The sequence below is a fragment of the Jatrophihabitans sp. YIM 134969 genome, assembly GCF_054456675.1.
This window is the reverse complement of the sequence record NZ_JBTJEQ010000031.1, coordinates 1-56,452: the sequence shown is the minus strand read 5'-3', so window position 1 is coordinate 56,452 and position 56,452 is coordinate 1. Positions and strand designations below refer to the sequence as shown.

Sequence of the window (56,452 nt, the reverse complement as noted above, 5' to 3'; positions counted from 1 at the left end):
CCCGCCCTCGGGAAGCAGATCAGCCGGGCCGACCACGTCGGCAGCCTGCTGCGGCCCGCGGCGCTGCTCGACGCCCGCGCGGCGCACGCCCGCGGCGCGCTCGACGACGACGGGTTGCGCGCCGCGGAGGACGCGGCCGTCGCCGACGTCGTGGCGATGCAACGCGACATCGGCCTGCGCACCGCCACCGACGGCGAGTTCCGGCGCACGTCGTGGCACATGGACTTCATCTACGCCCTGGACGGCATCAGCCGCACCGACGAGCAGATCGATGTTGCATTCCGCAACAGTTCCGGCGACATGAGTTTCACGTCGGCCGCGTTGAAGGTCGACGGCAAGGTCGGTATCGAGAAGCCCGTGTTCGCCGAGGCTTTCTCGTACCTGCAGGGTGTCGTCTCGAGCGACCAGGTCGCCAAGCTGACCATCCCGTCACCGAGCATGGTCCACTACCGCGGCGGACCGGCCGCGCTCGATCCGGCCGTCTACCCCGACGAGGACGAGTTCTGGTCGGACCTCTCGCAGGCGTACGCCGACCAGGTCCGCGGGATCGCGGCGCAGGGGTGCACCTACCTGCAGCTCGACGACACCAGCCTCGCCTACCTCAACGACCCGGCCCAACGGGCGCAGGTCGCGGCGCAGGGCCGCGACGCCGACCACCAGCACGAGCGGTACATCCGGCAGATCAACGCGGCGCTCGCCGACCGGCCCGAGGGGCTGACCGTCACCACCCACATGTGCCGGGGCAACTACCGCTCCTCGTGGGCCGCGGAGGGCGGCTACGACTTCGTCGCCGAGGCCCTGTTCGGTGGGCTCGACGTCGACGGCTTCTTCCTCGAGTTCGACGACGCCCGGTCCGGGGGCTTCGAGCCGCTGCGCTTCGTGCCGGAGGGCAAGGTCGTCGTCCTGGGGTTGGTCACGACCAAGCGGCCCGAGCTCGAGGACGCCGACACCCTGGTCCGGCGCATCGAGGAGGCGTCGCGGTACGTGCCGCTGGAGCAGCTCGCGCTCTCACCGCAGTGCGGGTTCTCCTCCACCGTCGAGGGCAACGCGCTGACCCGCGACGAACAGATCGCGAAACTGGCGCTGGTGGTCGAGGTCGCCGAGCGCGTCTGGGGGTGACGGCCGGGTCACACCGCCGCGCGCCACGGGTCGGACGGGCGCCGCGGCGGCGATACGATGCAGCATGACTTCCCCGGCCGCGGAGCTGCCCGATCCCTTCGTCCGTCTGGGCCTCACCTTCGACGACGTCCTGCTGCTGCCGGACGAGACCGACGTCATCCCGTCGGAGGTCGACACCACCACCCGCCTGACCCGGGAGGTGACCCTCGCGCTGCCGCTCGTCTCGGCCGCGATGGACACCGTCACCGAGGCGCGGATGGCGATCGCGATGGCCCGGCAGGGCGGCCTCGGCGTCCTGCATCGCAACCTGTCGATCGCGGACCAGGCGGGTCAGGTCGACCTGGTCAAGCGCAGCGAGTCGGGGATGGTGAGCAACCCGATCACGGTGGCGCCCGAGGCCACGCTGGCCGAGGTCGACGAACTGTGCGGCCGCTACCGCATCTCCGGTGTGCCGGTGGTCGACGCCCGCGGGGTGCTGGTCGGCATCATCACCAACCGCGACCTGCGGTTCGTCCCGCCGTCGGAGTTCGAGCGGCGCACCGTCCGCGAGGTGATGACCCGCATGCCGCTGGTCACCGCGCCGGTCGGGATCGGCCGTGACGACGCCGCCGCGCTGCTGGCCAAGCACAAGGTCGAGAAGCTGCCGATCGTGGACGCCGAGGACCACCTGCGCGGCCTCATCACGGTGAAGGACTTCACCAAGGCCGAGCAGTTCCCGCTCGCCACCAAGGACGCCGACGGCCGGTTGCGGGTCGCCGCCGCGGTCGGGTTCTGGGGCGACGCCTGGGAGCGTGCCACCGCCCTCATCGACGCCGGGGTCGACGTGCTCGTGCCCGACACCGCGAACGGCCAGGCCCGGCTGATGCTGGAGATGGTCCGCCGCCTCAAGGGCGACCCGGCGCTGCGGCACGTGCAGGTCCTCGCGGGCAACGTCGCCACCCGCGCCGGGGCGCAGGCGCTGGTCGACGCCGGCGCCGACGGCGTGAAGGTCGGCGTCGGGCCGGGCTCCATCTGCACCACGCGCGTCGTCGCGGGGGTCGGCGTCCCGCAGGTCACCGCGATCCACGAGGCGGCCCAGGCGTGCAAGCCCGCAGGCGTCCCGCTCGTGGGCGACGGCGGCCTGCAGTACTCCGGTGACATCGCCAAGGCCATCGTCGCGGGCGCCGACACCGTCATGCTCGGCTCGCTGCTCGCCGGCTGCGACGAGTCGCCCGGCGACCTGGTGTTCGTCAACGGCAAGCAGTTCAAGAGCTACCGCGGCATGGGCTCGCTCGGCGCGATGGCCTCGCGCGGGCGGGTCTCGTACTCCAAGGACCGCTACTTCCAGGCCGACGTCGCCTCCGACGAGGAGATCGTCCCCGAGGGCATCGAGGGTCAGGTGCCCTACCGCGGCCCGGTCGCCGCCGTCGCCCGCCAGCTCGCGGGCGGCCTGCACCAGTCGATGTTCTACGTCGGCGCGCACACGATCCCGGAGCTGCAGAGCCGCGGGAAGTTCATCCGCATCACCGCCGCCGGGCTCACCGAGTCCCACCCCCACGACATCCAGATGACGGTCGAGGCGCCCAACTACTCCGGCCGCTAGACCCACCGCCAAGACCGGCGAGTGGTCACCTCTCCCTCCGAGTGGTCGGGAACTTCTGACCACTGACCGCCCTTCCTGCCCACTCGCCGGGGCCGCTGCGGCAGGATGAGGTCCGTGCCTGACACCGTGGAGATCGGCCTGGGTCGCAGCGTCCGTCGGGGCTACCGCCTCGACGAGGTCGCGCTGGTGCCGACCCGGCGCACGCGCGGGACCTCGAAGGTCTCGATGGAGTGGCAGATCGACGCCCACCAGTTCCGGCTGCCGTTCGTCGCCGCGCCGTCCGACGCCGTCGTGAGCCCCGCGACCGCGGTCGAGATCGAGCGCTGCGGCGGCCTCGCGGTCCTCGACGGCGAGGGTCTCTGGACCCGGTACGACGACCCGACCACCGCGCTCGCGACCATCGCCGACCCCACGACCGAGACCAGCGAGGTGCAGCGGATCTACGCCGCGCCGGTGTCGGCCGACCTGCTGCGGCGGCGGGTGAAGGAACTGCGCGACGCCGACCTTCGGGTCGCGGTGCGGGTGTCCCCGCAGCACGCGGTCGAGCTCGGACCGGTCGCGGTCGAGGCGGGCGTCGACGTGCTCGTCGTGCAGGGCACCGTCATCAGTGCCGAGCACGTCGTCAACGAACGGCACGGCGAGACGCCCCCCGAGGCGCTGAACCTCAAGGAGTTCGTCGCCGACCTCGACATCCCCGTGCTGGTCGGGGGTTGCTCCAACTACCAGACCGCGTTGCACCTCATGCGCAGCGGCGCCGCGGGCGTCATCATCGGCTTCGGCGCCCACTCCGGCGCCCTGACGCCGACCGCGCTCGGCATCGACGTCCCGATGGCCACCGCGATCGTCGACGCCGCCGCCGCCCGCCGTGACTACCTCGACGAGACCGGCGGCCGGTACGTCCACCTCATCGCCTACGGCGACCTCGCCACCGGCGGCGACGTCGCCAAGGCCATTGCGTGCGGCGCCGACGCCGTCATGCTCGGTGAGGCCCTGGCCCACGCGGAGGAGGCGCCCGGGGGCGGGGCCTACTGGGACAGCACCGTCGGTCACCCGCGAGTCCCGCGATCCGCGGTCGTGCCGGCGCGCGCCGGTGTGCGGCCGTCGTTGGAGCAGGTGCTGCGCGGGCCCGCCGAGGACGCCGACGCGACGTCCAACCTGTTCGGTTCGGCGCGGCGGGCGATGGCCAAGTGCGGCTACTCGTCGGTGAAGGAGTTCCAGCGGGCCGAACTCACACTGGTCTCGCCCCGGTCCTGAGCGGGCGGGGTCCGGGACTACCGTCTCCGGGGTGACCGATCGTGCGACCGACACCGCCGAGCTCGACCCCGACGTCGCGCAGTGGCTGCTGCGGATCAGTCCGCGCTCGGCGCCGGTCACGGTCGAGGAAGCCCGGGTGCAGACCCGCGAGAGCAACGCCGCGGCCCTGGCCGCGCTGAACCCTGACCTGACCCCCGCGTCGGAGACCGACGACGTCCTGCCCGGCCCGGCCGGTGACATCCCGGTGCGGGTGCTGCGGCCCGCCCACGACGGCCCGGTTCCGACCGTCGTCTACCTGCACGGCGGCGGCTGGGTCGTCGGCGACCTCGACACCCACCTCGGCCACGCCCGGCGCATCTGCGTGCAGGCGAACGCGGTCGTGGTGTCGGTCGCCTACCGGCTCGCCCCCGAGCACCGCTTCCCGGCCGCGTACGACGACGCCTTCGCTGCCACCGTCGCGGTCTCCGAGCGGCTCGAGCAGTTCGGCGGCAACGACGTGCTGGTGGTGGCCGGTGACAGCGCGGGCGGCCAGCTCGCGGCGTCGGTCGCCATCGGCTTCCGCGACGCCGGCCGGGCCCTGTCGGCGCAGCTGCTGCTCTACCCGGTCACCGACGTCGCGGGCCGCTACGAGGACGTCGACATCAACGCGACGTACATGTCGCGCAACACCGCCCACCAGCGGTTCGGGCTGACGCTGGAGGGCATGCAGGCGTTCGCCCGCCACTACGTCGAGCTCGCCGACTCCGCCGACTGGCGGGTCTCGCCCTACCGGCGGCCCGACCTGCAGGGTGTCGCCCCGGCCGTCATCCACACGTCGTCGTTGGACGTCCTGCGCGGTGAGGGCAACTTCTACGGCGACCGGCTGCGGGCCGCGGGGGTCGAGGTCGTCGCGCGGGAGTTCCCGTCGCTCAACCACTCCTACTTCGGGCTCGGCGGCGTCTCGGCCGTGGCCGACGCCGCAGCGGGTCAGGCGGCCGAGGACCTCCACGAACTGCTGGCACGGACGGGCGCGGAGACCATCGCGGTGTCGGCCCCGGCGAGTTGAGAGGCCGCTAGAGCCAGTCCTTCCGCTTGAACAGCAGGTAGAGCAGGCCCATGGCGACCACGATGATCCCGGTCGAGATCAGGAACCCCGTGGTGGTGCCGAAGTCGGGGTACTTGACGTTCTGGCCGTAGAAGCCGGTGATCGCCGTGGGCACGGCGATGATCGCCGCCCACGAGGTCAACTTCTTCATGACGACGTTGAGGCGGGCGTCCTGCAGCGACATGTTCGAGCTGAACACGTTGTTGAGCAGGTCGCGGGCCTGGTCGGTCCACTCGACCACCCGCGCCACGTGGTCGTCGAGGTCGGCCCAGTAGGACTCCATCGTCGGGTGGCGTGCTCCCCGGACCCGGTGCAGCGAGCTCACCATCTGTGCCTGCGGTGAGACCACCCGGCGCAACGCCACGATGCTGCGGCGCAGGTCGAACTGCAGCTTGCGTTCCGGCAGGGTCTCGGGCTTGCCGTCGAACAGTTGGCTCTCGAGGGTGTCGATGCGGTCCTCGATGTCCTGCACGGTGTCGAACTGGCCGTCCACCACGTGGTCGAGCAGGCCGTAGAGCAGCACGTCGACGCCGTTGTCGGCGATGAGCGCACCCAGGTCGTCCCACCGTTTGACGACGTCCTCGAAGCCGCGCCAGTCGCCGTCGTGCACGGTGATCAGCGCCTTCTCGAGCACGAAGGCCGAGATGCGGCAGGTCTCGACCTCGTCGCCGGCCAACGACGTCGCGTAGACGGTGACGAACGAGTAGCGGCCGTACCCGGTGACCTTCGGGCGTTCGTCGGCCGCGACGGCGTCCTCGACCGAGTTGGGGTCGAGCGAGATCTCCTCGGCGAGCTTGGCCAGCATGGCGTGGTCGGGCGAGGTGAGGTCGACCCACACCAACTTGCCCGGCATCTCCAGGTGGTCCGAGACCCGCTCGATCGAGAAGTGGTGGTCGACGACCTGCCCGTCCTTCCACACCCGGGTGCGCACGCCCGGGTCGCGGTTCTCCTCGTGGGCCACCGGGTCGACGGTGTCGGTCGTCACCGGCTCAGTGTGCGCTCCGTAGACTTCCGACGTGGCACCCGACACCGGCTCGCAGCGGCACGACCTCGTCCTGGTGGTCGACTACGGGGCGCAGTACGCGCAACTGATCGCCCGCCGCGTGCGGGAGGCCAACGTCTACTCCGAGATCGTCCCCCACGACACCGACCCGGCCGAGATCCTCGCCCGCAAGCCCGCGGCGATCATCCTCTCGGGTGGCCCGTCGTCGGTGTACGCCGAGAGCGCGCCGCAGACCCCGGCCCGGTTGTTCGACGGCGAGGTGCCGGTGTTCGGCATCTGCTACGGCTTCCAGGCCATGACCGCGGCACTCGGGGGCACCGTCGCCCACACCGGTGACCGGGAGTACGGCCGCACGTCGCTGACCGTCGCCGAGCCCGGCGTGCTGTTCCGCGACACCCCGGTCTCCCAGCAGGTGTGGATGAGCCACGGCGACACCGTGACCCAGGCGCCCGAGGGTTTCCTGGTCACGGCCTCGACCGCGACCACGCCGGTCGCGGCGTTCGAGTCCGTCGACCGCGGGTTCGCCGGCGTCCAGTTCCACCCGGAAGTGTTGCACACTGCACACGGCCAGAAGATGCTCGAGCACTTCCTCTACGACATCGCGGGCATCGAGCCGCGGTGGACCGACGCCGACATCATCGAGGAGCAGGTCGCGGCCGTCCGCGCTCAGGTCGGCGACAAGCGCGTGCTGTGCGGGCTGTCGGGCGGGGTCGACTCCTCGGTCGCCGCAGCCCTGGTCCAGCGCGCGGTCGGCGACCAGTTGACCTGTGTCTTCGTCGACCACGGCCTGCTGCGTGAGGGTGAGGCCGAGCAGGTCGAACGCGATTTCGTCGACAGCACCGGCGTGAACCTCGTCGTGGTCGACGCCGCGGCGACGTTCCTCGAAGCCCTCGCCGGGGTGACCGACCCCGAGGAGAAGCGCAAGATCATCGGCCGCGAGTTCATCCGCGCGTTCGAACGCGCCGCCCGTGAGATCTCGGCCGAGGGCGACCCGATCGAGTTCCTGGTGCAGGGCACGCTCTACCCCGACGTCGTGGAGTCCGGCGGTGGTTCGGGTGCGGCCAACATCAAGAGCCACCACAACGTCGGTGGTCTGCCCGACGACCTGCAGTTCGGGCTGGTCGAACCGCTGCGCGCGCTGTTCAAGGACGAGGTGCGCCGGGTCGGTGAGCAGCTCGGCGTGCCCGAGGCGATCGTCTGGCGCCAGCCGTTCCCCGGCCCCGGCCTCGGCATCCGGATCATCGGCGAGGTCACCGCCCCGCGCCTGGAGATCCTCCGCCGCGCCGACGCCATCGCCCGCGCCGAGTTGTCCCGCGCCGGCCTGGACCGCGAGATCTGGCAGTGCCCGGTGGTGCTGCTGGCCGACGTCCGCTCCGTCGGCGTCCAGGGCGACGGCCGCACCTACGGCCACCCGGTCGTGCTGCGACCGGTGTCGTCGGAGGACGCCATGACCGCCGACTGGACCCGCGTCCCCTACGACGTCCTGGAGACGATCTCGACCCGCATCACCAACGAGGTCGCCGAGGTCAACCGGGTCGTTCTCGACGTCACCAGCAAGCCGCCGGGCACGATCGAGTGGGAGTGAGCGGGCTCAGCCGCTGACGGGGCGCAGGTAGGCGCGTTCGTCGGCGAAGGCCTGGAAACCCAGCCGCCGCAGGATGGGCGCGGATGTCGTGACCTTGCCCTTCACCAGACCCGTCGTGGCGCCGCGCTCCCGGGCGACGCGCAGCCGCTCGGCCAGCACCGCCCGGTAGGCACCCCGGCCGCGGTGCCCGGGCAACGTGACGCCCGCCCAGAGCCGCGCGACGTCGCCGGCCAGGGTCATGCCGCCGGTCGCGACCGGGGTGCCGTCCGCGCGGGCGACGAACCGCAGCCCGGTGCCGTCGGCGGTCTCCGCCAGCCACCGGTCGAGGTCGTCCTCGGGGGCGACGGGCGTGCCCCACCCCTCGGCGTTGACCCGGGCGAAGTCCCGGAGGCTGTCGCGGTCGGTCGCGAGCGCGGCGGTGGTGCCGTCGGGGACGTCGAAGGCCGGCACCGGTCCGGTGAGGTCGAGCGCGAGGACCGTGACGGTCTCGGTCAGCTCGGCGCCGGCGTCCTGCAGGTGGGACTCGAGCTCGGCGGGGGTCGTCCCCTCGTCGATCCACCACGCGACGTCGGGGCGTCCCCAGGCGCGGACGACCGCGTCCACGTCCGCGATCAGCTCGGACGGCGCCCGCTGCGACCGGATCCGTGTGGCCCACGTCGGCGGGTCCCACGACTCGGGGTACCCGACGACCGCGACCTCGGGCGTCACGTGGGAGGGCGCGCCGTCGGGGAGGTACAACCAGTCGGCAGCAGCGGCGACGACGCGGGCGTTCCAGTCGGACACCCGAGGCAAGCTAGCGCACGCGCAGCCAGGTCGACGAGGGGAAGTGGCCGTCGGGACCCGCGTAGAGGCCACGGTCCATCGGGCGCGGCCGGTACTCGGGGAACACCGACCCGATGACGTCGGGGCGGTCGTGGTGCAGTGCCGACTGCGAGGCGAGGACCTCGAAGCGGTCGGAGTGGGCCAGCAGGGCCGCGAGCAGTGTCGTCTCCTGCCAGTCGAACATCGAGGCGTAGACGTCGGGGGCGTAGAGGTACGGCAGCGTGATGTCGTGGATGTGGACGACCACGCCCGACGGCAGGCGCGGCAGCAGCTCGAGGTAGAGGTGGGGCAGCTCCGAGCCGGTGCGCACCACGTGGGTGGAGTCGATGAACACCAGGTCGCCGGGGCCCAGGCGGTCGACGTGGTGACCGACCGCCGTGCCCCCGGTGGCCTCGGCCGAGACGAACGGCAGGTGCGCCACCCGCCCGGCCGTGTACGGGTCGCACGCCACGATCTTGGTCTCCGGACGCCCCTCGGTGACCGACCGCGCGACGGCGTCGGACATCACCGCGGTGGAGCTGCCGCTGCCGATCTCCACGATCTGCGACGGCGTGTGGCGGCGGATCCAGGCGTGGAGGAACTGGGCCTCGATCTCGCCGTACCGCATCCCGCCCACACCCTCGGCGAGTCGGGCCAGCCGGGCCAGCGGCAGTTCGCCGCCGTGCTCGGCGGCGGTGTCGACGAACCACGCCGCCTGGGCGTCGAGATCCCACGGGAACGGCATCGGCTCCAGCGGATGACGCCACGAGTCCTCGTCCCGGCGCAGGGCCGCGCGGTGGGGGACCGAGGAGTAGTAGTGCGCGGGGAGCACGTGCACGCCCAGACGGTCGCCGGCACGGAACACCGCGCCGGCGACGCGCTTCTGCGCCTCGCGTCGAAGGGACATGCGCCCATTGGTGGGGACGCGTCCCCACCACGCAACTCGGGCCCCGACCTCTCCTGACGTGGAGGTCCTGCCCCCTCACCTCTCGGCGGCTGCGAGACCGCCGCGGCTCACCGCACGACGATGTCGTGCAGACCCTCGTACTCGACCAGCGCGGGCTCGGTCAGCGAGCGGACGTCGTCCGGTGTGACACCGGGCGCGGTCTCCATCAGCACCAGGCCGTCGGGGGTGACGTCGATGACCGCGAGGTCGGTGATGATCCGTTCCACGCACGACTTGCCGGTCAGTGGCAGGGTGCAACGGTCCAGGATCTTCGGGCTGCCGTCCTTCGCCGTGTGCTCCATGACCACGATGACCTTGCCGGCGCCGTGCACCAGGTCCATCGCACCGCCCATGCCCTTGATCATCTTGCCGGGCACGGTCCAGTTCGCGAGGTCGCCCTCGACCGAGACCTGCATCCCGCCGAGCACCGCGATGTCGACGTGGCCACCGCGGATCATCCCGAAACTCGCGGCGGAATCGAAGAACGAGGCGCCGGGCAGGACCGTGATGGTCTCCTTGCCGGCGTTGATGAGATCGGCGTCGATCTCGTCGTCGGTCGGGTACGGACCGACGCCGAGAACGCCGTTCTCGGAGTGGAGCACGACCTCGACGCCGGGTCGGATGTAGTTGGGCACGAGGGTCGGCAACCCGATACCGAGGTTGACGTAGGACCCGTCGAGCAGTTCGTCGGCCACCCGGGCCGCCATCTGCTGCCGGGTGAGTCGGGGGAGCGCTGTCGAAGTCGTCACTGCCGCACCGTCCGTCGCTCGATCTTCTTGCCCTCGGTGCCGACCTCGACCACGCGGTCGACGAAGATGCCCGGGGTGTGGACCAGGTCGGGGTCGATCGCGCCGGGTTCGACCAGTTCCTCGACCTCGGCGATGGTGATGCGGCCGGCGCCGGCGACCAGCGGGTTGAAGTTGCGGGCCGTCTTGTCGAACACCAGGTTGCCGTGGCGGTCGCCCTTCGCCGCCCGCACCAACGCGAAGTCGGTGACGATGGCGTGCTCGAGCACGTACTCCTTGTCGGCGAACAACGCCTGCCCGGCGCCGTCGAAGTCGGGGAAGGCGCGGGTCTCCTTCTCCGGTGACGCGACCGCCACGCTGCCGTCGGCCGCGTAGCGCCACGGCAGGCCGCCGTCGGCGACGAGCGTGCCGACGCCCGCCGGTGTGAAGAACCCGGGGATCCCCGCGCCGCCCGCGCGCAGTCGCTCCGCGAGCGTGCCCTGCGGGCACAGTTCCAGTTCCAGTTCACCCGCGAGGTACTGCCGGGCGAACTCCTTGTTCTCGCCGACGTACGAGCCGGTCGTCCGTGCGATCCGGCCCGCGAACAGCAGCTTGCCGAGGCCCTCGCCGTCGACCCCGCAGTTGTTGGAGACCGTCTGCAGGTCGGTCGCCCCCTGGGCGAACAGCGCGTCGATGAGCACGAACGGGATGCCGCACAGGCCGAACCCGCCCACGCCGATCGACGCGCCGTCGCCGATGTCCGCGACAGCCTCGGCCGCCGTCCCCACCGTCTTGTCCACGGAACAGGACACTAGGACCGCAGGCACCGAAACCCAAGCATCGGGGTCGCGCCGCCCACGAACACCCGATTCTGCAACGGTTTCCGTGTCAGTCGCGCCGACCCTGGACCGGAGTGGTCGCGGCCGCTAGTGTCCCCCTGGCAGTAGTCAGGTAGCTAACGCCTACACGAGGAACCGGTGGGGTCGACGACGGTGCGGCGGGAAGGGGACGGTGGGCTCCCACCGGATACCCTCGACCCCTCACGACGACGTCTGGGGTGGTCGCACGATGGCAAGTCTCGACAAGGTGGTGGAACGCCTCGGGGAACTGGGGATGTCCGCCTACGAGGCCAAGGCCTATCTCGCGCTGGTGTCGGCGGGCAAGCCGCTGAACGGGTACGAGGTCGCGAAGAACTCCGGCGTGCCCCGGAGCACCGTCTACGAGACGCTGGGCAAGCTCGTCGCGCGCGGAGCGGCGTTCGAGGCACGGACCGCCACCGACTCGGTCTCCTACCTGCCGCTCCCGACCTCGTCGCTGCTGGACCGGATGAGCCGCGACTTCGAGGACTCTCTCACCGCGCTCCGGCACGATCTGCCGTCGATCGCCGCACCGCAGCAGGCCCACCTGCTGCACAACCTCACCGACTACGACGCGCTCATGGAGCGGTGCGCCGACGTCATCCGCGAGTCACGCCGCGAACTGTTCGTGTCGATCTGGCCGGAGGAACGCGAGCGGCTCGGCCCGTTGCTGCGCGAGGCGGAGGACCGGGGGGTCGACGTCACCGTCCTGGTCTTCGGCGACGACTCCGAACCCATCGGACACACGTACCGGCACGACCACTCACCGCCGGAGTTCGTCCTGGACTACCTGGGCTACCGCCTGTTCGTCATCTCCGGCGACAACCGACAGTCGGTCATCGGCGGGGCCCAGGGAACCGACGGCTGGGGCGTCTACACCGACAACCCCGCCGTGGTGCTGCTGTCGATCGAGTACGTGCGTCACGACATCGCGATGCAACTGCTCGGCGCGCAGTTCGGCGCGACGCAGGTCACCGAGTACGTCCGCTCCAACCCGGAGTTCGTCCACCTGCGGGCGGCCCGTGCCATCAAGGCGTCACGGCTCTCGGGGCAACAGGACGAAGCGCCCGCTCCCGGGCGGGCCGCACGCAAGACCACCCGGTCGCGGCGCAGCGCGAGCTAGTCCCGCGCCCGCCGTCGACCCCGAGGAGGGGAGAGCGGCGATGAGGTCGCTCGAGGGCATGTCGGTCCTGGTCACGGGCGGGGGCTCAGGCCTCGGCGAGGCGGTGGCCCGCCACTTCGTGGCCCGCGGCGCGAGGGTCACGATCTCCGGGCGCCGCGCCGCGAAGATCGACGCCGTGGCGCACTCCCTCGGCGACGCCTGCCGGGCCGTGACCGGTGACGTCGCCGTGCCGGCCGACCGCGCGCGGATGGTCGACGCGGCCGTCGAGCACGGCGGTGGCCTGGAGACGCTCGTCAACGCCGCCGGCAACATGTACCGCACGGCCATCGCCGATCTCGATGAGGAGCAGTTCCTCGACCTGTTCCACACGAACGTCGTCGGACCGAGCCGGCTCACGGCCGACGCGTTGCCGCACCTCACCGCCGCCCGGGGCAACGTCGTGTTCTTCGGGTCCGTGCACACCCAGCGGGCGTTCCCCGGAGCGTCGCCGTACGCGGCCACCAAGGGGGCGTTGGAGACGCTGACCGGCGTGCTCGCCGCCGAACTGGGCCCAGCCGGTGTGCGGGTCAACGCCATCCGCCCGGGAGGCGTCCCGACCGAGATCAACCAGCGCGCCGGGCTCGGCACCGACGAGGAGAGCCTGGCCCGGCTCAACAGCCTGGCCTCGGCGCACGCCCTCGGCCGCATCGGCACGCCCGAGGAGATCGCTGAGGGTGTCGCGTACCTGGCCGCGGCCGAGTGGGTCACCGGCATCGTGCTCGGCGTCGACGGCGGCATGTCGCTCGGCGTGACGAACGCGTGACGAGCCCGCTCTACCTCGCGGCCGGGACGGTGCTCGACGCGCCACCGGAGGTCCAGATCCGGGCCGCTGCGGCCGCAGGCTTCGACGGCTGCGGGCTTCGCCTCGACGCCGGGTCGACCGACGCCGCCACCGTCGCGCGGCTGGCGAAGACCGCGGCCCGGGAGGGCGTCCGGATCCTCGACGTCGAGGTGGTGCGGCTGACCGGCCGCGCGCCGAGCGCCGCCGACCGACGTCTCGTCGAGATCGGCGCCGAGCTCGGCGCGCAGTGGGTCCTCACCGTGAGCCAGGTGGAGGAGATCGGCGACCGCCTGCGCGGCCTCGAGGCGCTCACCGATGTCGCAGGACGCAACGGTCTCCGGGTCGCCCTGGAGTTCATGGCGTTCACGGCGGTGACCGACCTCGCCGCCGCGCTCCAGCTGTGGTCGTTGATCGGAGCACCGGTGGGAGTGCTGGTGGACGGGCTGCACCTGCACCGCACGGGCGGCACCGCGACGCAGGTCGCCACCATGCCGCCTGGGTCGCTCGCCTACCTGCAGGTGTGCGACGTGGCCGGCGGCCCCGCTCCGGTCGGCGCCGTGGCGCTCGCCGACGAAGCCCGCCACCACCGGATGATGCCGGGTACGGGTGTCATCGACCAGGCCGCGTTGGTCGCGGCCCTGCCCGAAGGCACGCCGGTGACGGTCGAGGTCCAGAACGACGACCTGGCCCAGCGGCTGACGGCCGCCGAGCGTGCCCGTGTGGCCCACGCCGCGGCCACCCGCTTCGTCAGCCGCTGACGGGTTCGCCCCGCGGTACCCACGCCCACGGCACTCCGGGGAAACCCACGATGCCGGACGCCTGCACGGTACGGCGGCTGATGCGCCAGCCGGCGGGCGTCCGGCGCAGGTCGTCGAGGTAACGCAGTCGCACCTCCGACACCGTCTCGTCGCGCTCCAGGTGCCAGGCCGTCACGTACGTGACGACGTGTGCGGTGTCGCCGTCGAGGTCGACGACGCTCTGACCCAGCTGGTGGTGGGTCCGACGGAACTGCGCCTGGCCCTCGGCGATCCGGGCCGTGACCGCGGCGCGGCCGGAGCGCGGGCCACCGCGGCCGGGTCCGTAGTCGACCTCGCAGTCCTCGGTGAACACCGCGTCGAGGGCCGCGATGTCGTACTCGTCGACACGCAGGCAGAACTCGGCGAGGATGCGGGCGATGTCGGAACGCGCGGTGAGGGCCTCGACCTGCGCGACGAGGTCGGTCACCGGTCGGCGCTCACAGCGCGGCCAGTTCGGAGTCGGACCGGCCGATGACCCACAGCGCGCCGCGTTGGACGATCCGCCGCTGGACCTCGTTGCGGTAGGTCGGGACGTGGTGGCCGAGGGTGTCGTGGACGACCCGACCCGCGCCGATCGTGCGCGCCCAGACCAGAGGGTGGTCGCGGCCGGAGTGCGTCGCCGTGGCGAGCGGGACGACGTCGTCGGCTTCGTCCAGGAAGCCGTAGACCTCGTCGTCGACGGTGAACGACGACGGCAGTCCCGCGACGACCGGGTGCCGCTCCGGGTGCACCGTCACCTCGACCGGCCCGAGCGGCGGGTGGTGGGAGGTCTCCCAGTCCCACCGGGCGCCGACCAGGTCACGCCAGCCGGGCCACCCGTCGAAGCAGATCGATGCAGCGTGCAACGCCAGCACGCCGCCGCCGGCGTACACCCACGCCTCGACGTCCCGCTGAGTGGCCGGGTCGACCTCGATGCCGAACTCGGCCCGACGGTCGAGGTAACGCTCGACGTCCATCCGCCAGCGCAACATGTTGACCACCAGCAGGTCGACCCCGTCGAGGTCGTCGAGGGCCGGGAGAACGTCCTCGCGCACCGTGACGTCGAAACCCACCTCGTCGAGCAGGTGGGAGACCTCGGCGTTCAGCGCCGGGAAGTCGTGGGTGACCCCACCGGACAGGACGACGGCGGTCGGCCGGGTCGTCCCTCGGGTTTCGATGGTCCCGCTCCCACGTGGTCGATGTGGTCGTCAGTGTGCTGACGACCTCGGTCTCTCCCGCAACGTAGCCGGGGGGACGGAGCGTGTCCACCGCCCGTCCGGCCCTGGCACGAGGCGTGGACCACCGCAACGAATCCGAAACGGATCCAGTCGGAACCGTGGACCGACGGGTCGGGCGGGCCCTACCATCTCGATGCGTCGTCAGGATGACGACGACGCATCGACCGCACGGCGAGCCGACAGGGGGGCACCGACGTGGCTGACCCTCGGCGGGTCCTGGTGACGGGCGGGGGCTCGGGCATCGGCGCGGCCACGGCCGCGCTGTTGGCGGAGCGTGGTTGGGACGTCGAGACCGCTGACCTGCTCCCACCCGAGGGCGGACACCTGCTCGACGTGGCCGACGAGGCCGGGTGGCTGGAGCTCGTCGAACGGCTCTGGCCGATCGACGCCCTGGTCAACTGTGCCGGCATCCGCGACCGCAGTCCGATCCCCGAGATGACGGTCGAGCAGTTCGACCGCATGCTGGCGATCCACGTTCGAGGCGGGTTCGTCGGCGTCCGGGAGCTGTCGCGCCGGTGGCTCGCCGAGGACCGGGCCGGGGCCGTCGTGAGCATGGCGTCGGTGAACGCGACCCACGCCGTCGCCGACCAGGTGCACTACGCGGCGGCCAAGGCCGCGGTCACCGGGCTGACCCGCGCCGCCGCCGTCGAACTGGCGGCGAGCGGCATCCGCATCAACGCGGTCGCGCCCGGGCTCATCCGCACACCGATGACCGAGGTCCGGTTCTCCGACCCGGCGATGCTCGAGTGGATGACCAACCGCATCCCCATGCGCCGCCACGGAGAGCCGCTCGACATCGCGAACGCGGTGGCGTTCCTGCTCTCTGACGAGGCCGCCTACGTCACCGGGGTGACGCTCGCTGTGGACGGTGGTTGGACCGCATGCTGAACCGCCCGCCGCACCGAGGAGGAAACCGATGACCGACGTCGTGATCGACACGTTCAGCGAGGCCCGGGAGATCTACCGCAACAAGCAGTTGCGGCAGGGCCTGTACGACGCGGCCGGCGTCGTCATGACCGGCGTGCTGGTGAACCTGCACGGCGACGAGCACAAGCAGCGTCGGCGGCTGGAGAACCGGACCTTCCGGCGTGAGACCTTCGACCACTACGAGCGGGACCTGTTCCCCGACGTCGTCGAGCGCACCCTCGCGCCGGTGATCGCGGCGGGCCGCACCGACCTCGTGCACTTCGGCCACGCGCTCATGCTCAACCTCGCCGCGGTGACGGCCGGCGTCGACCGGCCACGCGGGGACGAGGAGGAGACCGCGCGGTTGCACGAATACGTTCAGTACTTCATCGAGGGGGCGACCCTCGGACACTCGACGCTGGACCGGGGGGAGCGGGCCGCGGTCATCGCCGATCAACTCGAGAAGTGGCGGGTCGAGTTCCTGCAGCCCTCGATCGACCGGCGCAGCGATCTGCTGGCGCAGGTCGCAGCGGGTGGGCTGGACGAGGGCGCGGTGCCCCGCGACATCCTGAGCGCGCTTCTGCTGCACCACGCCGAGCTGGGCCTCGACCAGGCGACGCTGACACGCGAGATCGCCTTCTTCCTGCTGGCCGGCGCGCACACCTCGGCCACCGCGCTGGTCCGCACGATCGACCTCGCGCTCGGCTGGCTCGACACCCACCCCGAGGACCGCGAACGACTGTGCCACGACCGGCTGTTCGTGCAACGGTGCGTGCACGAGACGATCCGGCTCAACCCGTCGAGCCCCACCGGGGTCCGGAGGGCCATGGCCGACGTGACGCTGCGTTCGGGCGCCGAGATCCACGAGGGTGACCTCGTGACCGTCGACCTGGTCTCGGTGAACCGCGATGCCTCCGTGTTCGGCGACGACGCGGCGACGTTCGACCCCACACGCGTCACCCCCGACGGCGTCGCGCCGTTCGGGCTGAGCTTCGCGGCCGGGATGCACGTCTGCATCGGCCAGGACCTCGCCGCGGGCGTGGTGGCGGCCGGTGACGACGACCCCGGCGACAAGCACCTGTTCGGGCTGGTCCCCGTGGCCGTCCAACGCTTCTTCCAGGCGGGCGTGCGCCGCGACCCCGAGCACGCCCCGACACGCGACACCGCGACCACCCGGCCGTACTGGTCGCAGTACCCCGTCCTGCTGGGCTGAGTCCGGTGGTCCGCACCGCACCGTCCGGCACGATCGACGAAGGGATTCCCGCCATGGCCGTCCGCGCCGAGGTCGACGAGGACACCTGCATCAGCTCGGGCAAGTGCGTCGCCGACGCCCCCGGAGCCTTCGAGTTCGACGACGACGAGATCGCCCACGCCACGTCGCTCGCGAGCACCTTCGACCGCACCCGGTTGATCCAGATCACCCGCACCTGCCCGTCCGGCGCGATCCGCGTCTTCGACGGCGACGACGAGATCGAGCTCGACTGATGGGCTTTCGCCACGTCGTCATGTTCCGCTGGGCACCGGGAACCCCGCGGGCGGACCGGGACGCAGCCGTCGGCGCGTTGCGCGTGTTCGGTGAGCAGATCGCCGATCTGGGCGCGCAACTGCAGGTCGGCAGCGACGCAGGTGTGAGCGAGGGCAGCTTCGACACCGTCGTCGTGGTGGACTTCCCCGACGCCGGGGCCTACCGGCGCTATGCGGTCGACCCGCGCCACCTCGAACTCATCGCCCGGTACATCAAGCCGTTCCTCGCCGAGCGCGCCGCCGTGCAGACCGAGATGCCGTGACACCCCCGCTGCGGACGGTCGTCGTCGGAGCGGGCCAGGCGGGCGCCCGGTGCGCCCTGACCCTACGCGAACAGGGCTACACCGGCGAGATCGTCCTCCTGGGCGACGAGCCGTACCTGCCGTACGAACGGCCTCAGCTCTCCAAGGGTTTCCTCGCGGGCACGCGCACCGCTGACGACCTCCTCGTCGCGGGCGCGGACGCCTACGCCGGGGCAGGGGTGCACCTGCGGCTCGGTGCCGCGGTCCACGGTGTCGACCTCGATGCCCGCGAGGTCGCGCTCGGCGACGGATCGTCGCTCTCCTACACCGATCTGGTGCTCGCCACCGGATCCGTCGCCCGCGGCCTCCCGGTGGCCCGCGCCGACGGCGTCGCGGTGCTGCGGACCCGCGACGACGCCGAGCGGATCGCGGCGCACCCGGGTGGGCGGGCGGTCGTGATCGGCCTCGGTCTCGTCGGCGCCGAACTGTGCGCTGGGCTGGTCGGGCGCGGGTACGAGGTGACGGCGGTGGAGCCGGAGACCGCCCCGATGTTGCGCGCCGTCGGTGAGACCTTGGCCTCCGCCGTCGCATCGTTGCATCGTGCGCACGGAGTCGACCTCCGGCTGGGCGAACAGGTCGTCGCCGTCGAACGATCCGCAGGCCGTTCGCGCGTGCACCTCGCCGCAGGCGCCACCCTCGACGCCGACCTGGTCGTCGCAGGTGTCGGCGCGGCCGCCGACACCCGGCTCGCCCGTGCCGCGGGCCTGCACACCCGGCGTGGAGTGGTCGTCGACGCCGACGGCCGGACGTCGGCCCCGGGCGTCCACGCGGTGGGGGATGTCGCCGAACGGTTCTTCCCGCACCTCGGCGCACACCGACGCGTCGAGCACTGGCAGTCCGCCGACCGGCAGGCCGCACACACGGCGGCGGTCGTCGCGGGCACCTCGAGCCGCCCGTCCGACGAGGTCCCGTGGTTCTGGTCGGACCAGTACGACGTTCAGCTCCAGGTGAGCGGGTGGCCGGATCTCGCGTCCGAACACGTGGTCCGGGGCGATCCGGCCGCGCTCGACGGCGTGGTCTTCGGCATGGTCGGTGACCGCGTGGTCTCGGCCGCGGGCAGTCGGCGGCCTCGCGAGGTGCGTCGCGCCGCGGCCCTCATCCAGAACCGGTCGCCGGTGCGGGCCGAGTTGCTGGCCGACCCGGCCGTGGACCTGCGGGATCTCGCCGCCGTGCCCGCCCACTGAGAGGAACACCCGTGGATCTCGGTCTTTCCGGCAAGCGTGCGGCCGTCGCCGCGTCGAGCGCCGGCCTGGGTCTCGCCGCCGCCGCGGCCCTCGCGGCGGAAGGTGCCCGGGTCGCGATCTGCGCCCGGCGCCAGGAGAGCCTCATCGAGCCGCTCGCGGCGCTGGGCGACGGCGCGGTGGGCCTGGCGGTCGACCTGTCCTCGCCCGAGGCGGGCGAGCGTTTCGTGAACGAGGCGCGGGAAGCACTCGGTGGTCTCGACATCCTCGTCACCAACGGCCCCGGACCGCGACCCGGCGACTTCGCCGGCACCGACCCGGCGGACTACCAGAAGGCGCTGGAGCTGAGCCTGCTGTCGGTGGTGCGGATGTGTTATGCCGCCGTGCCGGCGATGCGGGAGCAGGGCTTCGGCCGGGTCGTGGCCATCACGTCGATCGCTGTGCGGCAGCCGATAGCGGGCCTCATCCTCTCCAACACCGCGCGCGCCGGCGCCACCGGATTCCTCAAGACCCTGGCGCGCGAGGTCGCGGCCGACGGCGTCACGGTGAACTCGGTGCTGCCGGGCCTGCACGACACCGCGCGGGTCGCGGCGGTCTTCCAGGAAGGCCTCGCCGACGAGATCGCCCAGATCCCTGCGGGTGTCCTGGGTCGACCGGACGACTTCGGCGCGCTGATCGCCTTCCTCTGCTCCGAGCAGGCGCGCTACCTCACCGGCGCCGCGATCCCCGTCGACGGCGGGCTCGACCGCGCCCTGTTCTGACCTGGAGGACGTTCAGACGTGGGAGAGCTTCTCCAGATCGTCCTCGGTGAGGGCGAGTGAGCGGGTCAGTGGGCACGAGGCGAGGAACCGGACCTGCTCACTCGCGCTGACCGTGCGCTCGGGGATGGGCGTGACGAGATCGATGCGCTTGCCGCGGGCGACCACCTCACTGATCCGCGCCTTGTCCTGCAGGATCGTGATGTCGTCGAGCGGGTTGCCGTCGACCACGATGACGTCGCCCGCCATGCCCTGCTCGACGGTCCCGATCCTCCCGTCCATCCGCATCGCGAACGCGCCGTTCCGCGTCGCGGTCGTGATGGCCTCCATCGGGCTGAGCCCGACGTACTCGACCATCATCTCGAGCTCGCGGGCGTGCCACTCACCCACCGGCGTGACGGCGAATCCCGTTTCGGAACCGCAGATCAGCGTCACGCCCGCGGCGTGCGCCTTCGCCAGCTGCTTGGCCGTCACCTCGATCTCGGCGCGGAACACGTCGAGCAGCTCGGGGGCCGAGCCGATCTTGGCGCCGTAGTCGGCGAGGTTGCCCAGGAGCGTGAACGTGGGGCACAGCTTCGACCCGGACTCGACGACCGCCTCGAGCGCCTCGTCGTCCATGTAGGAGGCGTGGTAGATCAGGTCGACGCCGGCGCGTGCGGCCTCGAGCGTGCTCGCCGAGTTGCGGCAGTGCGCGACGACGCGGGTGTTGAGTTCGTGGGCGGTCTCGGTGACCGCGCGCATCTCGTCGAGCGACCAGACCTTGACCTCGGGGCCCTTCATGGTGGGGATCAACCCGGTGGCCATGATCTTGATCCAGTCGACGCCGTACTTGATCTGCCGACGGATCTCCTTGACGATGCCGTCGCGGTTGTGGACCACAGTGGCGTACCCGGTGGTGCCCTCGTCGCGGATGAGCCGCCCGGCCGTGCCGCCGAGCGAGGTCATGAGGGCCTGGCCGCCGGAACGCATGCGTGGCCCCTCGACGATGCCGTTCTCGATCGCGTCACGCAGCTCGACGCCGATGTTCCAGAGGCAGTCGGCATCCATGACGCCGGTGACGCCCGCGCGCAACACCTTGCGGGCGTTGTAGGCCGAGAGCATCGAGCTGTACGCCTCGGTGCGGTGGAAGAACAGCTCGTCGTTCCCGGTGGGTTCGCCGAAGGACAGGTGGGTGTGGGCATCGATCATGCCCGGCATGACGGTCTTACCGGTTGCATCGATCCGCTCGTCGACTCCGCGGGCCGCGACCTCGTCCAGCGCCGCCTGCCCCACCGCCGTGATGACGTCGCCCTCGACCAGCACTCCGATGTTGTCGACGGGCACCCCGCCGTTCCCGTCGACGAGACGGCCGCCGGTGATGAGGATGCTGTTCGGCACGATCTCGCTCCTGACCCGGGTCCGCGTCCCGACAGTGGGATGCTAGGAGCCTAACGACTACTGGTCGTGAAATCGAGGGGCCGCAGCCGTGGCACCGAGCGAGGAACCACTGCGCGTACTGGGTTTGGCGTCCCGTGCCACCACGTCGAGCAGGTCCAGATCGTGGCGTGAGACCCGTTCGGACAGGGCGATCTCGGACCGGGTGCGCACCACGCCGGGGATGCCGAGCACGGACTGGATGACGGTCTCTAGGTCGGCGTGGTCACGGGCGACGACGCGACACAGGAGGTCGGCGTCGCCGGTGGTCGAGTGCGCCTCGACGACCTGCGCGAACGCGCACAGCGCGGTCACCACCTCTTCGAGCCGCCCCTGCTTCAGGTCGAGGTGGACGAAGGCCAGCACCGGGAACCCGAGCGCCGGCAGGTCGACGGTGGGCCCGAAGTCGCGGATGACGCCGCGCCGCAGCAACCGGTCGATCCGGGCCTGCACGGTGCCCCGGGCGAGGTCCAGCGTGCGGGCGTACTCCCGCACCGCGGCCCGCGGCCGGCGCAGGACCTCGCCCAGTACCGCGCAGTCGACCTGGTCCAACGACACAGCTCACCACCTTCCCGTCCGTGCTGCCCGAGGGTCCGGGCTGGACCGTTGGCCCACCTCGCAGGCCACCTGTTGACCGTCGTCGCCACGCGTAGCTAGCTTCACCACCACTATCCGAGCCTGTCAACGCCGTGACCCGGCGAGGAAAGGTGGGACCGCGTGGACGACGTCCTCACCCTGATCGCGCCGGACGGCAGCGCGGTGAGCGCGGCGGGCCTGGTCGACAACCTGTCCGATGACCACAAGCTCGCGCTGTACCGGGACATGGTGATGGTCCGCCGCCTGGACGAGCAGGCCACCGCCCTGCAACGGCAGGGGGAACTGGGCCTGTGGGCGCCGCTGCTCGGCCAGGAGGCCGCGCAGATCGGTTCGGGTCGCGCGTTGCAGGGGCAGGACTTCGCCTTCTCCACCTACCGGGAACACGGCGTGGCCTGGTGTCGCGGCGTGGATCCCGTGCACATGCTGCGGTTCTGGCGCGGCACCGGCCACCAGGCGTGGGATGCCAACGCCCACGGCATGTACGGCTACCAGGTCATCATCGGAGCGCACGCCCTCCACGCCGCGGGCTGGGCCATGGGTGCGCTCCACGCCGGCCGGGTCGGCACGGGCGAGCCTGGGCGTGACCAGGCGGCCGTCGCCTACTACGGCGACGGCGCGATGAGCCAGGGCGATGTCAACGAGGCGTTCGTCTTCGCGGCGAGTTACCAGGCACCCGTCGTGTTCTTCTGCCAGAACAACCAGTGGGCGATCTCCGAACCACTCGCACTCCAGACGCGGATCCCGTTGGTGCAGCGGGCTTCCGGCTTCGGCATCCCGGGGATCCGCGTCGACGGCAACGACGTGGTCGCGGTGTACGCCGCCACCCGTCAGGCGCTCGACCGGGCGCGGGCGGGCCAGGGGCCGACGCTCATCGAGGCCGTCACCTACCGGATGGGTGCACACACGACCTCGGACGACCCGACCAAGTACCGCGACGGCGCGGAGGTCGAACACTGGCGCGCGCGCGATCCGCTCGCGAGGATGGTGGAACACCTGAGCGCGCGGGGAGTTCTCACCGACGAGGTCGCCGCGTCGATCGGCGCCGAGGCGACCGCTCTGGCCGACCGCATGCGTGAGGGCTGCAAGGCGCTGCCCGATCCCGAGCCCGGCTCGATGTTCGACGACGTCCTCACCGAGCTCACCGACGACCTCCGCGCGCAGCGTGCGGAACTCGCCGCGATCATGGAGGGCTGACCGTGCCGACACTTCCGCTTGCCGGAGCCGTCAACGCCGGCCTGCGCCGGGCGTTGGAGGACGACCCGCAGGTCGTGCTCATGGGTGAGGACATCGGGCGCCTCGGCGGCGTCTTCCGCGTGACCGACGGCCTGCAGAAGGACTTCGGGTCGGCCCGTGTGCTCGATTCGCCGCTCGCGGAGTCCGGGATCGTCGGCACCGCGATCGGCATGGCCCTGTACGGGTTCCGCCCGGTGGTCGAGATCCAGTTCGACGGCTTCGTGTTCCCGGCCTTCGACCAGATCGTCGTCCAGCTCGCCCGGATGCGGTACCGCTCGCGGGGAGCCCTGCAGGTGCCGGTGACGATCCGTCTGCCCTTCGGTGGCGGCATCGGATCGGTCGAGCACCACAGCGAGTCGCCGGAGGCGTACTTCACGTCGACGCCCGGGTTGCGCGTGGTCAGCCCGGCCACCGCCGACGACGCCTACTGGATGCTCCAACAGGCCGTGCGCTGCGACGACCCGGTGATCTTCCTCGAACCCAAGCGCCGGTACTGGCAGAAGGGCGAGGTCGACACCGACGGTGACCTGTCGAGCCGGCCACCCCTCGACGCGGCGGTGGTCCGCCGGGCCGGTGACGCGTGCACGCTGCTCTGTTACGGCCCGACCGTGACCACCTGCCTCGACGCGGCCGAGGCAGCCGCGGCCGACGGCGTCGCCCTGGAGGTGGTCGACCTGCGCTCGCTCGCGCCGGTCGACTGGCCGACGGTGCAGGCCTCGGTCGGCAAGACCGGCCGGGCCGTCGTCGTGCACGAGGCACCGCGCAGCGGCGGGCTCGGCGCCGAGCTCGGCCAACGCATCACCGAGACCTGCTTCTACGTGTTGGAGGCACCGGTGCAGCGGGTCACGGGCTGGGACACGCCTTACCCGGCCAGCCGGATCGAGGACGACTACCTGCCCGACGTCGACCGCGTGCTCGACGCGGTCGAACGCACGATGGGGTTCTGACGTGACCGCCGTGCGCACCGCAGCGGAGTTCCGGCTTCCCGACGTGGGGGAGGGCCTCGAGGAGGCCGAGATCGTCACCTGGCACGTGCGCACCGGTGACTCCGTCACGGTCAACCAGGTGATCGTCGAGATCGAGACGGCGAAGTCGCTGGTCGAGCTGCCCAGCCCGTTCACGGGGGTGGTCCTCGACCTGCTGGTCGCCGAGGGCGCCACCGTGGCCGTGGGCACGCCGATCATCCGGATCGGCGAGCCGGGCGGGTTGCCGGCGCCGGAAGTACCCGCGTCGTCGACGGGAACCGTCTCCGACGAGCGGACCGCGATCCTGGTCGGCGCCGGCCCCAGGACCGGTTCCGGCCCGCGCCGTGGCCGGGTGAGCGCGCGGCGGTACGGCCGAGGCGAAGCCGAACGGCCCCGGCCCGCCGCGCCGACGTCGTCACCGCCGCCTGCGTCCTCGCGGCCCCGTGCCACCCCGCCGGTGCGCAAGCTCGCGCGTGACCTCGGCGTGGACCTCGCCGGGCTCGCGGGCAGTGGCCCGGGCGGGTCGATCACCCGCGCCGACGTCAGCGCCGCCGTCGGTGCGGGCCTCCGGAACGACGGTGGGCCGGCCACCGTTCGGGCCGTCGAACCGTCGCAGGGTGCACGCGAAACCCGTGTGCCGATCAGGGGCGTGCGCCGGAGCACCGCGGCCGCGATGGTCGAGAGCGCGTTCACCGCTCCGCACGTCACCGAGTTCGTGACCGTCGACGTCACGGCCACGATGAACCTGCTCGAGCGGCTACGCGCGCGCCGCGAGTACCGCGGGCTGCGGTTGTCGCCGATGACGCTGCTGGCCCGGGCCATGTGCCTCGCCGCACGTCGAACTCCGGAGATCAACAGTTCCTGGGACGCGGAGCACGACGAGATCGTCTTCCGGCACCACGTCGGCCTGGGCATCGCCAGTGCCACCGACCGCGGGTTGCTGGTGCCCGTGGTGCCCGACGCCGACCGCCTCGATCTCCCCGCCCTGGCCGCGGCGATCGCCGAGGTCGTCGATGCGGCCCGCAGCGCCGCGGTCACCCCGGCGCAACTGGCGGGCGGCACGATGACCATCACGAACATCGGGGTCTTCGGCATCGACACCGGCACGCCGATCCTGCCGCCCGGCCAGTCGGCCATCGTCTGCCTGGGGGCGGTGTCGGAGCGACCGTGGGTCGTCGACCACGCCCTCGCGGTCCGTCAGGTCACGACCCTGGGTCTGTCGTTCGACCACCGCCTCGTCGACGGTGCCCAGGGTTCGCAGTTCCTCGCCGACGTGGCCGCGTTGCTGCACGACCCTGGCCAGGCGCTCGCGTGGGTGTGAGACTGACCGGGCCGTCGTCAGTCCGGTAACGCCTTCCTCGAGAGCTTGGAGCACCGATGTCTCCCGACACCCGGGTCAGCACGGAGCGGGTCGTGCTGACCTCGCACGCCGACGTGCGCGACGCGTTCCGGCAGCGCGACCTCAAGCAGGCGCTGTACGACGCGGGCGGCGCGGTGATGTCGGGGTCGTTGATCACCCTGCACGGCGACGAGCACAAGGTGCGCCGCCGCGTCGAGAACCGCCTGTTCCGACGGGGGACCTTCCGCTGGTGGGAGCTCAACCTGGTGCCTGGCACGATCGAGGGGGCCATGGCGGGCCCACTCGCGGCCGGGCGGGCCGACCTGGCCCGGCTGGGGCGGCGCACGATCATGTACCTCACCGGCTTGGTCGCGGGTATCGACCCGCCCGCCACCGAGGAGGCGTCCGACGCCCTCGAGCACTTCGCGCACGTGTTCTCCGGCGGTGCCACCGTCGTGCACTCGACCCGTCCGCGCGAGGAGGTCGCCGCCGAGGTCGACGTCGCGATGCAGGAGTTCGACGCGATGTTCCTCGAACCGTCGATCGTCCGGCGGGCGGCGCTGCTCGGCGATCTCGCCGCCGGCCGCATCGAGGAGACCGACCTCCCGCGCGACGTCCTGCTCGCGGTCCTGCGGCACCAGGACGAACTCGGCATCGACCGCGACGTGATCCGTCGTGAGGTCGCGTTCTACCTGCAGGCGGGTTCGCACAGCACGGCCAACCTGTTCACCCACGCGGCGCACGAGGTCTTCTCCCACATCGACGAGCCCGGCTTCGCCGCACGGCTCGACGACCCGCTGTTCGTGCAACGGTGCGTACACGAGACGTTGCGGTTGCACCCCGCCTCGCCGGTCGCGTGGCGGCGGGCCATGGCCGACGTGACGTTGAAGTCGGGCCGCGAACTCCCGCTGGACAGCCTGGTCGAGTTCGACCTGACGGCCGCGAACGCCGACGTCCGTGTGTGGGGCGACGACGCCGCGCACTTCCGACCCGACCGCGAGATCCCCGACGGTGTCTCGCCGTGGGGTCACTCGTTCGGGGGCGGCGCGCACGCGTGCATCGGCATGGAACTCGACGGCGGCGTGCCTCCGACGGTCGAGCGCGGCGAGGAGCACGAACCCGTGTTCGGCACGGTGACCCTCATGCTGCAGGCGTTGTTCGCGCACGGCGCGCGCCCGGACCCGGACCGGCCGCCGACGCTCGACCCGTCGTCACAGCGTGAGAACTTCGCCACGTACCCCGTGGTGTTCGCTCGGTGACCGCCGGTGCGGAGGTTGCGGCCGCGGCCTTCCACCGGTTCCTCGCGGCCGTCGCGGCCCGCGACCTCGACGCCGTCGTAGCCTGCTTCGCACCCGACGCCCGCTACGGCAACGTGCCGCACCCCCCGGCGGTCGGACGCGACGCGATCCGCGACCTGCTCGGGCCGATCCTCAACCGCAGCACCGAGGTGCGCTGGGACGTCCTCACCGAGGCCGTGACCGGGAACAGCGTCGTGGCCGAACGGGTCGACCGGTTCGTCATCGACGGGACCGAGTACGCCGCGGCGTGCTGCGGCGTGTACGTCGCCGACCCGGCATCGGGGCTCATCACGGAGGTGCGCGACTACGTCGACCTCGGGCCGTGGCGGGCGAGTCTCGCCGGGGTGCTCTAGATGGTCCACCCGTTCGGGTTCGGTGCGCTCGCGATGAGCCCGACCCCGTCGCGCCGGGCCTCGGCCGACGAGGCGCGGCGCATCCGGGCCGCGGGCTCCTCGACTCTGCAGGTCAGCGACCACGTCGTCCGGACCCCGCTCGCCCCGCTCATCGCCCCGGCCGGTGGTGACGCGGATCGCGAGCCTCCAGGAGACTGTCGGACGCTGCGTGCGGCCTTCGGATCGGACGGATCATCCGTGAGTGTCGAGGGTTCGCAGCGCATCGCGTGCGACCTGCGGGCCGTGCCGGCGCCCGTCCGCCCCGGCGGCCCGCCCCTGCTGCACGGCGGCGGTAGCCCGAGGAGGTTGCGGTTCGCCGCCGCCACGGCCGACATCGCCGGCGTCGACTTCGGTGACCACCGAGGGGCACACGGGTTGTACGGGCCCGACGCGGCGTCGACGGCCACGCTCGTCGACGCAACGGCCGGAACGTGACCACCGTCGGCCTGTGCGTGCCGCAGCTGGGCGCGCACGTCGACCGGGTGGTGCTGCGGGACTTCGCGCAGTCGGCCGAGGCCCTGGGCTTCGGGAGCCTCTGGGTGCAGGAGCACCTGTTCTACCCCCTGCGACCGCGATCGGGGTACTCGAACATCCCGGGACATCCGATCCCCGATCCGTACCGCAGCACGCTCGCCGCGACCGAGACGTTGAGCGCCGTGGCGGCGTGGACCGACCGGGTGCTGGTCGGCACGAGCGTGCTCGTCGCGGGTTACCACCGACCGGTCCCGCTCGCGCAACGACTCGCGACCGTCGACCTGCTGTCCGGCGGGCGGCTCGTCGCGGGATTCAGCGTGGGGTGGAGCGACGAGGAGCATGAACTCACCGGCGCCGACCCGCGTACCCGCGGCCGCCGCAGCCAGGAGCTGATCGAGGCGCTCGTCGCGTGCTGGGGACCCGATCCCGTCGAGTTCCACGGGGAGTTCTTCGACATCCCGGCTTCGGTCGTACGACCGAAGCCGGTGCAGCGCCCACGTCCGCTGCTGCTGTCCGGCATGCGTTCGGTCGCAGGGCTCGCACGCACGGTGCGGCAGTACGACATCTGGAACCCGTCGCGCGGCACCGCGGCCGAGGTTGCCGCCACGGCGGCGGCGCTCGCCGCCGACCGACCGGAGGGGCTGGCGCCACTGCAGGTGTACCGCCGGGTGTTCCTCCAGGCCTCGGTGCCGACGCCCAGCACGGAACCCCCCGGCCTCGCCGGTGTGGTCGACGAGATCAGGGCGACGAGGCAGCACGGTCTCGCGGCCGTGGTCGTGGAACCCAACTTCTGGCGCGAGATCGGTTCCGCCGCGGACTGGGTGACGGTACCGGCGCGTCTCGCCGCCGCCTGCGCCGACGCCGGCGTCACCCTCGTCTGAACGGGGTCAGCGGAGGCGCAGCAGCACGGCCGCGTTCCCCGACAGCACGACGGGGTCGACGTGCGGGAACTCGCCGGGCCCGTCGGCGTCCCAGCCAGCGAAGTTGGTGCCGTAGACGAGCCGTTCCGTGCCCACGACCTCCGCGAGACCGGCCAGGGCGATGTCGCTGTGCAGGTGGGTGTCGAACCAGAGCCGTGCGAGCGCAGCCTCGAACCCCTCGCGGCGCAGGTTCTCCGAGGCCCAGGCGCGTTTCTCGGCCGCCCGGCCGAACCGGCCCATCAGGGTCTGGATCGCACCACCGCCGTGGCTGAGGCAGACGTCGAGGCGGGGGTGGCGTTCGAGCACACCCCCGAACACCAGGGCGGCCACGGCGAGCGTCTCCTGGTAGGCGAAGCCCAGAAGCAGGTCGAGGTCGAACCGGCGCAGCCGCGGATCGTCGGGCGGACCACCCTCGCCGATGGAGGTCGGGTGCACGAACAACGGCACGTCGAGTTCGACGAGGCACGCGTAGAAGTCGTCGAGCGACGGGTCGTCGAGGGCGAGGCCGCCCGGATCGGTGTCGATGTACGCCGCGCTGAGGCCCAGTTCCTGGATCGCGCGTCGGAGCTCGACGATCGCGGCGTCGACATCCTGCATCGGCAACTGCGCCGCGCCCAGGAGGCGGTCCGGGTGCGCGGCCACGGTCGCGGCGAGTTCGTCGTTGTGGGCCGTGCAGTACTCGACGACTCGGGGCGCCGGATCGCGGGTGAAGTAGGTCAGCGGATTCGGGGACAACAACTGACGGTCTATGCCGTGGGCGTCCATCGAGGCGATGCGCAGCTCGGGATCCATGAACGCGCTACCGCGGTACCGGACGCCGTTCAGGACGTAGCCCCCGACGCGGAACCAGGGAGCGCCGCTCGTGCCACCCAACTCCGGTCCTGCTGCTCCCGCCGTGCCCATGGTGCGCTCGAGCACGGCGTGGGCGTGGACGTCGATGACGGGCGGGCTCGACGGCATGGCGTGCTCCTCGGCTTCGATGCGAACCGCGCGCGGACGTTTGGACCCTACCGACTACGGCGTACCTCGCGAGAACCCGTGCGCGGGCTACATCGGCCACAGATGCCCGAGAGGCTCGGTGCTTCCTGGGTGTTTACGCCGGCTGGGTCCCCAGGTAATCTCCGCCGAGCAGCGTCGTTAGATCCATGACGCCGCTGGGGGCTTGACAGCCGAGGCGTAGGAGATGCGAATGGCGACGAAGTGGCTCGTGGTGACCGGTGGAGCGCGCGGGATCGGCGCGACCATCGCCCGTGTCGCCGCCAAGGAAGGCTACGCCGTCGCGATCTGGGACGCCGACCTCGCCACGGCGCGGAGTACGGCCGAGCAGATCGGTGGGAACACCGTGGCGACCGAGGTCGACGTCGCTGACGAGGCCAGCGTGGTGGCGGCGTTCGACGCGATGCCGGAACGGCCGACCTCGGTCGTCAGCAACGCAGGCATCGTGCGCTTCGGCCCGTTGCTCGGGCTCGAGGTGGCTGACTGGGAGGCGGCGCTGCGCGTCAACCTCACCGGCATGTTCGTCGTGGGTCGCAGCTTCGCCCGCGTCGTCGACCCGGCCGCGCAAGCGAGCATCGTCAACATCGCCTCCATCAACGGCATCGCGGCCGCGCCGTTCGCCGGTGCCTACAGCGCGTCGAAGGCGGGGATCGTCATGCTCACCCAACAGATGGCGTTGGAGTGGGCGCCGCTCGGGGTGCGCGTGAACTGCGTGGCCCCCGGTCTCATCGACGCCGGTATGTCCGAACCGATCTACGAGGACGCCGAGGTGCGCGCGCTGCGCCAGGGCAAGGTCCCCATGAACCGCCTGGGCAGCGCCGAGGAGGTCGCGAGCGCCGTCATGTTCCTCGCCGGGGAGGCCAGTGCGTACATCACCGGTCAGACCGTCGTGGTCGACGGCGGCATCACCATCTCCGCGCTCGGTTCGCTGTCACGCCCCGCCAGCGTCGACTCCGTCGGGACCTGACTTCCAGACCTCCACCGGACCCGACCCACGAAGGCGATCGACGATGACCTCCTCCGTCCCGACGTCCGCCGCCGGCTCGCCGCTGCGCTGGGTGCGGCTCCGGGCCCTGCAGGTGCGGGTGCCGTGACCACACTCGCCGGGCGGACAGCGCTCGTCACGGGCGGCGGCAACGGCCTCGGCCGGGCGATCGCGATCGCGCTCGCCGCAGCGGGGGCCGACGTCGTGCTGGTCGGACGCACACCGGCGACGCTGGAGGCCAGCGCGCTGCTGGTCCGGGCCACCGGCCGCTCCGCCCGCGTCGAGCGTTGCGACGTGTCCGACCCGGGCGAGGTCGCGGACCTCGCGCGGCGCACCTCGGGCGTACACGTCTCGATCCTGGTGAACAACGCGGGGATCGGCGGCCCGGTCAAGAGCCTGGTCGACGTGGAACCCTCCGAGTGGGACGAGGTCTTCGCCGTCAACGTGCGCAGCGCATACCTCATGAGCCGGGCCTACCTGCCGGCCATGGTGGCGGCCGGCGCTGGCGACGTCGTCATGATCGCCTCGGTGAGCGGCAAACGGCCGCTCGTCCGGCGTACCCCCTACACCGCCAGCAAGATGGCGCTCATCGGTCTGACCCGCACCCTCGCGTTCGAGGTCGGCGCGGCGGGTGTCGCCGTCAACAGCGTGTCGCCGGGGCCGGTGCGCGGCGACCGCATGGCCCGCAACTTCCGGTTGGAGGCCGAGGCCACGGGCACCAGTGCGGCCGACGCCGAGCTTGCGTTCGTGTCACGTGCGGCCACGGGCCGCTTGCTCGAGGAGTACGAGGTCGGCGACGCCGTCGTCGGCCTGTTGCGCATGACGGGACTCTGCGGCGCGGACATCGACCTGTCCGCAGGCATGATCGCGCCGTAGCCGAGGAAGGGACGGAACACATGAGGCTCTCGGTCAAGCTGCAGCCGCAGGATGTCACCTGGTCCCAGTTGCAGGAGGCGTGGGACGTCGCCGAGTCACTGCCGGAGATCGACGCGGCGTGGCTGTTCGACCACTTCTACCCGATCAACGTGCCCGACCACCGTGGACCGTGTTTCGAGGGGTGGACGGCGTTGTCGTTCCTCGCGGGCCGCACGTCTCGGGTGCGGCTCGGCCTGATCGTCACGGGGGTGACCTACCGCCACCCCGCGGTGCTCGCGAACATGTGCGCGACGATCGACCAGGCCTCGGCCGGCCGGCTCGAGATCGGGCTCGGGGCGGCGTGGAACGAGGAGGAGCACACGGCCTACGGCATCGCGTTCCCGCCTGTGGGCGTGCGGATGGACATGCTCGGCGAGGCCTGCCACGTCATCGACTCGCTGCTCACCCAGGAGACGACCACCTTCGACGGCGAGCACTACCAGTTGCTCGACGCACGGTGCGAACCCAAGGGCGTTCAGGCCCCTCGCCCGCCCTTCGTGCTGGGCGGGCAGGGGGAGAAGCGGATGCTGGGGCTCGTGGCCACGTGGGCCGACCAGTGGAACTACCCTGGTGACACCGCCGAGGGGCTCAGGGCCAAGACCGAGGTGCTGCAGGGACACTGCGACGCCGTCGGTCGGGACATCGACGACATCGAGGTGTCGATGCACCTGTTCAACCCGACCGTCCCGGCCGACGCCGCGGCCAAGGCGCGCGAGTTGGCCGCCGCCGGGGCCGACCACCTCATCATCTACGTGCAGCGCGACTTCGATCCCACCGTGGTCCGCGACGTCAGCCGCGCCGTCGCCGACGCCGTGCTCTGAGGGCGTTCACTCCACCGACGGTGAGGCGACACCCGCGGGGCGGGGGAGCGTGGTCATGAGTGAGTGACCGAGCCCGCCGTCGACGTAGACGACCTGTCCGGTGACGTAGCTCGACCGGTCGGAGGCGAAGAACGCGACCGTCTCGGCCACCTCGGCGGGCTCGGCCAGCCGCTGCATCGGGACCGCGCGGGCGCGCGCGGCCCGCACGTCCGGGTCTCCGTAGATGCCGGTGCCCTCGGTGGGCACCAGGCCCGGGCCGACGGCGTTGCAGCGGACACCGAACCGGCCCCATTCCACCGCGACGACGCGAGTCAGGGCCAACAACCCCGCTTTCGACGACGAGTACGCGCCCACACCGGGGTTGGCGTGCTCAGCCGCGATCGACACGATGTTGACGATGGAGCCCCTGCGCCGCGCGCGCATCCCGGCGCCGAAGGCCTGGATGCAGTTGAACGGGCCACGCACGTTGACCGCGAGCACGGCGTCGAAGTCCTCGACGGTCACATCCTCGATGGCCCCGAACCGCCAGATCGCGGCGTTGTTGACCAGCACGTCGACCGGGCCGATGTCGGCGGCGACGGCGTGCACGGCCGCGTGTGAGGACACGTCACACGCGAGGACGCCGCCGGAGGCGTGCAGGTCGAGGCCGACCACCTCGAACCCCTCGTCGCGCAAGCGGTCGGCGATCACCGCGCCGATGCCGTTGCCCGCTCCCGTGACGACCGCTCGATTCACGAGGCAGGGCCGTCGGCCACCGGGGCCGCGGGCGACGCCGGTGACTCGGACGGGGGTGGAGAGCCGTTGCCCCGTGCAACGGCGGTGCGCGCCCGGGCGGCTCGGAAGCCCTGCCACCGTTCGAGCAGGCTGGACATGCCGACCGCGACGATGAGTGCGACGCCGAAGAACAGGTTGTTCAACCACGAGAAGCTGCCGACGGCGAGGGTCACGCCCTGCACGCCCGACGCCAGCACCCAGATGGCGGCGAGGGTGCCCCACACGTTGAAACGGCGCTTGAACTGGGTGGCCCCGAGGAAGGCGGCGGCGAAGGCCGGCAGCAGGAACGAGTTGCCGGCCGTGGCACTTCCGGCGCCGATGGTCGAGGTCTGGATGACCCCCGCGACGCCGGCGATCAACGCCGAGACGACCAGGCTGATGTACACGTAGCGGGAGGTCTTGACGCCGGCGAGGCGCGCGGCGGCTGGGTTGTCACCGGTGGCCTGCAGATAGCGGCCGAACGGCGTGTGCTCCATGACATACCAGAGGACCACCGCGAGTACCGCGAGGTACAGCACCTTGATCTGCACGCCGCCGAACAGGTCGCGACCGGCGAGGTTCGTGTACTGCTCGCTGAACCCTGTGATCTGGATGCCTCCGGATCTCCACTCGGCGTACGCGAGCAGTACCGCGTTCGTCGCCAGGGTGGCGATGAACGAGTTGATCCGCACCACCACGACCAGCAGACCGTTCACCAGACCGGCCAGCAGCGCGACGACCATGCCCGCGGCGATCGCGCTCCACATGCCCCACTGGCTGTTGACCATGAGCGATGCCGTGGTCACCGCCGTCGCGCTGATCGTGCCCGCGATCGAGAGGTCGAACGCGCCGGCACTGAGCGGCAGCAGCAGCGCGAGCGCCGCGATGCCGGGGACGGCGAACGCGATGTTGAGTACCGCCCGGTGCGTGATGTCGCTGAGCCAGACGTCGGGGATCCAGATCGAGAACAGCACGAACCCGAGGACGTACAGGTACACGATCGAGATGCGGCCGGGGCCGAACACCTTGAGCACGGACGGGCCCGTGCGCGGCGCGCGCCGGGCCGACCCGGCGTCCGGTTGTCCACCCTCGGGCTGGTTCTTCTGCATACGGACGGACGTCTCGGTCATCGCAGCGTCTGCTCCACAATCGCATCGACGGTCAAACGGTTCTTGTGCAGTTCGGCGGCGAGGCGCCCGTGCCGCAGGACGAGGACGCGGTCGCAGATGTTGGCGAGTTCCTCGGCGTCGGAGGAACACACGACCACCCCGGCGCCCTCGCGGGCGGCGCCCGCGAGCAGGTCGTAGATGGTGGCCTTGGCGCCGACGTCGACGCCCTGCGTGGGTTCGTCGAGCACGATGGCCTTCGGGCGCACCCGCAGCACCCGCGCGATCACGGTCTTCTGCTGGTTGCCACCCGACAGCGTGCTCATCGGCTTGTCGGGGTCGCCCGGGCGCACGTCGACCTTCTCGATCCACTCCAGCGCATCGGCGCGCTGGGCACGGCTGCCCAGCCATCCCGCGCGGTACAGCGAGCGCATCCGCCCCAGCACGATGTTCTCGCCGACCGACTCCGTCTGCACCGAACCGAGGTTCTTGCGATCGGCCGGCACGTAGGCGAGGCCAGCTCTCAACGACTCCGCGGGCTCGCCTCGGACCCCGACGTCGTCGACGCGCAGCGACCCGCCGGCGCGGCGGGCGATGCCGCCGAGCAGGCTGCCGATCTCCTCGCGGCCGGAGCCGACGATGCCGGCCACCCCGACGATCTCGCCGCGGTTCAGTGCGAGGTCGAAGTCCTCGACGACTGTTCCCCACACCTTCTCGGCGCGCATGACGGTGTCGGCCTGCACTTCGGGCGGCTCGGCGTACAGCTCGCCCACCGGCCGACCCACGATGAGTTCGACGAGGGCGTCGGTGTCGAGGCCGTCGAGCGAACGGCTCGCGACCGTGCGGCCGTCACGCAGGACCGTCACCCAGTCCCCGAGTTCGAACACCTCGTCGAGCCGGTGGGTGACGAAGAGGATCCCGGCGCCCCGCGCGGCCACGCGGCGCACGGCGTCGAACAGCCGCGCGACCTCCGGGCCGGGCAGCGTCGCCGTGGGTTCGTCGAGAACCAGCAGGCCGCCCTGCGGGTCCCAGTCCTGCATGGCCCGAGCGAGGCCGACGACCGAGGCCTCGGCGGGCGCCAGGTCGGAGACCCGTCGCCGCGGATCCAGGTCGACGCCGAACTGGTGCAACAGGTCACGCGCTCGACGGCGCTCGGCCGCCCAGCGGATGCGACCGAGCTGCTGGGAGGAGAACCCCCGACCGAGCGCGAGGTTCTCCATGACGTTGAGCGACCCGACCAGACCCAGGTCCTGGTGCATGACCCGGACCCGGTCCTGGTCGATCGTCCCGCTGCCGTCGTAGTGGGAGGTTCCCCCGAACAGGTCGACGTCGGCACCCGGATCCGGCTTGTGGAAGCCCGCCAGGATCTTGATGAGCGTGGACTTCCCCGAGCCGTTCTGACCGAGTAGAGCGTGGATCTGACCGGCGCGCACCGTGAGGTGCGCGCTGTCGAGCGCCTTCTGCCCGGGGTAGCTCTTCGACAGCGAGCGGATGTCCAGGACGTCCACGACTTCCCCGTTCCCGTCCGCCGCGGACGTCCTGGTCACCGCTGTTCCCCCGTCGTCGTCGAGCGTCGGCATCTGCTCAGGACGCGCCCCAGAGCTTCTTGAACGCGTCCTGGTAGTTCTCCACCGGCGTCCAGAGCTGGTCGACGGAGGTGACGTCGCCCTTGATCTGGTCCTTGGTGATGAACTCCTGCGGCACGCCGCCGGCGCGGAGGTCGGGGTGGCCCTCGATGTCCGCCGAGGCGGGCTTGTCCGAGCTCTGGTTGACCTCCTGGCCCGCGAGCAGGCGCAGGGTGACGTCGACGGTGCGCCAGGCGAGGTAGCTGCTCGGCAGCGCCAGGTCCGCCTCCTGCAGTTCGCCGTCCTTGATGAGCTGGTAGTTCGACGCGGTGCCCGACGCGCTGATCGCCTTGACGTCGGTGAAGCCCGCGCCCTTGACGGCCTGCGCCAGTTGCTGGGTGATCAGACCACCGAAGGTGCCGACGATGTACTTGGTGTCGGGCGCGCGCTGCAGGGCGGCCACGGCGGCAGTCGCGACGTTGCCGCTGACGATGTCGTCGACGGTGAAGTCGGCGGTCTCGACCTTGCAGTCCGGGCAGACCCGCTTCATCTCCTCGGTGTAACCCTTGCCTGCCGTGGCGAGCACGGGGTACGAGGGCACGTTGAGCAGCAGCGAGGTGCCCTTGCCGCCGGTCTTGGCCACGACCCAGTCGGCCTCGAGGACGCCGATGAAGTAGTAGTCGTCCTGGTTGAGCAGGTTCGCCGAGACCTTGTCCGGGGTGAACCCGCCGTCGAGCGACCAACCGACGACCGGGATGCCCTTGGCCTTCATCTCGTCCAGCTGCGCCGAGAACCACTCGGTCGGGTCGCCGGAGAAGAACACCGCAGTCGGGTTCTGCTGCAAGGCGTTGACCGCTGCCTGCTGCACCGTTTCGGGTGTGTCCTGGTGGGTGATGCGGACCAGCTTCGCGCCGATGGCGTCCGATGCCTGCTGGAGGCCGTCGCCGATCTCCTTGCACACGGTCTGCACGCACTGCATGAACACGAACGTCATCGGCTTCGTCGGCAGCTTGACCGGTTCGGTGACCGGCATGGTCTCGGTGTGCGCGGTGAAGTCGGCGACGCGCTGCTCGGCCGTCTTGACGCCCGCGCTGCTCGACCCGCTGTCACTGCCGCCGCCCGCGTCGCTCCCGCCTGAACTGCAGCCGCTGAGTGCCAGGACGGCGGCCGCGGTGACGGCGGCCAACATGCGCTTCTTGCCCATCGGTTCCTCGCTTCGTCGGGAGTCGACCGTGTTCCGTACGGGAGTGCAGCCACCGCCGGCCCGGTCTCAGGACACGCCGTCAGGTGACCAACGACTATCGGACTGTGGGCGAAAGCTAGCCGGGGTGCGCTGGCTTGTCCATGGTTCGGGCCCAAGTCGTTACCGACTCGCATGAACCTGCGATTCGACCGGTACTCAGCGCTGCTGCGTCGGTCGGCCGGACCGGGAATCTGCCCATTGTCGGGCTCGGGTACCGGCGTTAGGGTGACCCCTACTACGCCGCTGCGACGTGGGAACGCCGCCGCCACAGGTGTCACCGCGCGCTCGACAGGACAGAGAGGTCCATGGCCACCACCCGTCAGTCCGCGAAGAGCGTCAACCCCGTGTTCACCAGTCCGAACCCGCTCAAACTCGCGGTCTTCGCGGCGAACTGCAGCCACGGTTCGACGATGAGTGACGTTCCCGGTGTCATCGAGGCCGAGTGGAACGAGTCGGTCGCGATCGCCCAGGCCGCCGAGGCGTGCGGTATCGAGGCGATGGTCCCGGTGGCGCGGTGGAAGGGCATGGGCGGCACCACGAACTTCAACCACCGCAACTTCGACACCTTCACCTGGGCGGCGGGTCTCGCCGCGGTCACCCAGAAGATCGGCGTCTTCTCCACGACCCACATCCCGACCGTTCACCCGGTCCGCGCAGCCAAGACCTGCGCCACGATCGACCGGATATCCGGTGGCCGCTTCTCGCTCAACGTCGTCGCCGGCTGGAACGAGAAGGAGATCGGCATGTTCGGCGTCGACCAACTCCCACACGACGAGCGGTACGACGTTGCGGACGAGTGGATCTCGCTGTCGAAGGCGCTCTGGGACCGTGAAGGTGAGTTCGACTGGGACGGCAAGTACTTCCGGTCGCCGGGCGCGTACTCCGACCCCAAGCCGGTGCAGGCACCCGGCCCGGTGCTGATGAGCGCCGGCAACAGCCCGCGCGGCATGCAGTTCGCCGCCGAGCACTGCGACCTCAACTTCGTGGCCGCGGGCGACGTCGAGTCGGCGGGCGCGGTGGCGGCGAAGGTGAAGTCGTACGCCCGTGACGAGTTCCACCGCGACATCTCGGTCTTCAGCCAGACCTACATCATCTGCCGTGAGGACGAGGACGAGGCGCACGCCCTCTACGAGGAGATCACCGAGACCAAGGGCGACCGCGAAGGTGTGCGGAACCTGCTCGACATCCTGGTGCCGAACTCCAGCAGTGCCGACTGGGAGGCGCTCGCCCCGCGGCTGATCGGTGGCTACGGCAGCATCCCGCTGGTCGGCACACCCGACCAGGTCGTCGAGGGCATGAAGAGCTTCCTCGACGTCGGCCTCGACGGCGTGACCATCAGCTGGCCGAACTACCTCGAGGGTCTCGACCAGTTCCGGAACGTCCTGTTGCCCAAGCTCGTCGCGGCCGGGGTCCGGGTCGGCTGACCCCGCGCGACCGGTGCCGTGACCGCGTGATGGAGCCTCTCGACGACCCCTTGGACCAGGCCTCACTCCGGTGCGCGTTCGGGACGTTCCCGACCGGCGTCATGGCCCTCGCCGCCCTCCGCGACGGGGTTCCCGTGGGCATGGCCGCGAGCTCGTTCACGTCGGTCTCGCTCGATCCGCCCCTCGCCGCGGTCTGCGTGGCGAAGACCTCGGCAACCTGGCCGGTGCTGGCCCGCCTCGAGCGCATCGGTCTGTCGGTGCTCGCCGCCTCGCACGACGTCGTCTGCCGCCAACTCGCGGCGCGGGGGAGCGACCGCTTCGCTGGGGTGGGATGGGAGACGACCCCGAGTGGAGCAGTCTTCCTGCACGGGGCGGCGCTCTGGCTCGAGTGCTCGGTCGCGAGCACCACGCCGGCGGGTGACCACCACATCGTGGTGGTCGCGATCGAATCACTGCGGTCCGACCCCGACGTCGCCCCCCTGGTCTTCCACCGCAGCGGGTTCACCCGGCTGCAGGACAGCTCGGCGGGTGCGTCGTGAGTGACCTGGCCCGGGACGGACTCCGCGTCCTCTTCGACGACCCGGTCGGCATGGGCGTGCTGGCGGCGCCCGCCACCACGGCGGCGGCGGCGATCGCGGCGATCGTCAGACACGGCAGCGGTTTCCTCTTCGTCACCGTCACCGAGGAGACGGCCGCGCGGCTCGACCTCCCGGCCATGCCGGGCACGGTGGCCGACGGTTCGGCGGCGAGCCGGCAGCGGGTGTCGGTGGACGCCGCGGCCCACGTCGGCACGGGGATCTCGGCGCGTGACCGGGCGCGGACGGCGACGTTGCTCGCCGACCCGACCACCGTGGCGCCCGACCTCACGCGACCGGGGCACGTGGTGCCGGTGGTCGTCCACCCGCGCGACCCCACAGTGACCGCGGACCGGGTGCACGTCGCTCTGCGCGGCCCGGCGGTCCACGCCGCCGTCCCAGGCGGGATCGCGGGCGTCGGGCTCGCGACCGCGGAGGAGTGCCGCGCCCTCGCGCGGGCGCTCGGAGTGCCGGCGGAACACCTCGGCGGGACACAGGAAGAACCTGATGAGTTCCTCGGTCAGCTCTGCGCCAGCTTGTTAGTCGGTAGGTGAACACCGACTACTTGACGGAAACCCTTGCTCGAAGCGTCTCGTCTGCAGCACAGTGACACCTCAACCGAAACGAAGGGAACGACCCATGGCAGCGCAGCTCAGAGGTCTCGAAGGCAAGGTCGCGCTGGTCACCGGCGCCGGACGTGGACAGGGCGCCAACCACGCCCGTGCCCTCGCCGAGGCGGGGTGCGACGTCGTCGCCCTCGACATCTGCGAGAACATCCCCGGCCTCTACGAGACCGCGACCCGGGACGAACTCGACCAGACGGTCAAGGAGGTCGAGTCGTTCGACCGTCGGGGTCTCGCCGTGACGGCCGACATCCGTGACCACCAGCAGGTCAAGGCGGCGGTCGACACCGCCCTCGCCGAGTTCGACCGCATCGACATCCTGGTCAACAACGCGGGGATGGCCCACCTCGACACCATCCACGACGTCGACCCGGACATCCTCAACGCCATCATCGACACCAACCTCAAGGGTCCGATGTGGATGGCCAAGTACGTGGTGCCGGGCATGATCGGCCAGCGGTCCGGCAAGATCGTCAACATCTCGTCGGCGGTCGTGGGCAGCGGCCACGCCATGCTGTCGCACTACGTGGCGAGCAAGCACGGTGTCGTCGGTCTGACCAAGGCCTGGGCGACCGAGCTGGCCGAGTTCGACATCAACGTCAACGCGATCGCGCCGGCGACGATCCGACCCAGCACCGTCGAGGCCCGTGGCTCGGGCATGGTGCGCGGTCTGTCGGCCGAGATGGGCATGGACATGGACGAGGCCTTCGAGGTCTTCTCCGCGCAAGGCAACCTACCCGGCCCGAACCTGCGCGGCGAGATGCAGGACATCACCGACGCCGTCCTGTTCCTCGCCTCGGACAACGCGCGCATCATCACCGGACACCTGCTGTTCGTGGACGCCGGCCAAGCGACCAAGTAGCCACAGGGGCGCCACCGCACACCACCGACGACTCCGCTCCCACTCGACGACGAAAGGGACCGCACGTGACTGCCCTCATCGGCACCCCGGTACGACGCAAGGAGGACGCGCCGCTGCTCACCGGCAGGGGCCAGTACGTGGACGACCTGCGCCTGCCCGGCACGGTCCGCATGGCCTACGTCCGCAGCCCCATCGCGCACGCGCGGATCCTCGGCATCGACGCGGAGGCCGCGTGCGCGCTCCCGGGCGTCCTCGGCGTCTGGACCGCCGCGGACCTCGAGGGGTTGCCCAACACGCGCTCGGTGCCCGGCATGGAACGTCCGTGCCTCGCGAGCGACGGTGTCGTGCGCTTCGTGGGCGAACCGGTCGCGGTGGTCGTGGCGACCGACCAGTACCTCGCCGCCGACGCCGCCGAAGCCGTCGAGGTCGAGTACGAGCCGTTGCCGGTCCTCACCACGATCGACGAGGCGATGGCCGAGGGCGCGGCGCCGATCGTGCCGAACCTGGCGAGCAACGTGGTCATGGACATGCCGCTCACCGAGGACGACGCCCAGGCCGAGATCGACGCCGCTCCCCGGCGGTCGTCGCTACGGATCGTCAACCAGCGCCTCGCGCCGGTGCCGATCGAGCCGATCGGGTGCCTGGCCAACTGGACGCGCGACGGTCTGACGCTGTGGGGGACGGTCCAGGCGCCGCACCCGATCCGCAACGAGTTGTGCACGATGTTCGGCCTCTCGCAGCAGGAGGTGCGCGTGGTCGCGCCCGACGTCGGCGGCGCGTTCGGGTCCAAGGCCACCTTCTACCCGGAGTACATCCTCACGTCGGAGCTGTCGCGTCGGCTCGGTCGTCCGGTCAAGTACGTCGAGACCCGCAGCGAGAGCATGCTGGCGATGACTCACGGTCGGGCTCAGACCCAGGACCTGGTCATCGCCTACGACGACGACGCGAACATCCAGGCGCTGCAGGTCAAGATCATCCAGGACTGCGGGGCGTGGCCCGACGTCACGGGGAGCGGACTGCCGATCCTGACCTCGTTCATGTCCGGTGGCGTCTACAAGATCCCGAAGATCGGCGCGTCGTTCCGCAGTGTCACCACGCACACGACGCCGGTCGCGGCCTACCGCGGCGCGGGTCGTCCGGAGGCGTCCTACCTCATCGAGCGGCTGATGGACGCCATGGCGTTCGACCTCGGCATGGACCCGGCCGAGGTGCGCCGGCGCAACTTCATCCAGCCCGAGGAGATGCCGTTCGCCACGCAGTTCCCCATCGTGGTGTACGACGAGAGCGACTACCCGCAGCTGCAGGAGCTGTTGCTCGAGCACCTGGACTACAAGGGCCTGCGCAAGGAGCAGGAGGAGCGCCGATCCGACCCCGACGCGAAGCTGCTCGGGGTCGGCATGTCGATCTTCGTCGAGATGGCGGGTTTCGGCCCGTCGGCGTTCTTCGAGCAGTTCGGCTACGTCGGCGGGTGGGAGTCGGCCAAGGCGAGGATGAACCCCGACGGGTCACTGACCGTTGCAGTCGGCACCAGTCCGCACGGCCAGGGCCACCAGACGGTGTTCGCGCAGATCGCTTCCGACGCTCTCGAGGGTCTCGTCCCCTTCGACCGCATCTCGGTCAAGTACGGGGACACCCAGGTCGTGCAGGAGGGCATCGGCACCATGGGCAGCCGGGCCATGCCGGTGGCGGCTCCCGCCGTGTCGGTGGCCGCCACCGAGATGCTGACCAAGCTCAAGATGGTCGCGGCGCACATGCTCGAGGCGTCGCCCGACGACCTCGAGGTCCGCGACGGCAAGCTCGGCGTCCGCGGCACCCCCGGCTCGGAGGTCAGCCTGCTCGACGTGGCCTTGACCTCGTACAAGCCGCACAAACTGCCCGAGGGCATGGACATCGGCCTGGAGTTCACGAACTACCACGAGCCGAAGAACCTCAGCTACCCCAGCGGTGCGCACGGCTGCGTGGTCGAGATCGATCCCCAGACCGGCATGGTCGAGATCCGCCGGTACATCGCGGTCGACGACTGCGGTGTGGTCGTGAACCCGCTGCTGGCACGCGGTCAGGTGCAGGGCGGCGTCGTGCAGGGCATCGCCCAGGCGCTGCTCGAGGAGGTCCGGTACGGCGACGACGCCCAGCCGCTGACGTCGACGCTCGTCGACTACTCGGTGCCCAGCGCCGCGGACATGCCGAACATGGAGAACCACCACCTGGAGATCCGGACGACCGGCAACGACCTCGGCGTGAAGGGCCTCGGCGAGGCCGGCGCGACCGCCGCGCCCCAGGCCGTGGTCAACGCGGTGCTCGACGCCGTCAAGCACCTGGGGATCCGCACGCTCGACATGCCGCTCACCCCGGTCAAGGTGTGGCACTCGATCACCGACGCGAAGGAGAATCTCGGATGAAGCACGACATCACGCTGCGCGTGAACGGCGTGACCACCGAGGAGACGGTCGAGTCGCGGCTGCTGCTCGTCCACTTGTTGCGCGAGCGTCTCGGTCTCACCGGCACGCACGTTGGCTGCGACTCGTCCAACTGCGGCGCGTGCACGGTGCTGCTCGACGGCGAGGCGGTCAAGTCCTGCACGGTGCTCGCGGCGTCGCTCGAGGGCCGGTCCGTCGTCACCGTCGAGGGCCTCGCCGCCGGCGGCGAGCTCACGCCGGTCCAGGAGGGGTTCCGTGAGTGCCACGGCCTGCAGTGCGGCTACTGCACACCCGGCATGCTCATGGCCTCGACCAGCCTCCTGCTCGACAAGCCCAGCCCGACCGAGCACGACGTCCGCGACGGCCTCGAGGGCAACCTGTGCCGGTGCACCGGCTACCAGATGATCGTGGAATCGGTGCAGTGGGCAGCAGAACACGGTGGCCCCGGCGAGGTCGCCACCGCCGAGCGTGAACGGGCGCAGTCCGCTTCCGACGCGGCGGCGGGCGCGCGATGATCCCGACGAGGTTCGACTACGTGAAGGCCGCCTCGGTGGACGACGCCCTCGCCCGCATCGCGGCTGACGAGGACGCCAAGCTGCTCGCGGGCGGTCACTCGCTGCTGCCGATCATGAAGCTGCGCATGGCGACGCCGTCGACGCTGGTCGACATCAGCGGCCTGCTCGAGCTGAGTGGCCTGCGGCTCGAAGGCGACGTCCTACACATCGGGGCGGGTGTGCGGCACCGGGAACTCGAGCGCAGCGAGACCGTCCGCACCTGTGTGCCGTTGCTCGCCCACGCGGCGAGCACCGTCGGTGACCCACAGGTCCGCAGTCGCGGCACCATCGGTGGCTCGGTGGCGCACGCCGATCCCGCGGCGGACTTCCCGGCCGTGCTGCTCGCTCTCGGGGCCACGATGGTGATGCGCGGTCCGGACGGTGAGCGGTCGGTCCCCGTCGAGGACTTCTTCGTCGACTTCTGGGAGACCGCGTTGCGCCCGGACGAGGTGCTCACCGAGATCCAGGTGCCGACCCGGCGTGGGGAGCCGTGGAGCTACCAGAAGTTCCGGCAACGCGCGCAGGAGTGGGCCATCGTCGGTGTCGCGGCGCAGGGTGGGCCGGAAACCACCGTGACGCTGGTGAACATGGCGAGCACCCCCTTGCGGGCGTCCGCGACCGAGGCCGCGCTGTCGGCCGGAGCCACGCGGGACGAAGCCGCGGCGAGGGCCGACGAGGGCACCTCACCGAGCGACGACCTCCGCGCTGACTCCGCCTACCGGCGTCACCTCGCGCGCACGCTGGTGGGGCGTGCCCTGGCCGAGCTCGCGGGCTAGGCCGTGGGGGACCGCGACCTCGACGTCGTGGTGGTCGTCGGCAACCTGAAACCGGCGTCACGCACGTTGGACGTCGGCTGCTGTCGCGCTCGCCCGGTCGATCCCCGGCGCGGGTGACCCACCGTGTACGACCTCGTCGGGTTCGGCGCGAAGCTGCCGAGCTCCGACGATCCGGACGTCACCGCCGCCATCGCCGCGGTGACGGCGAGCGACGTGACGCTGGTGGCCTCACCGGAGGTGTTCCTGCGTCCGGCGCTGGTGGAACTCGGCATGAGCTGTCCGGTCGGCGGTCTACCTGCTCGACTCCGCGCTCGACGACCGATCCCGGAGCGCACTGTGGCGTGAGCGGGTCGGCCGGGCGGTGCGCCCGGGCTGACCCGTCGGCCCGTAGGGCGTCCTCACGCCGCGACGTGGTCCAGTACAGCCGCGCCGTCCGTGACCTGCAGGACGACGAGCAGCGGCGGACCGTCCGAACCCGTCGGCGGGATCCGCGTGGTCGCGCGCCACCCCGCGCCCTGCCGGCTGTGGCGCTCGTCGACGCCGTCCACGAGCACGGCACCCAACCGGACCTGGGCCACGACGGTCACGTCGGCGTCCTCGGGCACGACGACACGGGCCACACCGGCGCCCACCCGTACGACGACCCGCTCGGGGGTGCCGCGGGTCGCGGCGTCGTCGTAGACCCCGCGCAGGTCGAGGGTCACGCGGCCGAACGCGAGGCGGTAGTCGTCGTCGAGGTCGGCCACCGACGTCGGGCGGTAGGCGACCTCACCGGCGCCGTCGCGGAACGACGTGTGGGTGCCGCCGAAGGCCGCGATCCACACGAGCGCCGGCACGAGGAACCAGATGAGGCTGAACGCGGGGCGACGGGCGAGGACTCCCGCGAGCAGGCCCAGCAGGACGGTGCCGCCGGCGACCAGGCCGTACACCGGCAGGGCCACACCGGACGCGGCGTCGACGATCGCCACGATCGCGAGCGCGACCACGGTGGCGCCGAGCGTCGCGAGGAACAGCGGCCGGGCCCGGCGACGCCGCGCACGTCCCCGCTCCCGCGCCTCGCGGTACCACTGGTCCATCGGCTTGTCGTCGTCAGCCGCCTTGAGGAGCGAGATCGTCGGCGCGCCGGCCGGGCCGTCGTGGGGCGGGAACGGAGCGGTGTCGGTGGGACCGGGCGGCGGCGGACGTTCGTCCGTACCGGTCGCGCCGCGCCGGGAGAACGCGACGATCAGCAGCACCACGCCGATGACGGCCGCGCCCGGGAAGAAGAACCCGTGGCCCCACCAGCCGCCGAACCCGCCGACGAGCAACCAGAACCCGACGACCGCGACGACGCCCGCGAGCCACAACGGCACGTTGTGCGCCTTGAGCCAGCCGCCGAGCCGGTCGACCGGGGAGGTGGTGGTGTCGCCCGACTCCGGCAGCGCGAACCACAGCACCGCGTAGGCCACGAGGCCGAACCCCCCGAAGAAGGCCGCGACCGCGAACAGGACGCGGAACAGCACCGGGTCGAGGGCGAAGTACTCGCCCAGGCCGCCGGCGACGCCGCCCGCGACCTTGTCGGTCCGCGAGCGCTGCAGCTTGCGCGCCGGCGCACCGGGCGGTGGCCCCGCTGGCGGTGGCGGTGGCGGCGGGGTGTCGGTCGGAGGTGGCGTCATGGTGGTCATGGCCGTCGAGCGTGGCGGGCGGACGGCGCCCGGACATCAGGGTCGGCCCGGACATCGTCCCCGATCCCGCCTCCGTACCCGGTCCCGACGCTCCGGGCCATCCCGGTGCCCGCGGGGGCCTCCGGCCGCCATGATGGATCCCGTGACCGCCGCTGCGCCCAGCCGTCCCCGCCTCACGCGGGTCGACGACGGCGCCCTCGTCGGCGGCGTGAGCACCGGGGTCGCGGCCCACCTGCGCTGGCCGCGGCGCACCGTGCGCCTCGCGTTCGTCGGCCTGGCGTTCTTCGGAGGGTTCGGCGCCGTGCTCTACGCGGCCTACTGGATCGTGCTGCCGGGCGACCCGGCCGCGACCGCGCCGACCGGGCGCCGCCGCGTGGTGCAGGTCGTCCTCGGGGCGTTGATCGGGATCGGCGTGGTCGCGACCGCGGCGAGCTCGCCGTCGTTCCTGCTGCCGACCCTGCTGGCCTGCGTGGGCGGCGCGTTCCTCTGGCGGCAGGCCGACGACGGCACCCGCCGCCACTGGAGCGCCCGGTCGATGTCGGTCGTCACGGCCACCGCGGGCGACCGCGGCGGGGTCGCCCGGCTCGCCGTCGGCGCCGCGCTCGTCGTCGCCGCGATCGTCATCTCGCTGGTGCGCGCCGACGTCCGGTCCCTGGGCACGACGCTGTCCGCGGTCGTGATCGCCGCGGTCGGGCTGGCGTTGCTCACGGGCCCGTGGTGGATGCGGCTGGTGCGCGAACTCGGCGACGAGCGCCGGGAGCGGATCCGGTCCGAGGAACGCGCCGAACTCGCCGCGCGGGTGCACGACTCGGTGCTGCAGACCCTCGCGCTGATCCAGCGCCGGGCGGACTCCCCGCGTGAGGTCGCCCGCCTCGCCCGGGGTCAGGAACGTGAGCTGCGCACGCTGCTGTGGGGCGATCCCGCCGCGCGCAGCACCACGGTCGTCGGTGCCCTGCGCGACGCCGCCGCCGAGGTCGAGGACTCCTACGGGGTGACGGTCGACGTCGTCACCGTCGGCGACGCCCCGATCGTCGCGGCCGGCGAAGCCCTCGCCGCCGCTGCCCGCGAGGCGATGGTCAACGCGGCGAAACACGCGGGCGTGGAACACGTCTCGCTCTACGTCGAGGTCGACGACGGCCGTGCCGTGGTGTTCGTCCGCGACCGCGGCAAGGGTTTCGACCCCGACACCGTCGCCGAGGACCGCCTCGGGCTGCGCCGCTCGGTCACCGAACGGATGGAACGGCACGGCGGGACGTCGTCGGTGCACAGCGCACCGGGGGAGGGCACCGAGGTGGAGTTGGAGGTCACGCTGACATGAGCCGACGACCGAGGGTGGTGATCGTGGACGACCACGCCCTGTTCCGCACGGGGGTCCGCTCCGAGATCCGCGACGCCGTCGACCTGGTCGGGGAGGCGTCCGACGTCGCGTCCGCGGTCGAGGTCATCGCCGCCAACACCCCCGACGTCGTGCTGCTCGACGTCCACCTGCCCGACGGCAGCGGCGCCGACGTCATCACCCGCGGCGGTGACACGACGAGCAAGTACCTGGCGCTGTCGGTGTCGGACGCCGCCGAGGACGTCATCGCGGTCATCCGCGCGGGCGCGCAGGGCTACGTCACCAAGACCATCGCACCGAGCGAGCTCATCGACGCCATCGTGCGGGTCGCCGGCGGCGACGTCGTGTTCAGCCCGCGCCTCGCGGGGTTCGTGCTCGACGCCTTCCGCGACACCGGTCTGCCGCCCGGCAGCCTCGACCCCGAGCTCGACCAGCTCACGCCGCGCGAGCGCGAGGTCCTGCGCCTGCTCGCCCGCGGGTACGCCTACAAGGAGATCGCCGAGCAGTTGGTCATCTCCGCGCGCACCGTCGAGACCCACGCCAGCAACGTCCTGCGCAAACTGCAGTTGTCCAACCGCCACGAGCTCACCCGCTGGGCCGCCGAGCGCCGCCTGACCTGACGCCCCGCCGACCGTCGTGCTCTGACTGCACACGCGCACTCAGAGCACGAGCGCGGCCGGGGAGGTCAGTACCAGGGCTGGTGGACCAGCAGATCCGGTGTTGCATCGTGCACCGATCGCACGCCGGCCAGGGCGAAGGCCAGGCGGGTCTCCTCGGAGAGGCGGGTGAGGACGTCGCGCACGCCCTCCGCGCCGCCGACGGCCAGACCCCACAGCGCCGGGCGTCCGATCCACACGGCCCGGGCACCGAGGGCGAGGGCCCGCAACACGTCGGAGCCGCGGGTGATCCCGCCGTCCACGTAGACCTCGGCGCGGCCGGCGACGCCCGCGACGACGTCGGGCAGCGCGTCCGCGGTGGCGACCGCGCCGTCGAGTTGCCGGCCGCCGTGGTTCGACACGCAGATCGCTGCCGCGCCCGCGTCGACAGCGGCGGCTGCGTCGTCGCCGCGCAGCACACCCTTGACCACCACGGGCAGGCGGGTGCGCCCGACCAACCACTCGATGGCCTCGAACGTCAGCGACGGGTCGAACATGGTGGCGGCGTAGTCGGAGATCCGCCCGGCCTGGCCGCCGGTGTCGACGAGGTTCGCGACCGGCATGTCGGCCGGGAGCACGAACCCGCCCTCGCCGTTGCGGACCCGGTGGCCGAGCTCGGGGGTGTCGACGGTGACGACCAGCGCCGAGTAGCCCGCCGCCTCGGCGCGGTCGACGAGACGCTCGGTGTCCCGGCGGTCGACGTGCACGTACAGCTGGAACCAGCGCGGAGCCCCGGGGACGGCGGTGGCGACGTCCTCGAGCGTGACCGTCGACATCGTCGACAGCGTCATGACCGTCCCGGCCGCCGCGGCCCCGCGGGCCATGGCGCGTTCGCCGTCGTCGTCGGCGAGGCGCTGGTAGGCCGCCGGCGCGACCAGGACCGGTGCGCGCACCGGCGAACCCAGGACGGTCGTGGCGGTGTCGACGGCGCCGACGTCGCGCAGCACGCGCGGCCGGATCCGCCAGTGCCCCCACGCGGCGCGGTTGGCGGCGAGGGTCAGCTCGTCGTCGGCTCCGGTGGCGTAGTAGGCGTGCGCCTCACGGTCGAGACCGGCGGCGAGAGCGGCGGCCTCGAGGGCGTCGACGTCCATGGCGACGACCCTACGAGCCGCTCACATCGCGATGAGCACCCGCCGGAAGTTCTCGGCGTAACGGCCGGTGCCCAGACCGGCCTCCCGGGCGATGCCGCCGTTCCACCCCTCCAGCAGCTGGGGGATGTCCGCGTGTGCGGTCTGGCTGGCGTGGGCGCCGAGCGCGGCGATCTTGCGGGGCAGCTGCTCGGTGATGTCGACGACGTGGTTCGACGGTTGCAGACCCAGCACCCACAACTCGTGCACCGTCCACGCCTCGAGCCCCTCGTCCTGGAGCAGTTCGGGGAACGCGAACGGGTTGCGGGCGTCGGGGTACACGGCGCGGGTCGTCGCCTCGCCGACCGCCATGTGGTCCGGGTGGTTCGCGGGCATGGCGTCCCAGTTCCACTCCGGGTTGTGGGTGACGACCAGCTCGGGCCGGACCTGCCGGATGACCCGTGAGATCCCCGCCCGCAACGCCAGCGACGGCTCGACGTGGCCGTCGCGTTCGTCGAGGAAGCGGACGTCCTCGACGCCGACCTCGGCCGCGGCCGCGCGCTGCTCCCGCTCCCGCAGCGGACCGATCTCCTCGCGGGGGGTGTCGTCGAAACCGCCCTGGTCACCGCGGGTGGCGAGCAGGTAGGTCACGGCGATGCCGGCGTCGGTCATGCGGGCGACCGTCCCGGCGCAGGAGAAGTCGATGTCGTCCGGGTGGGCGACCACCACGAGCGCCCGGGCGATCTCCGGGATGCCGTCCCGCAGCGGCGCGATCGGCGACGTCGGTTCGCTCAGCGGGCACCCCGGCACACGCGCAGGACGGCGTCGCCGAGCAGGGCGCCGTCGGGGCCGAGCACCTCGCGGTAGCCCTGCAGGACGATGCGTTCGCGGCCGAGCTCGATGCGGGTGCCCCCGCCCTCGACGCGGGCGGCCTGGATCCGGTGGCTGACCTCGGCGCGCGAGCGCACGAGCTGCGCGATCTGGGCGTCGAGGTCGTCGATGCGTTCACGCAGGACCGGGATGGCCTCGACGGGGTCGACCGGGCGGGCGTCGCGCCCCGTGCCGGCGGTGCTGGTTCCGGTGGTGCTCATGGCGTTCTGGCTCCTCGGGTTCGGACCAGGGGCCGCACCGCCCCGGATCCTCGCGCCGCACGGTGTGCGCGCACGAGAAAGCCCCGGGCCGATGCGGTCCCGGGGCGAGTGTTCGGCGTGTGTGTCAGCCGGTCGTCTCGGGCATCGCGCGGCGATACCCGAAGGTGAAGACGTGAACGGTGGACACGCGTCCATGGTGGCACGCGGGACGACCGACCGGCAACCGACCGGCGACCGACCGGCCGCCGACCGCAGATCGACCGGCGACCGAGCGGCTTCCGACGAGGACGCTCACCGCCGTGGCCGACCGGGGCCGCGGGTTTTGCGGACGAACTCGGACAGACCGGTGGAGAGCGGTGGTCGCACTTCAAGAACTTGACCGGCACTTGACAGAACCGGGGTGCGCCTGGGTACAGGCGGCATCGCACCATCCCGACACCCCCGAACGGGAGCCCCCGATGCACGCTGCCCTGAGCACCCCCACCCCCACCCCCGTCTCCAGCCCGATCCGCGGACGCCTGCGCGCCGCGGCGCTGGTGTTGGCGGTGAGCGCCGCCGTGGTCGGCTCGTCGACGGCCGTCGCGGCCGCCGACACCGGGTCGACCACCGCGACCGCCGCGGCACCGGCCGGTCGGTACTACGCGATCACGCCGACCCGCGCGCTGGACACCCGCGCGTCCGGTGGCCCGATCGCCAACAACACCAGCCGGGTGATCGACCTGTCCCGCGCGTTCGGCGGGGCCTCCGCCGCCGCGGCCGTCATCAACCTCACGGTCACGCTGCCCAGCTCCGGCGGCTACCTCACCGCGTACCCGGCGGGGACGACCAAGCCGGTCGCCTCAAGCCTCAACTTCAGTCCGAACCAGACGCGCGCCAACTCCGTCACCGTCGCGCTCGGCCAGGGTGCGGGCAAGCAGAACCAGCTGGCGATCTTCGCGGCGGTGGCCGGCAACGGCCGCGCCCACGTGGTCGTCGACGTGCTCGGTTACTACGGCAACGGCGGCGGTGCGGCCGGCACGAGCTACTCGCAGCTCGCGGCGCCGGTGCGGCTGTTCGACACCCGGACCTCGATCGGCGGCCTCACCACCACCTACCCGAAGAACATCGGCATCGTGACGCTCAACTACCAGACCCCGGCGATCAACAAGACCATCTCCGCGGTGGTCATGAACATCACCGTCACGGGAACGCGCGGCGCCGGCAACCTCACGATCTGGAACGGCTTCGGCGCCCCGCCGCTGGTCTCGACGCTGAACTTCAACCGCGGTGAGACGGTCGCGAACTTCGCCGTCATCCCGGTCCGGTGCACGGACGCCGCCTGCAGCAAGCTGACCTTCAGCATCAAGAACAACCTCTCGCCGTACACGCAGGTGCTCGGCGACATCAGCGGCGCCTACATGACGCCCAGCTCGAGCGGTCTGCTCTACCGGTCCGTCGCCCCGACCCGCGTCACCGACACCCGTGAGCAGATGGGCTTCGGGTCGCTCGGCCCGGCGCTGTCGGGGATGTCGAACGTCTCACGGATGATGAGCTCGGACGTCCGGGCGCTCAACGTCAACCTGACCGCGGTCAAGCCGACGATCTCGACCTACCTCACGGTCTTCCCGGCCGGGGTGGCCCGCCCGCTCGCCAGCAACATCAACCTGGGTCGTGGGCAGGTCGCGGCCAACGCCGCGCAGGTCAAGGTCTCCAGCCTGGGCACGTTCATGACCTGGAACGCCGCCGGGCGGGTGGACATCGTGGTGGACGTGCAGGGCCTGTTCGTCCTCGACCCGGTCGGGGCGTCCAAGACGGCCAGCACGGATGGTGCCGCGCAGGTGAACGGCGCGGTCTCCTGACCGTCGCTCGCTGACGATCCGCATCCGGCTGTGCCGGGTGGTGTCGGACGGCGCTCGTAGGGTGGACCCCGATGAGCGCTCCCGCACCGCCCGGCACGGCCGCGTCGGCGTCCGCCCCGTCGGCGGCCCGCCCCACGGCCGGGTCGATCGCGCGCCTGCTCGAGGGCCTCAATCCCCAGCAACGCCAGGCGGTCCAGCACGAGGGCAGCCCCCTGCTCATCGTCGCGGGCGCGGGGTCGGGCAAGACCCGCGTGCTCACCCACCGCGTGGCCTACCTGCTGGCCGAGCGCGACGTCACGCCGTGGCAGGTCCTCGCGATCACCTTCACCAACAAGGCGGCCGCGGAGCTGCGCGAACGGGTCGTCGACCTGGTCGGCCGCCGGGCCCGCACGATGTGGGTGTCCACGTTCCACTCGATGTGCGTGCGGATCCTGCGGCAGGACGCCAAGGTCCTGGGCCTGCGCCCGTCGTTCTCCATCTACGACTCCGACGACTCCCGGCGGCTGGTCCAGCTCGTCTCGCGCGAGTTGGAACTGGACGCCAAGCGCTTCCCGCCGAGGTCGCTCGCGGTGCAGATGAGCAACCTCAAGAACGAGTTGGTGACGCCCGCGATGTGGGCCGAGCGGGCGAGCACCGACAACGAGCAGGTCCTCGCCGCGGTCTACGAGCGGTACCAGAACCGCCTGCGGGAGGCGCACGCCCTCGACTTCGACGACCTCATCATGTCGACGGTCGAACTGTTGCAGCGTCATCCAGACGTCGCGGACCACTACCGCCGCCGGTTCCGGCACGTCATGGTCGACGAGTACCAGGACACCAACCACGCGCAGTACGTCCTCGTGCGGGAACTGACCCGCGAACCCGACGTCGTCGACGGCCGCGAGACCCTGTCCGCCGCGGAGCTGGTGGTGGTCGGTGACGCCGACCAGTCGATCTACGCCTTCCGCGGCGCGACCATCCGCAACATCAACGAGTTCGAACGCGACTACCCCGACGCCGCCACGATCCTGCTCGAGCAGAACTACCGCTCCACGCAGACGATCCTCGGCGCGGCGAACGCGGTCATCGCCCGCAACCCCGACCGGGTCGCGAAGAACCTGTGGTCCGACGCCGGCACCGGTGAACCCCTCGAGGGGTACGTCGCGGAGAACGAGCACGACGAGGCCGCGTGGGTCGCCCTGCAGATCGAGCAGTTGCGCAAGGAGGGCCGACAGCCGTCGGACATCGCGGTCTTCTACCGCACCAACGCGCAGTCGCGGGTGTTCGAGGAGGTGTTCATCCGCGTCGGCATGCCCTACAAGGTCGTCGGCGGTGTGCGGTTCTACGAACGCCGCGAGATCCGCGACGCCCTCGCCTACCTGCGGGTGATCGCCAACCCCGACGACGTCGTCTCCCTGCGCCGCATCCTCAACACCCCGCGGCGGGGGATCGGCGACCGGTCCGAAGCCGTCATCGAGGTGCTGGCGCAGGAGGAGTCGATCTCCTTCGGCGAGGCGCTCGAACGCGCCGACGTCGCCCCGCTGCCCGCCCGGTCACTCGCCAACATCCAGGCCTTCACCGACCTCATGCTCGAACTGCGTGGCGTGAACTCCGGGCCGGACGCCACCCCCGCCGCGGTGCTCGAGGCCGTCCTGGACCGCACCGGCTACCTCGCCGAACTCTCGAACTCCAAGGACCCGCAGGACGAGGGCCGGGTCGACAACCTGCGGGAGCTGGTCACCGTCGCGCAGGAGTTCGCCGAGGCCCGCGAGGGCACCCCGGAGGCCCGCTCGCTCGACGCCTTCCTCGAGCAGGTCTCGCTGGTCGCCGACGCCGACAGCGTCCCCGACGCCGACGGCCAGGGCGGGGTCGTCACCCTCATGACCCTGCACACCGCGAAGGGCCTGGAGTTCCCCGTCGTGTTCCTCGCCGGGATGGAGGACGCCGTCTTCCCCCACATCCGGGCGTTGTCCGATCCGGACGAACTGGCCGAGGAACGACGCCTCGCCTACGTCGGCATCACCCGGGCGCGGGAGCGGCTGTTCCTGTCGCGGGCGCTCGCCCGCAGCGCGTTCGGGCAGCCCGCGTGGAACGGCCCGTCCCGTTTCCTCGACGAGATCCCGGGCGAGCTCGTGCACTGGACCGGGGCGGTCGGCCGGGCGCCGTACGTGCCGTCCTACGGCGACGACCAGCCCTCGTCCGGCGCCTATTCCGACCACGGCTACCGCTCGAGCCCGCGGCGTTCGGCGCAGTCGCAACTCGCGGCGCGGGGCGGCCTGCGCGGCGGCGCGGGCAACCGCGACGTCATCGCCCTCGAGGTCGGCGACCGGGTCACCCACGACTCGTGGGGGCTCGGGACCGTCACGGCCACCCGCGGCGAGGGGGAGAAGGCGCAGGCGCAGATCGACTTCGGCGGCGACGCCGGCCGCAAGTGGCTCGTGCTGCGTTACGCGGTGCTCGACAAGCTCTGAGCGTCGTCGTCGTCGTGTTCGTCCCCGGCGACGCCGCGCAGGTTGCTCACCGCGAACGACCGCGGCCGGTCGCCGGTCTCGCCCGTCCCGTCGGCCGCGTCGCCGGAGGTGGCGGCCACGGCGCGGGTCATCGTCCAGACCGTGCGGCAGGCGGTCCAGGTGACCACCACGAGCAGGACGTTGCGGACGACCAGCAGCAGGGTCGCGATCGGCAGCTGCCACGGGGAGTCGCCGAGCAACCAGGTGTAGGCCAGCGGGAAGATCAGCTGGGTCAGTCCGGCGATGACCAGCAGCAGCACGGCCACGCGGCGCAGCGCGGGATCGGGGCGGCGGCTGAGCATCATCGCGGCGAGCGGGCCGCCGAGCCAGATGAGGTACTGCGGGCTGAGGGTCTTGTTGACGACCGTCATCACCGCGACGGTCGCGAAGACCAGCCAGCCGACCAGTTCGATCGGGACCTCGCGCAGGCGGAACGCGCGCGCCCAGGTCCACACCAGCCAGACCACGGTGAGCCCGGTCGCGACGGTGCTCGCGAGCACCAGCGCGTGGGCGCCGCCGCCGAAGACCTCCCAGGCCTTGTAGGGGCTGACCTTCACCGTCCAGGTGTCGGGGGAGAAGACGCGGGCGACGACCAGCGGCAGCGCGAAGATCGACTCGATCTGCAGGCCGCGGTCGGACTGCCACTGCAGCGGCGACACCAGGCGCGCGAAGCCGCCGACGAGGACGGACACGCCGAGGACGACGACACCGCCCGCGAGGAAGCCGAGGAACGCGCGACGGCGACCCTCGCGCCGGACCAGGAAGCTCGGCAGCAGCGCAGCGGGCCAGAGCTTGAGACCGGCGCCGGCGGCCGTCATCCAACCCGAGCGCGCCGGGCGGGTCACCACGGAGATGACCGCGGCGCCGGCGAGCACCGCCGGGACGAGGTCGAAGCGGAAGTAGGCGATCGGACCCATGAGCGGGACGAACCAGATCCAGAACCCGATCGCACCCGCCGTCCCCACCTGCTCCGGGCGCAACGCGGCGCGGGTCCGCAGCAGGTGCCGGAAGAACAGGGCGTCGACGGCCAGCATCGAGAGGAAGAACAGGACGGCGAACGCCAACGGGTTGAGCCCGCCCGCGAGGAACTGGGGGAGCAGGACGCCGAACACCGGCAGCGGGTACTCCTGCAGCGTCTCGCGCAGCGGCAGACCGTGGCGGAACATCGCGTAGAGGCTGCGACCGTAGTAGGTGACGTCACCGACGACGTTCTGCTGCGCGAAGCCGACCACGAGCAGCATGAAGGCGCGGGTGACGAGCCAGGTCCACCACGGGGAACGCCGGTCGGCGGGGTCGAGCCGCGAGGGGACCCGCCAGGCGGGGAGTCGCAGCAGCGTCGTGTCGACGCGCTCGGCCACCCGGTTCACCGGTCGATGTCTCCCTGCTGTCGGCAGTCCACGGGGCTTCGGCAGGATCAGCGACGCGCCCGCACGGATGTCGTCGTCAAGCCTACGGGCGGGACGGACGAGGTCAAATCACCCTGGGCGTGACGCTCGCCGGTCGTTCAGGGGCGGCTCAGCCAGGGACCGGCGGAGGATCAGCCGTTCCGACGGCGTGCCGCCGTCGACCGCCCGTCAGCCGTTCTGGTTGTACGTGCCGACGCTGATGCCGCGGGCGACGAGCCACGGGACCGGGTCGACGTAGGTGCCGTCGTGGCCGGTGGTGCTGCCGATCTTCACGCCCAGGTGCAGGTGGGGACCGGTCGACTGACCCTCCTGGCCGACCAGGGCGATCTCCTGCCCCGCCTTGACCTTCTGGCCGACCTTCACGAAGTAGTACTTCATGTGGCCGTAGATCGTCATGTCGCCGTTCTCGTGCTGGATGATCACCCAGTTGCCGAAGCCGCTCGCGGGGCCGGCCTGCACGACCACGCCGTCGCCGACGGCGAGGATCGGGCTGCCGAGCGGGGCGGCGAAGTCGATGCCCTCGTGCATCGTGCCCCAGCGGGCGCAGAAGCAGCTGTTGTAGATGCCCTTCGCGGTCGGACGCACCCAGTCGCCGGGAACGGTCTGACCCGGCTTCATGACGCTGTCCGGCGGCGGGGCGGCGGCGACGGCCGTCCCGGCGGGCGTCGGGGCGGCACCCGGGGTCGCGGGGGTGGTCGTGGAGCTCGCAGCCGTGAGGGGTGAACGCTCGAGGCGGGAGACGCGCGCGCGGGCCTGTCGGGCGCCCTCGGACGCCGCGGCGTCGGCGGCGGCCTGGTCGGCCCGCACGGCCTGCTGCTGGGTCTCGGCCGCGGCGTTGGCGGTGAGGACGCGCTGTTGCGCCGCGGTCGCGGCGGCCCCGGCCTCGGTGGACGACAACAGCCCAGCCTGGTCGGTGACGACGACCGTGACGGCGACGGCACCGGCGAGCACGAGCGGGGTGCGGGTGGGCAGCCGCCACCCGCCGGCCAGGACGGGGACCTTGAGGGCGGCGCCGCGCAGGCCGGTCGGGACGCGGACGGGCCGCAGCGACGGCGCGAGTCCGGCGGGCGCGACC

The 56,452-nt window shown here is 71.7% G+C and carries 56 protein-coding genes (1 of these 56 cut by a window edge); 36 read left to right on the top strand and 20 right to left on the bottom strand.

Annotated features, from left to right (window positions below):
• The 4 genes from ACXR2U_RS16220 to ACXR2U_RS16205 all read left to right on the top strand — a co-directional run.
• Nucleotides 1–1,119 carry the 3' portion of a 5-methyltetrahydropteroyltriglutamate--homocysteine S-methyltransferase gene (locus ACXR2U_RS16220; protein ID WP_458826105.1) on the top strand. Its footprint begins 18 nt before the window's first position, so the window shows 1,119 of its 1,137 coding nt (coding positions 19–1,137); its start codon lies off the left edge, out of view; it ends in the stop codon at nucleotides 1,117–1,119.
• Between the two features lie 64 nt (nucleotides 1,120–1,183).
• The gene (guaB, locus tag ACXR2U_RS16215) at nucleotides 1,184–2,701 is read left to right on the top strand and encodes an IMP dehydrogenase (RefSeq protein WP_458826104.1); all 1,518 of its coding nucleotides are present in this window, start codon (nucleotides 1,184–1,186) and stop codon (nucleotides 2,699–2,701) included.
• A 114-nt stretch (nucleotides 2,702–2,815) separates the two neighbouring features.
• Nucleotides 2,816–3,955: a GuaB3 family IMP dehydrogenase-related protein gene (locus ACXR2U_RS16210; protein ID WP_458826103.1), complete on the top strand. Its 1,140-nt coding sequence runs from the start codon at nucleotides 2,816–2,818 to the stop codon at nucleotides 3,953–3,955.
• 31 nt (nucleotides 3,956–3,986) lie between these two features.
• Nucleotides 3,987–5,000 (top strand): alpha/beta hydrolase, encoded by a 1,014-nt coding sequence (locus tag ACXR2U_RS16205; protein WP_458826102.1) that lies wholly within the window; start codon nucleotides 3,987–3,989, stop codon nucleotides 4,998–5,000.
• A 7-nt stretch (nucleotides 5,001–5,007) separates the two neighbouring features.
• Here the strand turns inward: ACXR2U_RS16205 and ACXR2U_RS16200 are convergent, their stop codons facing one another.
• On the bottom strand, nucleotides 5,008–6,024 hold the full coding sequence (locus ACXR2U_RS16200; protein WP_458826101.1) for a magnesium transporter CorA family protein: 1,017 nt from the start codon (nucleotides 6,022–6,024) through the stop codon (nucleotides 5,008–5,010).
• A 31-nt stretch (nucleotides 6,025–6,055) separates the two neighbouring features.
• On the opposite strand from ACXR2U_RS16200, the gene guaA reads away from it, so the two are divergent.
• The gene (guaA, locus tag ACXR2U_RS16195; protein ID WP_458826100.1) at nucleotides 6,056–7,627 is read left to right on the top strand and encodes a glutamine-hydrolyzing GMP synthase; all 1,572 of its coding nucleotides are present in this window, start codon (nucleotides 6,056–6,058) and stop codon (nucleotides 7,625–7,627) included.
• A gap of 6 nt (nucleotides 7,628–7,633) precedes the next feature.
• Here the strand turns inward: guaA and ACXR2U_RS16190 are convergent, their stop codons facing one another.
• The 4 genes from ACXR2U_RS16190 to ACXR2U_RS16175 form a co-directional block, all read right to left on the bottom strand.
• Nucleotides 7,634–8,410 (bottom strand): GNAT family N-acetyltransferase, encoded by a 777-nt coding sequence (locus ACXR2U_RS16190; protein ID WP_458826099.1) that lies wholly within the window; start codon nucleotides 8,408–8,410, stop codon nucleotides 7,634–7,636.
• A gap of 10 nt (nucleotides 8,411–8,420) precedes the next feature.
• The gene (locus ACXR2U_RS16185; RefSeq protein WP_458826098.1) at nucleotides 8,421–9,335 is read right to left on the bottom strand and encodes a class I SAM-dependent methyltransferase; all 915 of its coding nucleotides are present in this window, start codon (nucleotides 9,333–9,335) and stop codon (nucleotides 8,421–8,423) included.
• Nucleotides 9,336–9,442: 107 nt separating this feature from the next.
• Nucleotides 9,443–10,081 carry a 3-oxoacid CoA-transferase subunit B gene (locus ACXR2U_RS16180; protein ID WP_458826111.1) on the bottom strand — a complete coding sequence of 213 codons (639 nt, stop codon included), beginning with the start codon at nucleotides 10,079–10,081 and terminating at the stop codon, nucleotides 9,443–9,445.
• Nucleotides 10,082–10,119: 38 nt separating this feature from the next.
• Nucleotides 10,120–10,899 carry a CoA transferase subunit A gene (locus tag ACXR2U_RS16175; protein WP_458826097.1) on the bottom strand — a complete coding sequence of 260 codons (780 nt, stop codon included), beginning with the start codon at nucleotides 10,897–10,899 and terminating at the stop codon, nucleotides 10,120–10,122.
• 268 nt (nucleotides 10,900–11,167) lie between these two features.
• On the opposite strand from ACXR2U_RS16175, the gene ACXR2U_RS16170 reads away from it, so the two are divergent.
• From ACXR2U_RS16170 to ACXR2U_RS16160, 3 genes are read left to right on the top strand one after another with little or no spacing between them, the layout of a single operon-like run.
• Nucleotides 11,168–12,079 (top strand): TrmB family transcriptional regulator, encoded by a 912-nt coding sequence (locus ACXR2U_RS16170; protein WP_458826096.1) that lies wholly within the window; start codon nucleotides 11,168–11,170, stop codon nucleotides 12,077–12,079.
• 40 nt (nucleotides 12,080–12,119) lie between these two features.
• A complete protein-coding gene (locus ACXR2U_RS16165; RefSeq protein ID WP_458826095.1) occupies nucleotides 12,120–12,881 on the top strand; it encodes an SDR family NAD(P)-dependent oxidoreductase in 762 nt (253 codons plus the stop codon).
• Nucleotides 12,878–13,657 (top strand): sugar phosphate isomerase/epimerase family protein, encoded by a 780-nt coding sequence (locus ACXR2U_RS16160; protein WP_458826094.1) that lies wholly within the window; start codon nucleotides 12,878–12,880, stop codon nucleotides 13,655–13,657. The genes ACXR2U_RS16165 and ACXR2U_RS16160 overlap by 4 nt, the downstream gene beginning before the upstream one ends.
• On the opposite strand, the gene ACXR2U_RS16155 is transcribed toward ACXR2U_RS16160, so the two are convergent.
• Both ACXR2U_RS16155 and ACXR2U_RS16150 read right to left on the bottom strand, forming a co-directional pair.
• Entirely contained in the window at nucleotides 13,647–14,123 is a 477-nt protein-coding gene (locus ACXR2U_RS16155) for a nuclear transport factor 2 family protein (protein WP_458826093.1), read from the bottom strand. The genes ACXR2U_RS16160 and ACXR2U_RS16155 overlap by 11 nt on opposite strands.
• Nucleotides 14,124–14,133: 10 nt before the next feature.
• The gene (locus tag ACXR2U_RS16150; RefSeq protein WP_458826110.1) at nucleotides 14,134–14,814 is read right to left on the bottom strand and encodes a ThuA domain-containing protein; all 681 of its coding nucleotides are present in this window, start codon (nucleotides 14,812–14,814) and stop codon (nucleotides 14,134–14,136) included.
• Between the two features lie 294 nt (nucleotides 14,815–15,108).
• Here ACXR2U_RS16150 and ACXR2U_RS16145 point away from each other — a divergent pair, with 294 nt between their 5' ends.
• Genes ACXR2U_RS16145 through ACXR2U_RS16120 form a run of 6 tightly spaced genes read left to right on the top strand, consistent with a single transcriptional unit; the run spans nucleotide 15,109 to nucleotide 19,587 of the window.
• The gene (locus ACXR2U_RS16145; RefSeq protein ID WP_458826092.1) at nucleotides 15,109–15,801 is read left to right on the top strand and encodes an SDR family NAD(P)-dependent oxidoreductase; all 693 of its coding nucleotides are present in this window, start codon (nucleotides 15,109–15,111) and stop codon (nucleotides 15,799–15,801) included.
• Nucleotides 15,802–15,829: 28 nt separating this feature from the next.
• Entirely contained in the window at nucleotides 15,830–17,032 is a 1,203-nt protein-coding gene (locus tag ACXR2U_RS16140; RefSeq protein WP_458826091.1) for a cytochrome P450, read from the top strand.
• A 5-nt stretch (nucleotides 17,033–17,037) separates the two neighbouring features.
• Nucleotides 17,038–17,304: a ferredoxin gene (locus ACXR2U_RS16135; protein WP_458826090.1), complete on the top strand. Its 267-nt coding sequence runs from the start codon at nucleotides 17,038–17,040 to the stop codon at nucleotides 17,302–17,304.
• Nucleotides 17,304–17,606: a Dabb family protein gene (locus ACXR2U_RS16130; protein ID WP_458826089.1), complete on the top strand. Its 303-nt coding sequence runs from the start codon at nucleotides 17,304–17,306 to the stop codon at nucleotides 17,604–17,606. The genes ACXR2U_RS16135 and ACXR2U_RS16130 overlap by 1 nt, the downstream gene beginning before the upstream one ends.
• Nucleotides 17,603–18,829 carry an NAD(P)/FAD-dependent oxidoreductase gene (locus ACXR2U_RS16125; protein ID WP_458826088.1) on the top strand — a complete coding sequence of 409 codons (1,227 nt, stop codon included), beginning with the start codon at nucleotides 17,603–17,605 and terminating at the stop codon, nucleotides 18,827–18,829. The genes ACXR2U_RS16130 and ACXR2U_RS16125 overlap by 4 nt, the downstream gene beginning before the upstream one ends.
• Nucleotides 18,830–18,840: 11 nt before the next feature.
• Nucleotides 18,841–19,587, top strand: a complete 747-nt coding sequence (locus tag ACXR2U_RS16120; RefSeq protein ID WP_458826087.1) for an SDR family oxidoreductase — start codon at nucleotides 18,841–18,843, stop codon at nucleotides 19,585–19,587.
• Between the two features lie 12 nt (nucleotides 19,588–19,599).
• Here the strand turns inward: ACXR2U_RS16120 and ACXR2U_RS16115 are convergent, their stop codons facing one another.
• Nucleotides 19,600–20,961, bottom strand: a complete 1,362-nt coding sequence (locus tag ACXR2U_RS16115) for a metal-dependent hydrolase family protein (protein ID WP_458826086.1) — start codon at nucleotides 20,959–20,961, stop codon at nucleotides 19,600–19,602.
• Nucleotides 20,962–21,018: 57 nt separating this feature from the next.
• Nucleotides 21,019–21,555, bottom strand: a complete 537-nt coding sequence (locus tag ACXR2U_RS16110; protein WP_458826085.1) for an Lrp/AsnC family transcriptional regulator — start codon at nucleotides 21,553–21,555, stop codon at nucleotides 21,019–21,021.
• Between the two features lie 159 nt (nucleotides 21,556–21,714).
• Here ACXR2U_RS16110 and pdhA point away from each other — a divergent pair, with 159 nt between their 5' ends.
• Genes pdhA through ACXR2U_RS16075 form a run of 7 tightly spaced genes read left to right on the top strand, consistent with a single transcriptional unit; the run spans nucleotide 21,715 to nucleotide 28,176 of the window.
• Nucleotides 21,715–22,788: a pyruvate dehydrogenase (acetyl-transferring) E1 component subunit alpha gene (gene pdhA, locus ACXR2U_RS16105; protein WP_458826084.1), complete on the top strand. Its 1,074-nt coding sequence runs from the start codon at nucleotides 21,715–21,717 to the stop codon at nucleotides 22,786–22,788.
• Entirely contained in the window at nucleotides 22,785–23,774 is a 990-nt protein-coding gene (locus tag ACXR2U_RS16100; protein WP_458826109.1) for an alpha-ketoacid dehydrogenase subunit beta, read from the top strand. Before pdhA ends, ACXR2U_RS16100 begins: the two co-directional genes overlap by 4 nt.
• Before the next feature lies 1 nt (nucleotide 23,775).
• Nucleotides 23,776–25,113 (top strand): dihydrolipoamide acetyltransferase family protein, encoded by a 1,338-nt coding sequence (locus tag ACXR2U_RS16095; protein WP_458826083.1) that lies wholly within the window; start codon nucleotides 23,776–23,778, stop codon nucleotides 25,111–25,113.
• A 56-nt stretch (nucleotides 25,114–25,169) separates the two neighbouring features.
• Nucleotides 25,170–26,390 (top strand): cytochrome P450, encoded by a 1,221-nt coding sequence (locus ACXR2U_RS16090; RefSeq protein WP_458826082.1) that lies wholly within the window; start codon nucleotides 25,170–25,172, stop codon nucleotides 26,388–26,390.
• Complete coding sequence (locus ACXR2U_RS16085) at nucleotides 26,387–26,782, top strand: nuclear transport factor 2 family protein (protein ID WP_458826081.1); 396 nt, start codon at nucleotides 26,387–26,389, stop codon at nucleotides 26,780–26,782. The genes ACXR2U_RS16090 and ACXR2U_RS16085 overlap by 4 nt, the downstream gene beginning before the upstream one ends.
• Nucleotides 26,783–27,256 carry a hypothetical protein gene (locus tag ACXR2U_RS16080; protein ID WP_458826080.1) on the top strand — a complete coding sequence of 158 codons (474 nt, stop codon included), beginning with the start codon at nucleotides 26,783–26,785 and terminating at the stop codon, nucleotides 27,254–27,256.
• Nucleotides 27,253–28,176 carry a TIGR03619 family F420-dependent LLM class oxidoreductase gene (locus tag ACXR2U_RS16075; RefSeq protein WP_458826079.1) on the top strand — a complete coding sequence of 308 codons (924 nt, stop codon included), beginning with the start codon at nucleotides 27,253–27,255 and terminating at the stop codon, nucleotides 28,174–28,176. Before ACXR2U_RS16080 ends, ACXR2U_RS16075 begins: the two co-directional genes overlap by 4 nt.
• Before the next feature lie 6 nt (nucleotides 28,177–28,182).
• On the opposite strand, the gene ACXR2U_RS16070 is transcribed toward ACXR2U_RS16075, so the two are convergent.
• Nucleotides 28,183–29,175 carry an amidohydrolase family protein gene (locus ACXR2U_RS16070; protein WP_458826078.1) on the bottom strand — a complete coding sequence of 331 codons (993 nt, stop codon included), beginning with the start codon at nucleotides 29,173–29,175 and terminating at the stop codon, nucleotides 28,183–28,185.
• A gap of 229 nt (nucleotides 29,176–29,404) precedes the next feature.
• Between ACXR2U_RS16070 and ACXR2U_RS16065 the strand changes: the two genes are divergently transcribed.
• The 3 genes from ACXR2U_RS16065 (at nucleotide 29,405) to ACXR2U_RS16055 (ending at nucleotide 31,932) form a co-directional block, all read left to right on the top strand.
• On the top strand, nucleotides 29,405–30,178 hold the full coding sequence (locus tag ACXR2U_RS16065) for an SDR family NAD(P)-dependent oxidoreductase (RefSeq protein WP_458826077.1): 774 nt from the start codon (nucleotides 29,405–29,407) through the stop codon (nucleotides 30,176–30,178).
• A gap of 123 nt (nucleotides 30,179–30,301) precedes the next feature.
• On the top strand, nucleotides 30,302–31,072 hold the full coding sequence (locus ACXR2U_RS16060) for an SDR family NAD(P)-dependent oxidoreductase (protein WP_458826076.1): 771 nt from the start codon (nucleotides 30,302–30,304) through the stop codon (nucleotides 31,070–31,072).
• Between the two features lie 20 nt (nucleotides 31,073–31,092).
• On the top strand, nucleotides 31,093–31,932 hold the full coding sequence (locus tag ACXR2U_RS16055) for a TIGR03560 family F420-dependent LLM class oxidoreductase (protein WP_458826075.1): 840 nt from the start codon (nucleotides 31,093–31,095) through the stop codon (nucleotides 31,930–31,932).
• Between the two features lie 6 nt (nucleotides 31,933–31,938).
• Here ACXR2U_RS16055 and ACXR2U_RS16050 read toward each other — a convergent pair whose 3' ends face one another.
• From ACXR2U_RS16050 to ACXR2U_RS16035, 4 genes are all read right to left on the bottom strand, one after another.
• Entirely contained in the window at nucleotides 31,939–32,667 is a 729-nt protein-coding gene (locus tag ACXR2U_RS16050) for an SDR family NAD(P)-dependent oxidoreductase (RefSeq protein ID WP_458826074.1), read from the bottom strand.
• Nucleotides 32,664–33,815, bottom strand: a complete 1,152-nt coding sequence (locus ACXR2U_RS16045; protein WP_458826073.1) for an ABC transporter permease — start codon at nucleotides 33,813–33,815, stop codon at nucleotides 32,664–32,666. The genes ACXR2U_RS16050 and ACXR2U_RS16045 overlap by 4 nt, the downstream gene beginning before the upstream one ends.
• Nucleotides 33,812–35,299, bottom strand: a complete 1,488-nt coding sequence (locus ACXR2U_RS16040) for a sugar ABC transporter ATP-binding protein (protein WP_458826072.1) — start codon at nucleotides 35,297–35,299, stop codon at nucleotides 33,812–33,814. The genes ACXR2U_RS16045 and ACXR2U_RS16040 overlap by 4 nt, the downstream gene beginning before the upstream one ends.
• A 76-nt stretch (nucleotides 35,300–35,375) precedes the next feature.
• Entirely contained in the window at nucleotides 35,376–36,560 is a 1,185-nt protein-coding gene (locus ACXR2U_RS16035; RefSeq protein ID WP_458826071.1) for a sugar ABC transporter substrate-binding protein, read from the bottom strand.
• 344 nt (nucleotides 36,561–36,904) lie between these two features.
• Between ACXR2U_RS16035 and ACXR2U_RS16030 the strand changes: the two genes are divergently transcribed.
• The 8 genes from ACXR2U_RS16030 (at nucleotide 36,905) to ACXR2U_RS15995 (ending at nucleotide 44,175) form a co-directional block, all read left to right on the top strand.
• The gene (locus tag ACXR2U_RS16030; protein WP_458826070.1) at nucleotides 36,905–38,023 is read left to right on the top strand and encodes an LLM class flavin-dependent oxidoreductase; all 1,119 of its coding nucleotides are present in this window, start codon (nucleotides 36,905–36,907) and stop codon (nucleotides 38,021–38,023) included.
• 29 nt (nucleotides 38,024–38,052) lie between these two features.
• The gene (locus ACXR2U_RS16025; RefSeq protein ID WP_458826108.1) at nucleotides 38,053–38,562 is read left to right on the top strand and encodes a flavin reductase family protein; all 510 of its coding nucleotides are present in this window, start codon (nucleotides 38,053–38,055) and stop codon (nucleotides 38,560–38,562) included.
• Nucleotides 38,559–39,152, top strand: a complete 594-nt coding sequence (locus ACXR2U_RS16020; RefSeq protein WP_458826069.1) for a 3,4-dihydroxy-2-butanone-4-phosphate synthase — start codon at nucleotides 38,559–38,561, stop codon at nucleotides 39,150–39,152. Before ACXR2U_RS16025 ends, ACXR2U_RS16020 begins: the two co-directional genes overlap by 4 nt.
• Nucleotides 39,153–39,237: 85 nt before the next feature.
• The gene (locus ACXR2U_RS16015; RefSeq protein ID WP_458826068.1) at nucleotides 39,238–40,083 is read left to right on the top strand and encodes an SDR family NAD(P)-dependent oxidoreductase; all 846 of its coding nucleotides are present in this window, start codon (nucleotides 39,238–39,240) and stop codon (nucleotides 40,081–40,083) included.
• A gap of 65 nt (nucleotides 40,084–40,148) precedes the next feature.
• Entirely contained in the window at nucleotides 40,149–42,482 is a 2,334-nt protein-coding gene (locus tag ACXR2U_RS16010; RefSeq protein ID WP_458826067.1) for a xanthine dehydrogenase family protein molybdopterin-binding subunit, read from the top strand.
• The gene (locus ACXR2U_RS16005; RefSeq protein WP_458826066.1) at nucleotides 42,479–43,015 is read left to right on the top strand and encodes a (2Fe-2S)-binding protein; all 537 of its coding nucleotides are present in this window, start codon (nucleotides 42,479–42,481) and stop codon (nucleotides 43,013–43,015) included. The genes ACXR2U_RS16010 and ACXR2U_RS16005 overlap by 4 nt, the downstream gene beginning before the upstream one ends.
• Nucleotides 43,012–43,830, top strand: coding sequence for an FAD binding domain-containing protein (locus ACXR2U_RS16000; protein WP_458826065.1), 819 nt, complete (start codon nucleotides 43,012–43,014; stop codon nucleotides 43,828–43,830). Before ACXR2U_RS16005 ends, ACXR2U_RS16000 begins: the two co-directional genes overlap by 4 nt.
• Nucleotides 43,831–43,953: 123 nt before the next feature.
• Nucleotides 43,954–44,175 (top strand): hypothetical protein, encoded by a 222-nt coding sequence (locus ACXR2U_RS15995; protein WP_458826064.1) that lies wholly within the window; start codon nucleotides 43,954–43,956, stop codon nucleotides 44,173–44,175.
• 53 nt (nucleotides 44,176–44,228) lie between these two features.
• Here the strand turns inward: ACXR2U_RS15995 and ACXR2U_RS15990 are convergent, their stop codons facing one another.
• Entirely contained in the window at nucleotides 44,229–45,494 is a 1,266-nt protein-coding gene (locus ACXR2U_RS15990; RefSeq protein WP_458826063.1) for a PspC domain-containing protein, read from the bottom strand.
• A gap of 142 nt (nucleotides 45,495–45,636) precedes the next feature.
• Here ACXR2U_RS15990 and ACXR2U_RS15985 point away from each other — a divergent pair, with 142 nt between their 5' ends.
• Together ACXR2U_RS15985 and ACXR2U_RS15980 are read left to right on the top strand one after the other, a co-directional pair.
• Entirely contained in the window at nucleotides 45,637–46,812 is a 1,176-nt protein-coding gene (locus tag ACXR2U_RS15985; RefSeq protein WP_458826062.1) for an ATP-binding protein, read from the top strand.
• Nucleotides 46,809–47,450, top strand: coding sequence for a LuxR C-terminal-related transcriptional regulator (locus ACXR2U_RS15980; RefSeq protein WP_458826061.1), 642 nt, complete (start codon nucleotides 46,809–46,811; stop codon nucleotides 47,448–47,450). Before ACXR2U_RS15985 ends, ACXR2U_RS15980 begins: the two co-directional genes overlap by 4 nt.
• Nucleotides 47,451–47,515: 65 nt before the next feature.
• On the opposite strand, the gene ACXR2U_RS15975 is transcribed toward ACXR2U_RS15980, so the two are convergent.
• Genes ACXR2U_RS15975 through ACXR2U_RS15965 form a run of 3 tightly spaced genes read right to left on the bottom strand, consistent with a single transcriptional unit; the run spans nucleotide 47,516 to nucleotide 49,644 of the window.
• Nucleotides 47,516–48,577, bottom strand: a complete 1,062-nt coding sequence (locus ACXR2U_RS15975) for an alpha-hydroxy acid oxidase (protein ID WP_458826060.1) — start codon at nucleotides 48,575–48,577, stop codon at nucleotides 47,516–47,518.
• A 21-nt stretch (nucleotides 48,578–48,598) separates the two neighbouring features.
• A complete protein-coding gene (locus ACXR2U_RS15970; RefSeq protein ID WP_458826059.1) occupies nucleotides 48,599–49,363 on the bottom strand; it encodes a PIG-L deacetylase family protein in 765 nt (254 codons plus the stop codon).
• A complete protein-coding gene (locus ACXR2U_RS15965) occupies nucleotides 49,345–49,644 on the bottom strand; it encodes a chorismate mutase (RefSeq protein WP_458826058.1) in 300 nt (99 codons plus the stop codon). The genes ACXR2U_RS15970 and ACXR2U_RS15965 overlap by 19 nt, the downstream gene beginning before the upstream one ends.
• A gap of 458 nt (nucleotides 49,645–50,102) precedes the next feature.
• Here ACXR2U_RS15965 and ACXR2U_RS15960 point away from each other — a divergent pair, with 458 nt between their 5' ends.
• Nucleotides 50,103–51,482, top strand: coding sequence for a hypothetical protein (locus ACXR2U_RS15960; RefSeq protein WP_458826057.1), 1,380 nt, complete (start codon nucleotides 50,103–50,105; stop codon nucleotides 51,480–51,482).
• 71 nt (nucleotides 51,483–51,553) lie between these two features.
• Nucleotides 51,554–53,932, top strand: coding sequence for a DNA helicase PcrA (gene pcrA / locus ACXR2U_RS15955; RefSeq protein ID WP_458826056.1), 2,379 nt, complete (start codon nucleotides 51,554–51,556; stop codon nucleotides 53,930–53,932).
• Here the strand turns inward: pcrA and ACXR2U_RS15950 are convergent.
• Both ACXR2U_RS15950 and ACXR2U_RS15945 read right to left on the bottom strand, forming a co-directional pair.
• Entirely contained in the window at nucleotides 53,908–55,338 is a 1,431-nt protein-coding gene (locus tag ACXR2U_RS15950) for a glycosyltransferase 87 family protein (protein ID WP_458826055.1), read from the bottom strand. The two genes, pcrA and ACXR2U_RS15950, sit on opposite strands and share 25 nt — an antisense overlap.
• Nucleotides 55,339–55,545: 207 nt before the next feature.
• The coding region (locus ACXR2U_RS15945; RefSeq protein WP_458826054.1) for a M23 family metallopeptidase at nucleotides 55,546–56,452 on the bottom strand (907 nt) is incomplete at its 5' end.

Excerpts from the sequence above, each read along its gene's own strand:
- guaB (WP_458826104.1), top strand. The coding sequence starts at position 1,184 with ATGACTTCCCCGGCCGCGGAGCTGCCCGATCCCTTCGTCCGTCTGGGC.
- ACXR2U_RS16185 (WP_458826098.1), bottom strand. The coding sequence starts at position 9,335 with ATGTCCCTTCGACGCGAGGCGCAGAAGCGCGTCGCCGGCGCGGTGTTC.
- ACXR2U_RS16180 (WP_458826111.1), bottom strand. The coding sequence starts at position 10,081 with ATGGCGGCCCGGGTGGCCGACGAACTGCTCGACGGGTCCTACGTCAAC.
- ACXR2U_RS16170 (WP_458826096.1), top strand. The coding sequence starts at position 11,168 with ATGGCAAGTCTCGACAAGGTGGTGGAACGCCTCGGGGAACTGGGGATG.
- ACXR2U_RS16165 (WP_458826095.1), top strand. The coding sequence starts at position 12,120 with ATGAGGTCGCTCGAGGGCATGTCGGTCCTGGTCACGGGCGGGGGCTCA.
- ACXR2U_RS16140 (WP_458826091.1), top strand. The coding sequence starts at position 15,830 with ATGACCGACGTCGTGATCGACACGTTCAGCGAGGCCCGGGAGATCTAC.
- ACXR2U_RS16130 (WP_458826089.1), top strand. The coding sequence starts at position 17,304 with ATGGGCTTTCGCCACGTCGTCATGTTCCGCTGGGCACCGGGAACCCCG.
- ACXR2U_RS16090 (WP_458826082.1), top strand. The coding sequence starts at position 25,170 with ATGTCTCCCGACACCCGGGTCAGCACGGAGCGGGTCGTGCTGACCTCG.
- ACXR2U_RS16080 (WP_458826080.1), top strand. The coding sequence starts at position 26,783 with ATGGTCCACCCGTTCGGGTTCGGTGCGCTCGCGATGAGCCCGACCCCG.
- ACXR2U_RS16070 (WP_458826078.1), bottom strand. The coding sequence starts at position 29,175 with ATGCCGTCGAGCCCGCCCGTCATCGACGTCCACGCCCACGCCGTGCTC.
- ACXR2U_RS16065 (WP_458826077.1), top strand. The coding sequence starts at position 29,405 with ATGGCGACGAAGTGGCTCGTGGTGACCGGTGGAGCGCGCGGGATCGGC.
- ACXR2U_RS16055 (WP_458826075.1), top strand. The coding sequence starts at position 31,093 with ATGAGGCTCTCGGTCAAGCTGCAGCCGCAGGATGTCACCTGGTCCCAG.
- ACXR2U_RS16045 (WP_458826073.1), bottom strand. The coding sequence starts at position 33,815 with ATGACCGAGACGTCCGTCCGTATGCAGAAGAACCAGCCCGAGGGTGGA.
- ACXR2U_RS16035 (WP_458826071.1), bottom strand. The coding sequence starts at position 36,560 with ATGGGCAAGAAGCGCATGTTGGCCGCCGTCACCGCGGCCGCCGTCCTG.
- ACXR2U_RS16030 (WP_458826070.1), top strand. The coding sequence starts at position 36,905 with ATGGCCACCACCCGTCAGTCCGCGAAGAGCGTCAACCCCGTGTTCACC.
- ACXR2U_RS16025 (WP_458826108.1), top strand. The coding sequence starts at position 38,053 with ATGGAGCCTCTCGACGACCCCTTGGACCAGGCCTCACTCCGGTGCGCG.
- ACXR2U_RS16015 (WP_458826068.1), top strand. The coding sequence starts at position 39,238 with ATGGCAGCGCAGCTCAGAGGTCTCGAAGGCAAGGTCGCGCTGGTCACC.
- ACXR2U_RS16005 (WP_458826066.1), top strand. The coding sequence starts at position 42,479 with ATGAAGCACGACATCACGCTGCGCGTGAACGGCGTGACCACCGAGGAG.
- ACXR2U_RS16000 (WP_458826065.1), top strand. The coding sequence starts at position 43,012 with ATGATCCCGACGAGGTTCGACTACGTGAAGGCCGCCTCGGTGGACGAC.
- ACXR2U_RS15990 (WP_458826063.1), bottom strand. The coding sequence starts at position 45,494 with ATGACCACCATGACGCCACCTCCGACCGACACCCCGCCGCCACCGCCA.
- ACXR2U_RS15980 (WP_458826061.1), top strand. The coding sequence starts at position 46,809 with ATGAGCCGACGACCGAGGGTGGTGATCGTGGACGACCACGCCCTGTTC.
- ACXR2U_RS15975 (WP_458826060.1), bottom strand. The coding sequence starts at position 48,577 with ATGGACGTCGACGCCCTCGAGGCCGCCGCTCTCGCCGCCGGTCTCGAC.
- ACXR2U_RS15965 (WP_458826058.1), bottom strand. The coding sequence starts at position 49,644 with ATGAGCACCACCGGAACCAGCACCGCCGGCACGGGGCGCGACGCCCGC.
- ACXR2U_RS15960 (WP_458826057.1), top strand. The coding sequence starts at position 50,103 with ATGCACGCTGCCCTGAGCACCCCCACCCCCACCCCCGTCTCCAGCCCG.
- pcrA (WP_458826056.1), top strand. The coding sequence starts at position 51,554 with ATGAGCGCTCCCGCACCGCCCGGCACGGCCGCGTCGGCGTCCGCCCCG.